Raw genomic sequence first — 54,165 nt, 5'->3', positions numbered from 1 at the left:
TGAGCCGGCAGCCCGCAGCGGCGGCCCTCCGCGCCGGAGCGGCGCCGGCGCCGCCCTCCGGGCATGAACCGGATCGGGCCGTCCGGACCGGGTCCACGTCCGGCGCCGCGGCCGCCTCCGGTTCCGCCTCGGCCGACCGGTCGGCCGCCCAGACGCCCACGGCCGGCGCCTTCGCCGCCCGGGCCGATGGGGCAGGGCGGGTGCCGGTGTCGGTTGCCGGGCCAGAGTCTTCTGTCCGGCTGCCTGGGGCTGCGCCCGACTCCGTAGACGCGGAGGGGCGGCCTTCCGGCCGTTGCGCGGGGCGCCGTCGGGTCGGTGTCCTCGTCGGCGTCGTCGTCGCCGTGGTGCTGGCCGCCGTCGGGTGTGGCGGCCGGGCCACCACGCACCACAAGCCGGGCACCGGTCACCAGGAGGCGACCGGCGGCAGCGGCACGCTGCTCGCGGCGAAGGACGAGCGCGGGCACCGGCTGAGGGAGGTGCCCGCCGCGGGCGCCCCCGCCGTCCGGATCGATCCGCGCCCCGACACCGAGGGCGGCTGGAACATCCACCTGGCCGTGGAGCGGTTCCGCTTCACCCCCGAGAGCGTCGGCGGCGCCGCGATCCCCGGCCGGGGATACGCCCGGCTGCTCGTCGACGGCAAGGAGGCCGGACGGGCCTACGGCCCCTGGCACCACATCCCGGCCGGTGCCCGCACCGTGACCGTCCGCCTCCACGCCGACGACCACACCGTCTGGGCCGTCGCCGGCAAGCCGGTCGAGGCCACCGTCCGCCTCGGCCCGACGAACGCCCCGGCCCCGACGCCCACGACCGCCCCCGGCCGGACCGTCGAGATCACCGTCACCGGCACCTCCGTCCAACCGCCTCCCTCCCGCGTCGAGTTTAAGAAGGGCGAGCGCCTCACCCTTCGTGTCACCAGCGACCGCGCCGACACCCTCCACGTCCACGGCTACGACCGTGAACTGCCCCTCGCCCCCGGCAAGCCCGCCTCCCTCACCCTGACCGCCGACCGCACGGGACTCTTCGAGGTCGAGACCCACGGGTCCGGACTCCTGCTCACCCAACTCGTCGTCCGATGACCGCTCCCGCGCACCTCCTCGCCCACGGCGTCGGCTCCCAGCACGACCTCCCCCTCTCGCCCTTCTACGCCTACGCCGGCGCGTTCGCCGCGCTCTTCGTCTCCTTCCTCGGCCTCGGCCTGCTCTGGTCCTCCTCCCGCTTCCGCGGCGACCGGGCAGGCCGCCCCCTGCCCGCCGCCCTCCAGCGCCTCGCCGACGCCCCGGCCACCCGCACCGCCCTCCGTCTCCTCGGCGTCGCCGCCGCTCTCACTGTCCTGCTCCAGCTCCTCCTCGGGCCCGACGACCCCGACCGCAACCCCGCCCCCGGCGCCGTCTACGTCCTGCTCTGGGTCGGCCTCGTCCCCGCCTCCCTCCTCCTCGGCCCCGTCTGGCGCCTCCTCAACCCCCTGCGCACCCTTCACGCCCTGCTCCCCACACCCCGTGACCCCCGCCCGATCCCCGCCGGCCTGGGCATCCGCCCCGCCGCCGCCGGACTCCTCCTCTTCGCCTGGCTCGAACTCGCCGCCCCCGACCCCGCGTCCACCACCACCCTCCTGACCTTCCTCGCCGTCCTCACGGCCACCGGCCTGCTCGGCGCCGCCCGCCACGGCCCCGACTGGTTCGCCCACGCCGACCCCTTCGAGGTCTACTCCTCCCTCCTCGCCCGGCTCTCCCCGCTCGGCCGCCGCGCCGACGGCCGGCTCGTCCTGCGCTCGCCCTTCGACGGCCTCGACTCCACCCCGCAGACCCCCGGACACGTCGCCACCGTCTGCGTCCTCCTCGGCTCCACCGCCTACGACGGCATCTCCGACAACCCCCGCTGGATCACCACCCTCCAGACCTCACCGCTCGGCCCGACCACCACCGCCACCCTCGGTCTTCTCGCCGCCGTCGCCCTCGTCGCCGCCCTCTACGCCCTGTGCGCCGGCACCCTGCGCCTGATGTCCCGGACACTCACCCACCCCCTCACGTCCTTCGCCCACTCCCTCCTGCCGATCGCCCTCGGCTATCTCGTCGCCCACTACTTCACACTCTTCGTCACCGAAGGACCACGTACCGTCATGATGGCAGCGGGCACTGACAACGCCCTGGCACCCGCCCCGCCCCTGACTCCCGGCGGCCTCGCCACCCTCCAGGTCGCCGCGATCGTCACCGGCCACGTCCTCGGCGTCGTCGCCGCCCACGACCGCTCCGTGCGCCTCTTCCCGCCCGCCCGCGCCGTGGCCGGCCAACTCCCGCTGTTCGCGCTGATGATCGCGTACACCCTGGGCGGAATCGGCCTGCTCATCGCCTGACCCGCTCGCGACCTGACCCGCTCGCGACCGAACCCGCTCACCGCCGGACGTGCCCACCGCCCGACCCGCACATCGCCCGACCCGATCAGGACCGGAGCGGCATCATGGACCCCGTGCCCCAGCCTCCCCAGCCTTCCCTCCGCCGCACGCCCGTCCAGCAGCGCAGCGCCGAGCGCCTCGCCCGGATCCTCGACGCCTGTGCCGAACTGCTCGACGAGACCGGCTACGAGCAGCTGAGCACCCGCGCCGTCGCCGTCCGCGCGGGCGTCCCCATCGGCTCCGTCTACCGCTTCTTCGGCAACAAGCGCGCCATGGCCGCCGCCCTCGCCCAGCGCAATCTCGACCGCTACGCCGAGCGGATCGACGCCCGGCTCGCCGCGGCCCGGCGCGTCGACGCGTACAGCGCGATCGACGGCGTCCTGGACGAGTACATCGCCATGAAGCGCACCGTCCCCGGCTTCGCGCTCGTCGACTTCGGCGTCCCGGCTCCCCCCGTCGACGAAGGATCCGGCGAGGACCCCAACCACCTCGTCGCCGACCGTCTCTGCGGGCTGCTCGCCACCCATCTCGGCCGCACCGCCGACGACGTCCTGCGGCGCAAGGTGCTTGTCGGCGTCGAGGCGGCCGACGCGCTGCTCCAACTCGCCTTCCGTACCGACCCGTCGGGGGATCCCGGGCTCGTCGCCGAGACCCGCGAGCTGCTCTACGCCTACCTGGCGCCCTCGCTGTCCTGACGCACGCCGTCCCGGCCCTCCCCACCGTGCGTACCGGTCGGTATGCTCTCTGGTGCCCGCGCGCCACCGCCGCCGCCCCAGGGAGCCCGTCATGCCCACCGCCCTGCGTATCTGCCCGCTCTGCGAAGCCACCTGCGGGCTGACCCTCACCCTCGACGGCACCCGTGTCACCGGCGCCCGCGGAGACCGCGACGACGTCTTCAGCCAGGGCTTCATCTGCCCCAAGGGCGCCTCCTTCGGCGAGGTCGACGCCGACCCGGACCGGCTCACGGGGCCCCTCGTCCGCAAGGACGGCACCCTCCAGGAGGCCACCTGGACCGAGGCGTTCGACACCATCGCCGCCCGGATCCGGCCCCTGGTCGAGGCGTACGGACCGAACGCGGTGGGCATCGCCCTCGGCAACCCGAACGTCCACACCATGGCCGGCGCCCTCTACCCGCCCCTGCTGATCGGCGCCCTGCGCACGCGGAACCTCTTCACCGCCTCCACGCTCGACCAGATGCCCAAGCACGTCTCCAGCGGACTGCTCTTCGGCGACCCCTTCGCCATCCCCGTGCCCGACCTGGACCGCACCGCCCATCTCCTGATGCTCGGCGCCAACCCCCTGGACTCCAACGGCAGTCTCTGCACCGCCCCCGACTTCCCCGGCAAGCTCAAGGCGCTGCGCAGGCGCGGCGGCACCCTCACCGTCGTCGACCCGCGCCGCACCCGCACGGCGCGACTCGCCGACCGCCATGTCGCCATCCGCCCCGGCGCCGACGCCCTCTTCCTCGCCGCGCTCGTCCACACCCTCTTCGCGGAGGGCCTCACCGACCTCGGCGCGCTCGCCGACCACGTCGAGGGAGTCGAGGAGGTACGGAAAGCGGTACGGGACTTCACGCCCGAGGTCGTCGCCGCCGCCTGCGACCTGGACGCCGCCACGATTCGCACCGTCGCCCGCGAACTGGCCGCCGCGCCCTCGGCCGCCGTCTACGGCCGCATGGGCAGCTCCACCGTCGCGTACGGCACCCTCGCCAACTGGCTCGTGGACGTCCTCAACGTCCTCACCGGCAACCTCGACCGCCCCGGCGGCGCGCTCTTCCCGCTCTCCGCCACCGCACCCGCGCCCCGTCCGGCCGGACCGGGCAAGGGCTTCGCGCTCGGCCGCTGGAGCAGCCGCGTCTCCGGCCACCCCGAGGCCAAGGGCGAGTTCCCGATGGTCGCCCTCGCCGAGGAGATCGAGACCGAGGGCGAGGGTCGCATCCGCGCCGTGATCACCGTCGCCGCCAACCCCGTCCTGTCCGCACCCGACGGGAGGCGCCTCGACGCCGCCCTCGGCGCCCTGGACTTCATGGTGGCCGTCGACCCGTACCTCAACGAGACCACCCGCCACGCCGATGTCGTGCTGCCCCCGCCGCCGCCGTCGCAGAGCGCCCACTTCGACTTCGCCTTCAACGGCTTCGCCGTCCGCAACCAGGCCCGGTTCACGCCGGCCGCCGTCCCTCTGGAAGAGGGACGCATGGACGAGTGCGAGATCCACGCCCGACTGATCCTCGCCGTGTCGGATTGGGGTCCCCCCTGCTCGAGCGAAGCCGAGAGCTTGGGGAAGCACGGCGCCACGCCCTCCGCCGTCGACGACCTCGCCATCGACACGACCCTCGCCAAGGCCGTCATCCAGGAGCACTCGCCCGTCCACGGCGCCGACCCCAAGGCCGTCGCGGCGCGGCTGAGCGGCGCCACCGGGCCCCTGCGGCGCCTCGACATGATGCTGCGCCTCGGCCCGTACGACCTCACCCTCGACGACCTGCTCCAGGCACCGCACGGCATCGATCTCGGGCCCCTGAAGCCCCGCATCCCCGCGCTGCTCAAGACCCGCAGCGGCCGCGTCGAGCTGCTGCCCGCGCCGATCGCCGCCGACCTGCCCCGGCTGCGCGCCGCCCTCGACGCCGGACCCGGCGGACTCGTACTCGTCGGCCGGCGGCACCTGCGGTCCAACAACAGCTGGCTGCACAACGCGCCGTCCCTCAACAGCGGCTCCAACCGGTGCACCCTCCAGATCCACCCGGACGACGCCGACCGCCTCGGCCTCGCCGACGGAAAGCCCGCCCGCATCACGTCCGAGGGCGGCGAGCTGGAGGTCGAGGTGGAGATCACCGACACCGTACGGAACGGGGTGGTGAGCCTGCCGCACGGCTGGGGCCACGACCGCGCGGGCACCCGCCTCGCGGTCGCCGCCGCCCGTCCCGGCGTCAACGTCAACCAGCTCCTCGACGGCACCCGGCTGGACCCGCTGTCCGGTACCGCCGTGCTCAACGGCTTCCCCGTGGAGCTGGCGCCCCTCCCGTGACCTGGGGTTTTGCTCGTATTGCTCACGCGTCAACATCTTGTTAACGGCTGAAGAGGGCACCTAACGTCATCCGAACCGCCGCACCGTGGGAGTCCTCCCGGTGGGAGTTCAAAGGTGAACGTGAGGTGTCCTCCATGCTGACCGTCCTCGGCTTCGCCATGATCGCGACCTTCCTGGTCCTGATCATGATGAAGAAGATGTCGCCGATCGCGGCACTCGTGCTGATCCCCGCGCTGTTCTGCGTCTTCGTCGGACAAGGAGCCCAGCTGGGCGACTACGTCCTCGAAGGCGTCGGCAAGCTGGCGCCCACCGCGGCGATGCTGATGTTCGCCATCGTCTACTTCGGCGTGATGATCGACGTCGGCCTCTTCGACCCGATCGTCCGGGCGATCCTGCGCTTCTGCAAGGCCGACCCGGTCCGTGTGGTGGTCGGTACGGCGGTGCTGGCCGCGATCGTCTCGCTCGACGGCGACGGCTCCACCACCTTCATGATCACGGTCTCGGCGATGTATCCGCTCTACAAGCGGCTCGGGATGAGCCTGGTCGTCATGACCGGTGTGGCCGCCACCGCCAACGGCGTCATGAACACCCTGCCCTGGGGCGGCCCCACCGCCCGCGCCGCGACCGCGCTCAAGGTGGACGCGGCCGACATCTTCGTCCCGATGATCCCGGCGCTCGGTGTGGGACTGCTCTTCGTCTTCGCCCTCGCGTACGTCCTCGGCCGCCGCGAGCGCAAGCGCATCGGCTACCTCACCCTGGACGAGGTTCTGGTCACGGAGACCGAGACGGTCCTGGTGAAGGCGGGCGGCGGTACCGACACGCCGAAGGCGTCCGGTGGCTCCGGTGGCTCCAGTGGCTCCGACGGACAGTCCGGTGGTGCCTCCGTGCCGCCCGAGGGTGCCGACGAGGGCTTCCAGGGTCTCGACCCGAACCGTCCGACGCTGCGGCCGAAGCTCTACTGGTTCAACGCCGGTCTCACCGTCGCGCTGCTCACCGCGATGATCCTCGAGCTGCTGCCGATCCCGGTGCTCTTCCTGCTGGGCGCCGCGCTCGCGCTCACCGTCAACTACCCGAACATGGCCGACCAGAAGGCCCGCATCGCGGCCCACGCCGACAACGTCCTCAACGTGGCCGGCATGGTCTTCGCTGCGGCCGTGTTCACCGGCGTTCTCACCGGTACGGGCATGGTCAAGCACATGGCCGACTGGGTCGTGGGTGCGATCCCCGACGGCATGGGCCCGCACATGGCCCTGGTCACCGGTGTGCTCAGCCTTCCGCTGACGTACTTCATGTCGAACGACGGCTTCTACTTCGGCGTCCTGCCGGTCCTCGCGGAGGCGGGCGCGGCCCATGGCGTGTCGCCGCTGGAGATCGCCCGCGCCTCGATCGCCGGCCAGGCCCTGCACATGTCGAGCCCGCTGGTGCCGGCCGTGTACGTCCTCGTCGGCATGGCGAAGGTGGAGTTCGGCGACCACACCCGGTTCACGGTGAAGTGGGCCGCGCTGACCTCGCTGGTCGTGCTGGCGGCGGGGATCCTCTTCGGCGTCATCTGACGCCCGGCCACAGGCCCCGGTCACCCCGCGGTGACCGGGGCCTTCGGCTGTCCGGGGGATTCGGGGACGAGCGCGGCGTTGCGCGCACCCTGAGTAGTGGTCATGTAACTGATAGTCAGATTATCGGTTGATCCGTCCGACGTCTTCATGACTGGAGGAACCCCCGCATGACCGCTCTTGCTGTCCGCCCCCTGCTCTCCGCCGCCGTTGCGACCCTCGCCCTCAGCGCTGTCGCGCTGGCCGGTGCGCCCGCCGCCTACGCGGCCCCCGGAGACGACGGCGATATCAAGGTCCACCGGGAGGGCACCGTCGAACCCGACCAGAGCAACCACCCCCAGGTCTGCAGGTTCCACTTCGCTGCCTTCAACTTCAACGACCTCACGGAGATCCACTGGGACATCTACAACCAGCCGCCGGGGACTCCTCCCGCCGTCCGGTCGGGCGACATCGCCCTCGACTCGTCATTCAACGGCTACTCCCCCGACATGTCGCTCCCCAACGGCATGTACAAGGTCGAGGTGACGTGGCCGGGCCAGTCGGGTGCCAAGAAGAGCAAGGTGTTCCGGGTCGACTGCAACGGCACGCCCACCAGCCCGCCCACCACCAGCGCCCCGCCCACCACCGCGCCGCCCACCACCAAGCCGCCCACCCACGCGCCGCCCACCCACGGCGGCAACGGCCACCACAAGCCGCCGCACGGCCCCGTCGGAGCGGGCGGCGGCGGATCCGCCGACACCATCGCCGCTGACGACAGCTCCGCCTTCGGTGTCGGGACCGCCGTCGCCGCAGGACTCGCCGGCACGGCCGGCCTGATCCTCATCCGTCGGTCGCGCCGCCGCACCGATGGCGCCGCGTAGGTCCCGCTACACGCGCAGGCAGCGCCGCCTCCTCCGGCTCACCCGGACGGTGGTGGTGACCCTGTCGCTGGTCGTCGGCGGCATCTGGTGGGCCCAGGACGAGGAACCGTCCGGCCCACCGATCGCCGCCGGCCCCGCCGCGCACGGGGCGGCGGCGGAGTCCGCCGCCGCCCCGGCCGTTCCGGGGCAGCACCCCGACCAGAAGCCCAAGGCGCAGCCCCGGCCCACGCCCCCGGCCAAATCCAAGCCCAAGCCCAAGCCGAAGGCTGCGCCCGAGCCCAAGCCGCCGCCCGCGCCCCTGGCTCGCTCGCGCGCCACCAAACTCGCCATCCCGGCGATCACCATCGAGGCCCCGGTCGTCGGCCTGGGACTCGACCGGTCCGGACAGCTCGGGACCCCGCCGGCCGACAACCCCCGGATCGTCGGCTGGTACGAGGACGGCCCCACCCCGGGCGAACGCGGCACGGCGATCGTCGTCGGCCACCGCGACACCCGCACGGGGCCCGCCGTCTTCATCAACCTCGACTCGCTCAGCCCGGGGAACACCGTCCGTGTCGCGCGTGCCGACGGCCGGGTCGCCGTCTTCACGGTCGACAAGGTCCGCACCTACACGAAGGAGCGGTTCCCCGACAAGGAGGTGTACGGCTCCACCGGGCGCCCCGAACTGAGGGTGCTCACCTGCGGCGGCTCCTTCGACCCCAAGACGGGGTACGAGTCGAACGTCGTCGTCTTCGCCCACCTCACCGATGTCGCCCGGGAGATCTGACCCGGGCGCCACCCGCCGTTCCACGGGCCCGCGCCACCCGACGCGCGCCCACGGATACGGCAGTTCCGCCGCCGCCGTGTCGACCCCCTCCGCCGCCTCCCGTACGCGGCCGAGGGCCGCCGGCGCGGCGGCGTGCGCGGTGTGCGCCTCCGTCTCCGCGAGCCGCTCCCCGGCCCGCCCCGCCGGCACGACCTCGGCGGCCGCCACCGCGGCCGCCTCCTAGGGCCTGTCCGGCGGATCATGGCCGGGGCCGCGACGCCTGGCACGGCACTCCCCCGTAGCCCTTCGGGCACGGGAGGTGCCCCCACGCCGCGTTGCCGAAACGACTGAATAGCTCCGCTATTAAGGCGCTCCGGCGCCTTGCGATGCGTCCCCTAGGCCCAGGGGCCTGGGGAGACCCCATGCACCAGACGCCGCGGCCTATCCGGCCCTGATCCGCCGGACAGGCCCTAGGCGCGCCCGCACGCCAGTTGGGCCCAGGCCGACAGATGCGCCGTCCCCCCTGCGCCGCGTGCGGGCACGGGAGAGGTCGGCCCGGCCGGGCGAGGACGACGAAAGAACGTGGCGTCCTCGGGCCGCGGCCGTCACGGGGAGCGCGGCCCAGGCGGTGGATCTGCGATGCATGGGGGTGGCTCCTCCATCGCTGGTACGGGGGAAGCCGGCGCCCCGCTCCCCTTTGATCTCGGGGGAACGTGCGTGGGGTGGCGGGGCGGGCTCTGCCGGGACGCTAGAACTGGTCCGTTACTGGGGAGTTACTGAGCCTCGGACATCCCGGGACCCGCCACCGGGCCCGGCCCCCGAACGAGAGGGACGTGCACATGCCCATCCGCCTGCCGGCCACCCGTACCCGTGTCGCCATCGCCACCGCTAGCCTCCTGCTCGCGGTCGGCGCCCCCGCCGCGTACGCCACCCTCGGCGAGGACACGAGCCCGCGGACCGCCCTCACGGCGCAGACGCGCGGCAAGGCCTACGTCGAGACCCGGCTGTTCTTCGGGACGGAGCGCCCCGACGGCGGCCCGGCCGTCACCGACGAGCAGTTCATGGCCTTCGTCGACACGGAGGTCACCCCCGGCTTTCCGGCCGGCCTGACTGTCCAGAACGGGCGTGGACAGTGGCGCGACCGCAACGGCACCATCGAGCGGGAGCGCTCGTACGAGTTGATCCTGCTGTACCCGGCGTCGGAGGCGCGGCTCCACGATCCGCGGATCGAGGACATCAGGGAGGCGTACCGGAAGGCCTTCGGGCAGGAGTCCGTGGCCCGGCTCGACGAGCCGACCCTGGCCGACTTCTGATCCCGGCGTCCGATGCGGAGAAAGGCGGCCCTGGCGCCAGAAAACTAACGGCGCTAGTTTGGGGGCGTCGAACCGGCCGGTGACGCAGACCGATGGATCGAAGGACGAAGGAGCAGCGGATGAAGAGCCACGACGCGATGTACATCGGCGGGGAGTGGCGTCCCGCCGCCTCCACGGACACGATCCCGGTCGTCAACCCGGCGGACGAGCAGGTCATCGCCCATGTCCCGGCAGGCACCGCGGAGGACGTCGACGCCGCGGTGCGCGCCGCGCGCGCCGCCTTCCCCGGCTGGGCCGCCACCCCGCCCGCCGAGCGCGCCAAGCTGATCGGCGCGCTCCGCGACGGCCTCGCGGCCCGCGCGGAGGAGATCGCCGCCACGGTCACCGCCGAGCTGGGCGCCCCGCCCCCGCTCGCCTCCGCCGTCCACACCGGACTGCCGATCGCGGTCGCCGGTTCCTACGCCGAGCTCGCCGCCACGCACTCCTTCGAGGAGAAGGTCGGCAACTCCACCGTCTACTCCGAGCCCGTCGGCGTCGTCGGCGCGATCACCCCGTGGAACTACCCGCTCCACCAGATCGTCAACAAGGTCGCCCCCGCGCTCGCCGCCGGCTGCACCGTCGTCCTCAAGCCCGCCGAGGACACCCCGCTGACCGCCCAGCTCTTCGCCGAGGTGGTCCACGCGGCGGGAATCCCGGCCGGCGTCTTCAACCTCGTCACCGGCCTCGGCCCGGTCGCCGGCCAGGCGCTCGCCGAGCACGAGGGCGTCGACCTCGTCTCCTTCACCGGCTCGACCGCCGTCGGCAAGCAGATCGGCGCCACCGCCGGCGGCGCCGTCAAGCGGGTCGCCCTGGAACTCGGCGGGAAGTCCGCCAACGTCATCCTGCCGAGCGCCGACCTCGGCAAGGCCGTCGCCGTCGGCATCGCCAACGTCATGGCCAACTCCGGCCAGACGTGCAGCGCGTGGACCCGGATGCTCGTCCCCGCCGACCGGTACGACGAGGCGGTGGCGCTGGCCGCCGAGGCCGTCGCGAAGTACGTCCCCGGCGAGCGCGTCGGCCCGCTCGTCAACGCCAAGCAGCAGCAGCGCGTGCGCGGCTACATCGAGCAGGGGGTGGCCGAGGGCGCCCGGATCGTCGCCGGCGGCCCCGAGGCCCCGCGGGAGACCGGCTACTACGTCTCCCCGACCGTCTTCGCCGACGTCACCCCGGACATGACCATCGCCCAGGAGGAGATCTTCGGCCCGGTCGTCTCGATCCTGCGGTACGAGGACGAGGAGGACGCCCTCGCCATCGCCAACGGGACCGTGTACGGGCTCGCCGGCGCCGTCTGGGGCGAGCCGGAGGCGGCCGTCGCCTTCGCCCGCCGGATGGAAACGGGCCAGGTCGACATCAACGGCGGCCGCTTCAACCTGCTCGCCCCGTTCGGCGGCTACAAGCAGTCGGGCGTGGGACGCGAGCTGGGCGCGCACGGCCTCGCCGAGTACCTCCAGACCAAGTCCCTCCAGTTCTGAACACCGATCCGAGCACCCGAGGAGCAAGTCGAGCCATGAGCGTGGTCCGCGCCGCCTTCCTGCCCGCCGTCGGTTCTCCGCTGGAGATCACCGGCATACGGCTGCCCGAGCCCGGCCCCGGCCAGGTCCGGGTCCGCCTCGCCGCCGCCGGGGTCTGCCACTCCGACCTCTCGCTGTCCAACGGGACCATGCGGGTACCCGTCCCCGCCGTCCTCGGACACGAGGGCGCCGGCACTGTCGTCTCCGTGGGGGAGGGCGTCACGCACGTCGCCCCCGGCGACGGAGTCGTCCTCAACTGGGCGCCGTCCTGCGGCGCCTGTCACCCCTGCTCGCTCGGCGAGGTCTGGCTCTGCGCCGACGCGCTGACCGGCGCCGCGAACGTGTACGCCGCCACCGAGGACGGGACGGAGCTCCACCCCGGCCTCAACGTGGCGGCTTTCGCGGAGGAGACGGTGGTCGCGGCGAACTGCGTCCTGCCCGTTCCGGACGGGGTCCCGCTCACCGACGCGGCCCTCCTCGGCTGCGCCGTCCTCACCGGCTGGGGCGCGATCCACCACTCGGCGCGGGTGCGGGAGGGCGAGTCCGTCGTCGTCTTCGGCGTCGGGGGCGTGGGCCTGGCCACCCTCCAGGCCGCCCGTATCGCGGGCGCGGCACCGATCATCGCGGTGGACGTGTCGCCGGAGAAGGAGGCCCTGGCCCGGGCCGCCGGTGCGACGGAGTACGTCGTCGCCTCCGAGACCACCGCGAAGGAGATCCGCAGGCTGACGGGGGGCCAGGGCGCCGACGTGGCCGTGGAGTGCGTGGGCCGCGCCACCACCATCCGCACCGCCTGGGACTCCACCCGGCGCGGCGGCCGCACCACCGTCGTCGGCATCGGCGGCAAGGACCAGCAGGTCACCTTCAACGCCCTGGAGCTCTTCCACTGGGGCCGGACCCTGTCGGGCTGCGTGTATGGGAACTCCGATCCGGCCCGGGACCTGCCCGTCCTCGCCGAGCACATCCGGGCCGGCCGCCTCGACCTGAGCGCGCTGGTCACCGAGCGGATCACCCTGGACGGCATCCCCGGCGCCTTCGACAACATGCTCGCCGGCAAGGGCGGCCGGTCGCTCGTCGTCTTCTAGACGGTCTCGGTGGTCTCGACGCTGTCGGCCGGAGCCTTCGCAGGGGGCTTCGGCCGGGAGCGGGACACCGCCACGCCCGCGAGGCACAGCGCGCCGCCCGCGAGCGTCAGCAGCCCCGGCAGCTCCCCGAGGAACACCCACGCCATGAGCACCACGAGGGCCGGTACGGCGTAGGTCGTCGCGCCCATCCGGCCGGCCGTCGTACGGGCCAGGGCGTAGGCCCAGGTCGTGAAGGCGAGGGCGGTCGGGAACACCCCGAGGTACACCATGTTCAGGGTCGCCGAGAGCGGCGCCCGGCTCGCCTCGTCGACCAGCTGCCCGGCGAACGGCAGACACGCCACCGCGCCCACCAGACATCCGAAGGTGGTGATCTGCAGGGCGCTGCCGTGCGCCAGGGCGGGCTTCTGCGCGACGACACCGCCCGCGTACGCGACGGCCGCGACCAGGCAGAGCACGACGCCGAGCACGGAGGCGTGCCCCTCGCCGGACATCGAGAACCCGACCGCGATCGCGCCGGCGAAGGACACCGCCATGCCCGCGATCAGCCGGGGCGGCAGCTTCTCGCCCAGGAACCGGGCGCCGAGCAGGGCGATCAGGATCGGCCCGATGTTCACGACCATCGCGGCCGTGCCCGCGTCGACCTCCTGCTCGCCCCAGTTGAGAGCCACCATGTACGCCCCGAACCACAGGAGCCCGGAGACGGCGATGCCCGGCCAGGCGGCTCGCGACGGCAACCCCTCCCGACGTATCAGCAGGACCGCGCCGAGGACGAGAGCCCCGGCGAGGAGCCGGCCGAGGGCGAGCGCACCGGGGGAGTAGGCGGCGCCGGCGCTGCGGATCGAGACGAATGCGGAGGCCCACAGGACGACGGTGACGGCGGCGGCGGCGAGCGCCAGGCGGGATGTGCCGGGGGAGTTGGTCATGGGGTGACCGTAGGCCCTGGACGCTTCGGCGCTCACCGCAATATCGCCGGGTCGATGCCCAGCGCCTCCTGGAGCGCGCGCTCCCCGTCGGACGTCACCTTCACGGCGCGCTCGGACCCGATCCGTACGCACCAGCCGCTGTCCAGCGCATGGGCGCAGAGCGCCGCGCCGGCGATCCCCGCGAGGTGCGGCTTGCGCTCGGTCCAGTCGAGGCAGCCGCGCGCGACGGGCCGCCGCCCCTTGGCCGTCAGCGGGATGCCGCTCTCCCCGAACCACTCCACGCCCCGGTCGGTGAGCGCGAACCCGGTGTCCTGGCGCAGCAGTCCGCGGACGGTCATCGCCTCGGTGATCGCGATCCCGAGCCGCCCGGCGAGATGGTCGTAGCAGGTACGGCCCCGCGCCATCGCCTGCCCGGCGCTCGCGGCCCGCAGCGTGCGCGGCATTTCCTTCCGGGCGGGCTCGGCGCGCGCGGCGAGGTCCTCCACGAGGTGCGCGATCCCGGGATCGGCGAGCCGCACGTAACGGTGCCTCCCCTGCCGCTCCTCGGCGAGCACCCCGCCCGCGACGAGCTTGCTGAGGTGCTCACTGGTGGTGGACGGCGCCACGCGCGCGTGCCGCGCCAGCTCCCCGGCGGTCCAGGCCCGCCCGTCGAGCAGCGCGAGCAGGAACGCGGCCCGGGTTTCGTCCGCGAAGAGCGCCGCGAGGGCGGCGAGGTCTCTGGGTGCCATGGGGACAGGATGCCGCGGACACCGTTCGGCGGCGGCCGAACCGTACTCATGCTTCCTGCGCCGAGCCCGGATCCGCGAAGGCCCGCGCCACCGCCGCTACGAGTCGCCCGTCGCGTCCTGCTTCGTCCACGTCGCCCGTACCCCCGCCTCGTACTGCATCGCCAGGCCGTCGAGCAGCGCACGAAGACCCGTCTCGAACGCGCCCTCGTCGACCTTCTGGCGGTGTTCCGCCAGGAGGTGCGCCTGGCCCAGGTGGGGGTAGTCCGCGGGGTCGTAGGCCGTCTCGTCGTCGACGAAGCCCCGGGCGAAGGAGCCCAGCGCGGAGCCGGTGACGAAGTAGCGCATCAGCGCGCCGATGTAGGTCGCCTGGGCGGGCGGCCAGCCCTCCCGGACCATGGCGCCGAAGACCGCGTCGGCGACCTTCAGGCCCGCCGGGCGGCGGCCGGGGCCCTGCGCCAGGACCGGGACGATGTGGGGGTGGTCGGTGAGGGCGGCGCGGTAGGAGGCGGCCCAGTCGTGCAGCGCGGTACGCCAGTCGCGGCCGTCGCCCTCCTCGAACATCGACAGATCGACCTTCGCGCTGACGGCGTCGGCGACGGCGTCGAGGATCTCGTCCTTGGTACGGAAGTGGTTGTAGAGCGAGGGCCCACTCACCCCCAGCTCGGCGGCGAGCCGCCGGGTGGAGAGGGCGGCGAGGCCCTCCGCGTCCACGAGCGCGCTCGCCGTCTTGATGATCCGGTCTCTGCTGAGGAGGGGCTTGCGCGGTCGGGCCATGGCGCACATAGTAGGCGTGCCCGCTGAAAACTAGCAGTGGTAATTAAACTCGAACGGAACCCGGGGTGCCGCCGTGAATCTGGAGCTGAGCGAGGAACAGGAAGCCGTACGGCGGCTCGCCGAGGACTTCGTCGCACGCGAGGTCGCCCCGCACGTCGTCGAGTGGGACCGCGCCGAGGACGTCGACCGGTCGATCGTGAAGAAGCTCGGCTCCGTCGGCTTCCTCGGCCTCACGATCCCGGAGGAGTACGGCGGTTCGGGCGGCGATCACCTCTCCTACTGCCTCGTCACCGAGGAGCTGGGGCGCGGCGACTCCTCCGTGCGCGGCATCGTCTCCGTCTCGCTCGGCCTCGTCGCCAAGACCATCGCCTCCTGGGGCAGCGAGGAGCAGAAGCGCGCCTGGCTGCCCCGGCTCTGCGCGGGCGAGGCCATCGGCTGCTTCGGGCTGACCGAGCCCGGCACCGGCTCGGACGCCGGGAACCTCGCCACCAAGGCCGTCCGTGACGGGGACGCGTACGTCGTCGACGGCTCGAAGATGTTCATCACCAACGGCACCTGGGCCGATGTCGTCCTGCTCTTCGCCCGCACCAACGACGCGCCCGGCCACAAGGGCGTCTCCGCCTTCCTCGTGCCCACGGACACCGCGGGCCTGACCCGCCGCACCATCCACGGCAAGCTCGGACTGCGCGGCCAGGCGACCGCCGAACTGGTCCTGGAGGACGTCCGTGTCCCCGCCTCCGCGATGCTGGGCCCCGAGGGCAAGGGCTTCTCCATCGCCATGTCCGCCCTGGCCAAGGGGCGGATGTCGGTCGCGGCCGGCTGCGTCGGCATCGCGCAGGCGGCGCTCGACGCGGCCGTGCGCTACGCGGGGGAGCGCGAGCAGTTCGGCAAGCCCATCGCCTCGTACCAGCTGGTGCAGGAGCTGATCAGCGACATCGCGGTCGATGTGGACGCGTCGCGCCTGCTGACCTGGCGCGTCGCCGATCTGATCGACCGGGGCCAGGAGTTCGCCACCGCCGCGTCGAAGGCCAAGCTGTACGCCTCCGAGGCCGCCGTCCGCGCGGCGAACAACGCCCTCCAGGTCTTCGGTGGCTACGGCTACATCGACGAGTACCCGGTCGGGAAGCTGCTGCGCGACGCCCGGGTCATGACGCTGTACGAGGGCACCAGCCAGATCCAGAAGCTGATCATCGGGCGGGCGCTGACGGGCGTGTCGGCCTTCTGAGTACATCGCGGTGCGCCGCTGAGTATCCGGGCGGATGTGGCGGGCGCCACATCCGCCCGATGCTTCCGACCATGAGCGACACACCGGTCAAGCAGCAGAACACGGCCGCCTACTACATGCAGGCCGTCATCTCCTTCGGACTCGCCCTCGCGGCCGTGGGCATCGGCATCTTCCAGCTGGAGGCCGATGCCTGGGTGCGGTCCTTCCTCGCCATCGCGGTCCTCTACCTCACGACCTCCGCCTTCACCCTCGCCAAGGTCGTCCGCGACCGCCAGGAGGCGGGCCAGATCGTCAGCCGGGTCGACCAGGCCCGCCTGGAGAAGCTCCTCGCCGAGCACGACCCCTTCCAGAAGCTCTAAGCGCTTGCTCAGCTTCGTTGTATGGTGTTCGTCCTGACAGCTGGAGTAAGGGACGAGCGATGAGCGCGGCGGACGCGGCGGAGGAGACGCCCGGCGGCGAGGAGATGCCGTGGGGCGAGGTCACGCCCGAGGCGGCCAGGCGGCTGCTCGTCGCGGCCGTGGAGGCGTTCGCCGAACGCGGGTACCACGCCACCACGACCCGGGACATCGCCGGCCGGGCCGGCATGAGCCCGGCCGCGCTCTACATCCACTACAAGACCAAGGAAGAGCTGCTCCACCGGATCAGCCGCATCGGCCACGACCGGGCCCTGGAGATCCTCCGGGCCGCCGCCGACGGCGAGGGCACGGCCGGCGAGCGGCTCGCCGACGCCGTGCGGTCCTTCGTGCGCTGGCACGCCGAGCGGCACACCACCGCGCGGGTCGTGCAGTACGAGCTCGACGCGCTCGGCCCCGAGCACCGCGCCGAGATCGTCGAGCTGCGCCGCGAGTCCGACGCAGCCGTGCGCCGGATCATCAACGAGGGCGTGGCGGCCGGGGAGTTCGACGTGCCGGACGTCTCCGGCACCACCGTCGCGGTGCTCTCGCTCTGCATCGACGTGTCGCGCTGGTTCAACGTGCGGGGCCGCCGGACGCCGGACGAGGTCGGCGCGCTCTACGCCGACCTCGTGCTGCGGATGGTCGGCGCTCAGAAGTAGTAGCGCGAGACCGACTCGGCGACGCAGACCGGCTTGTCGCCGCCCTCGCGCTCCACCGTCACGGTCGCGGTCACCTGCACACCGCCGCCCGCCTCCGTCACCTCGGTCAGCACCGCGCTCGCGCGCAGCCGTGAGCCGACAGGTACGGGGGAGGGGAAGCGGACCTTGTTGGTGCCGTAGTTGAGGCCCATCTTCATGCCCTCGACGCGCAGGATCTGCGGGACCAGGATCGGCAGCAGCGACAGCGTCAGATACCCGTGCGCGATCGTCTTCCCGAACGGCCCGGCGGCCGCCCGCTCCGGGTCCACATGGATCCACTGGTGATCACCGGTCGCGTCGGCGAACAGGTCGATCCGCTTCTGCTCGATCTCCAGCCAGTCGCTGTGGCCCAGCTGCTCGCCGACCCCGGCGCGCAGCTCCTCGGCGGATGTGAAGATCCTCGGCTCAGCCATGTCCCAGCTCCCTGCCTCTCACCCAGTCAACGCCTTCTAAGCGACTGCTTAGTCTGGCTGGGGGTGGGGGGCTCTGTCAACGGGTCTGCGGGTACGAGCCAGTAGGGTTCGAGGAGTGCCGCAGATTCCAGAGAAGATCCACGAACTCACCGTCGGCCAGCTGTCCGCGCGCAGCGGCGCCGCCGTGTCGGCCCTGCACTTCTACGAGTCCAAGGGCCTGATCAGCAGCCGCCGCACCAGCGGCAACCAGCGCCGCTACGGCCGCGACATCCTGCGCCGGGTCGCCTTCATCCGGGCCGCGCAGCGCGTCGGCATCCCGCTCGCGACCATTCGCGACGCGCTCGCCGAACTCCCCGAGGAGCGCACCCCCACCAACGAGGACTGGGCGCGGCTCTCGGCGGCCTGGCGCACGGAGCTGGACGAGCGGATCAAGCAGCTCGGCCGGCTGCGCGACCATCTGACCGACTGCATCGGATGCGGGTGTCTGTCGCTGCGGAACTGTGTGCTGTCCAACCCCGACGACGCGATCGGCGAGCGGATGACGGGCTCGCGGCTGCTGCCGGAACCCAAGGACGCATGACGGAAGAGGGGCCCGCCACCCCCGTGGACGGGCCCCTCGGTTCGGATCGGACGGATCACTCGTACTCGGTGCCGCCCTTACGGGTCAGATAGGCCGGGCTGACGGCCTTGGCTATGGCGCGGCCACCGACCACCGGGCTGTACCGCTCCGTCACCGGACGGATCACGACACCCTCCCGCAGATGCAGCTCCCGCCCGGACACGGTCTCCCGGCCGCTCGCCAGCTCCAGCACCCGCTCCAGCTCGTACGGCCCGGTGTACAGCCGCGGTACGAGCGGCAGCTCGCCGGCCGCCAGGACCTGGGCCGGGTCCAGCCACCGGACCTGGCCGTCGATCTCGGCCGACACGTCGAAGACCGCGTAACCGAGGTCCTCGCTGCGGGCGTTCGCGCCGTAGCCGAGGTCCTGCACCCCGGCCCCGTACACCTCACCGAACAGTCCGACCCGGCGTGCGCCGAGCCGCTCGGCGAGCCGTGCCGCGACCGCCGGCACACCATGGCCGTGGACGGCGCGCCAGTACAGATTGCGCGGGTCCTCCTGGAGTGCGAGCCCCTTCGAGCCGAACCCCTTCGAGGAGACCTGGACCCGGCCGTCCTCCGCGAAGTACGTGGTGAGGCAGGCCGAACCGTGCAGCTTCTCGGTCAGGACCACCGGCTCGCCGGGCTCGAACATCTCCGGATACCGCTGCAGGTTCTCGATGTCGACCCAGGGCAAGAGATCGGGCGCCGCCTCGACGTCGCCGCTCATCGTCGGCGGGATCGGCGGCACCCACTTCGTGATCCCGAGCAGCTCGGCGAAGTCGGTCCCCTCGGAGGCGGCCACCGCCAGGTCGACATCCGCGAGCGCCTTGGGCAGGCACACGATCCCCTGCGACAACTCGCCCCGCAGCCGCACCGCCTTGACCCGGTCCGACGCCCTCCCGGCGAGCCGCCCGGTCAGCCCCAGCTCGTCGACGAGCGCGGCGGGCAGTACGGCCTGCTCCGGAATGTAGACGGCGACATCACCCGTGCGGTACGCGCCCTTGGCGACGACGGCACGGTACAGGCCCACCTGGGCCAGCTCGAGCGCGTCGGCGTTGGGATGGGCGTGGACGGCCAGCGTTTCGGCGGTGACGCGCAGCGTCGACATGTCAGTTCTCCGGTGACTCGGGTGTCGTTCTCATCGCCGGACACTGTGCGGGAAGGGAATTCGGGTGGGCCACCGGATTTGCGCTCTGGTAGCGTCGCGCTCTTCGCGCTGCCGCCCGAGGAACGGTGGGTCGCCTACTCGGAGATGGTGGCCGAGAGCGCCGCGGAGACCAGCTGGGCGTTGGACTCCGCCCGGCTGCCGTCGGGGAGGAACAGGGTGTCCTCCAGGCCGATCCGGGTGGCCAGGCCCAGGCGGCGGGCCAGTCGCAGCACCGGCCAGGCGCCGCCGTCCTCGCCGTGGAGGAGGATCGGCAGGGTGGGGGCCGTGCTCAGGTCCGCGAGGAGCGCGCGGGCCGTGGACTCGGCGGTCGCGGTGTTCGGGTCGGTGACCTCGGCCAGGATGCGCAGCACCCGAGGCGCCAAGGGCGAGCGGAGAAAGCGCTCAGGACCCTCCGTACCCGACCACAGCCCCGCCTCCACGCCGACACCCCGCTCAAGGAGCGCGGCCGCCAGCTCCTCGGCGCCCGGCTCGTGCCAGTTCACCGAGGCGTGGTCGGGGAGGACCGTCCAGGCGCGGACGCGCTCCACCCTGCGGACCGGATCGGGCTCGGCCCAGGCACCCGTCGTCACGCCCACCGGGACGTCGGCCGCCTCCCGGATCGCCGCCAGCGTCACCGCCAGCACCCGGGGCGACAGCGTGTCGCCTCCGCACGGCGTCCTGGGGTGCACGTGCACGTCCGACGCGCCCGCCGCGACGGCCCGCGCCGCGGCATCCGCCATGGCGCCGGGCGACATCGGTACAGCCGCCGAATCGCCGGGCCCGCGGGTTCCGTTCAGACAGACCTGGATCAACGTGTTCCCCCGTTGTCCCCGTTGCCCCCGCTGCTCATGTTCGTACGCTTCTCACGCCACCGACGCCAGACGGGGCAGCGCGACTCCGCGCGCCCGCGCCAGCGCCCCGGCCGTCAACACCGCCCGCGGCACCACGACGCCGCAGTCCCCGCACACGGGGCCGAACCACGGCTCGTCGTCCAGATCGGGCCGCCACTCGATCCGCGGCCCCGCGCACACCGGGCAGTGCTCCCCGGGCCCCGACTCCAGGGCCTTGATGAGCCGCCGCAGCACCTCGGCCAGCGGCTCGGTCGGATGCACGGCCGGATCGTCGCACCGCGCCACCCCGTTGCCTCCCCAGGTCCGCCGGTGCCAGTCGTCCAGCGCGCCGGGCCGACGCAGCCCGCCGTGCTTCTCGCGCCGCCGCCGCGCCGCGAACTCCTCCTCGTACGCGAGCCACACCGCCCGCGCCTCCTCCAGCTCCTCCAGAGCGGCCACCAGCCGCCCAGGATCGAGCTCCCGGTCCTCGGGCCCGAACCTGTGCCTCCGGCACAGATGGTCCCAGGTCGCGCGGTGCCCGTACGGGGCGAACCGCTCCAGGCACTTGCGCAGCGAATACCTCCGCAGCGCCGTATCGCACCCGGGATCACGCACCTGTCTCGCAAGACTCCGGAAACCCGCCATCGCTCCGCACCTCCGTCGCTCGTACTTCGGCGTCAAGGACGTTATGGAATGGACGAACGACCGCCCCTTCGTGTTCCATCGAAAATTCGATGGGGCCCATCAGAGGCGCGCGGGGGAGAGCTGTTGCAGGACGTACTGCTGGGCCTCGCGGACAATCCGGCCCTGCCGGAGAAGCTGTTCGAACGGCCGGCGGAGACCGGCGACGAGGACGTCCGGCCCGAGGAGCGCCGGGCGAGCAGCCCGGGCAGCGCCCCGCGAGCAGCCCGCCGAACGCCCCCGCCCGCTGACCTACCGCCCCCCGATCCGTCCCGCCGACGCCACCACCCGCGCCAGCTCCGCGTGGCAGATGTCGCTGTGTTCTCCGACCACCTCCGCCGCGTCGACGCTCACGCAGCCCGTCGCCGGGATCCCGTCGTGGAGCGCCCTTGCCAGGGTCAGCACGGGTGTGCCCGGGACCGCCTGGACGCCGTCGTGGCCGATCGCCCACCAGCGCTTGTCGCTGCCGAGCAGTGAGTCGGCGTCGCGGGCCAGGCGGGAGGCCAGGGGGTAGATCACGCGCAGCGCGGTGTCGTGGCGCGAGTAGCAGGCCACCACGGGCCCGTCGACCCGCTGCTGCAGATCGCGCAGCGCGCCGCCCCTGCCCGGTTCGTGCGGCAGCCGGGCGGCGAACGCGTAGTGCGAGAAGGCCCCCTGGAGGAGCGTCACCGAGGCCACGTTCCGCGCCCCGGCGGGGAGCCCGCGCAGGGCGTACGAGACGAGTCGGGCGCCCATGCTGTGCCCCACGAGATGGATCCGCAGGCCGGGGGCGGAGCGGGCGAGTTCGCCGAGCAGCGGACCGAGGCCCCGCTCGCCGACCGTGCCGGAGCGCCGCTTCATCGTGAAGTACGTGGCCTGCCGCAGGGCCTCCCGCGCGCCCTTCCAGTACCGCGTCAGCCGGCGCCCGAACGCCTCGCGCGGCGTGGGCACGCCCGCCGGACCCGCCGCCTCCTCCATCGCGTCGGCGAACATCGCGCAGACGGCCACCGGGTCCGCGAGCAGGAAGTCCGGCACGGGCGGCACGTCCGGGTCGGCCTCCATGAAGCCGCGCGAGCCGTTCGTGTCCGTCAACTCCCGCAGCAGCTCGCCGAACTCCGTGAGAGCCTCCTCGTCGTCCGGCTGCTCCTTCAGCAGCGTGGCCAGCCGGCCCACCACCGCCTCCTTGCCCGGGTGCACGGCCGCCACGGACTCGAAGTCGGGGATCGGCTCGTCCGAGAACATCATCGACGGCCACACCACCCCCACGTACCCCACGCGCGCCCCCGGCCCGAGGATCTCCGGGAAGGGGGCGAAGAACGCCGAGTACAGCCGGGTGGCCACGGAGCGGGTGTTGTTCCACCCGTGGGCGAACATCACCACATCCGTGACCCCTTGGGCGGCCAGCGCCGCGAGCGCCGCGCCCTGCCCGGCCGCCCCGTCGCCGTCCTTGTCGAAGGTGATCTCCCGGTACGGCTCCACACTCATCCCGGCCATGGTCTGCCCGTCCCTCCGCGTCGAGGAAGCTGCTCAGGAATCTCTTCCCGCGACAGCATCCTGCGCGCACGGAGGGACGGCCAGGTTTTCAGCGCAGACGCGCCGCAGAGACCTCGGGGAAGTGGACGAGCAGGTCGTACGACGTGGCGAGCCGGACCGGCGTCTGGTTGCCCGCCCACGGGTACGCGGTACCGATCAGCCAGGCCGGGCGGTGCACGTTCAGCCAGCTCCGGGCGGCGGGCGTCGTGGTGCGCAGATCCAGGTAGAAGGGGCGCGGCGACACCCGGTCGAGCGTCTCGGCGCTGCTGTCCGCGGCCGGGTGGCCGACCGTGAACCTCCGGATCGGTTCGCCCGGCGCCTCGGTGTCGTGCGCGTTGAACGAGCCCCGCCCGAAGGAGGCGCCCATGCTCACGTAGTCCCGGCCGAGCGCGTCGCGCAGGAAGGCGCCCTGGAGGCGTGGGTACTGGTCCGGCTTCGTCGTCTCGTAGCCGACGTGGCCGTTGTGCGCGGACAGCACGATCCGGTCACCGGTCGCCCGCTGCCACCACACCGTGTTCTCGGCCATGATCCGGTCGCGGTAGAGCATCGCGTCCGCGAGCCCTCCGGCCGTCGTCACGTCGTGCGCCATCTCCGTGCCGACCTGGGCGATCGCCCGGGCGTGCTGGAGCATCCAGGTGTGCTCCTCGCGGTCCCGGCCGGGCTTCTGCCGCTCCAGGAGCGCGAGCGCGCGGTTCACGTCCGCCGACATCCGCCCGCGTTCCTCGGACGGCTTCGCCAGATACGCGTTCATCCAGGTGTCGACCTCACCGACCGGCCGCGAGGCCCGGTACAGCTCCTGGAAGCGCGGCAGCAGCCGCGGGTGGGTACGGGCCACGTAGCCCGTGACCGTGTCGAAGAGGTTCGGTCCCGCGTAGCCGAGGTCGTTGCCCATGAACCGCACCTGGTGGCCGGGGTGGCGCAGATTGTGCTGCCGCATCCAGGTGATGAGGTCGAGGTACTCCTCGGTGTTCCAGAAGCGGTAGGCGTGTCGGAACTCGTCGCGCAGGATCTGCCGCGGATCGCCCTTGCCGAACCGTACGTAGTCGTCGATCAGCAGCCCGGTCGACCAGTTGGCTTCCAGGGCGAAGGTGGTGAAGCCCTTCCTCTCCACCAGGTGCTCGAAGATCCGGTGCTTGGTCTCGAAGAACTCGGACGAGCTGTGCGTCGACTCCCCGATCCCGAGGACCTTGGCCGAGCCGATCATCCGGTCCAGCGGTCGCAGGTCGTCCAAGGGTCGGGCGCTGCGGGCGAGTTCACGGGCGGGGTCCGGGGCCGGCGGTGCCTCCGCCTGCGCGGAGGGGGCGAGGGCGGCGAGGCAGAGCGCCACGACCGCCCCCACCAGGGGTAAGCGATGTCGTATCGACGTGGTCATGGATCAAGCCTGCCGACCGCCGGCCCGCCGCTGCCAACCTGCCAACACCCCTCACCATGCGGGGGTTTGCCCCACCCGTGCCGCACCCGCACCCGCACCCGTGCCGCACCCGCACCCGTGCCCCACCCGTCAGCGGTAGAGCAGGTACTCCTTCCGTACGGCACGGAACGCGGCCAGGTCCGCACCCCACGCCCCCACCACCTCGTCCGTGTCCGCGCCCGCGTCGATCAGCGTCCGCACCCGCGTCGAGCCCGTCAGCTTGTCGATCCAGTTGTCCGATCGCCAGGCGAAGCCGCTCCACGAGCGCTTGGCGCTGATCAGCAGGCCGATCCCGGTGCGTACGGGGTCGAAGGCCGCCCGGTCGTGCACCTGCACCTGCACGCCGCCGACCGTCTTCCCCTGGAACTTGGAGAAGGTCGGGGCGAAGTACGCCTCGCGGAACCGCACCCCCGGCAGCTCCAGGGCGTTCGCCGCCTCCGCCCACCGCCGGTCGACCCCCTCCGCGCCGAGCAGCTCGAAGGGGCGGGTGGTGCCCCGCCCTTCGGAAAGGTTGGTGCCCTCGAAGAGACAGGTGCCGGAGTAGACGAGCGCGGTCTCGGGCGTGGGCATGTTGGGGCTCGGCGGCACCCACGGCAGCCCGGTGGCGTCGAAGAAGTCCCGCCGCTTCCAGCCCGACATCCGCACGGTCTCCAGCTCCACGGGCTTGGCCAGGAACTCGCCGTTGAACAGCAGGGCCAGCTCCGACACCGTCATCCCGTGCGCCTGCGCGATCGGCTCGCGGCCCACGAAGGTGGCGAAGGCGCGGTCGAGGACCGGTCCGAGCGCCGCCCGCCCGGTGACCGGGTTCGGCCGGTCCAGGACGACGAACCGTTTCCCCGCCAGCGCGGCCGCCACCATGCAGTCGTAGAGCGTCCAGATGTACGTGTAGAAGCGCGCGCCCACGTCCTGGATGTCGAAGACGACCGTGTCCACGCCCGAGGCGGTGAAGACGTCCGCGAGCGGCTGCCCGCTCTTCAGGTACGTGTCGTAGACGGGAAGCCCGGTCGCGGGGTCGTCGTAACGGCCCTCCGAGCCGCCCGCCTGCGCCGTGCCCCGGAAGCCGTGCTCGGGGCCGAAGACGGCCACCAGGTCGACCCGGTCGTCGGCGTGCATGACGTCGACGATGTGCCGTACGTCCGAGGTGATCCCGGTCGGGTTGGTGACGACACCGACCCGCTGCCCGGCGAGCGGGGCATAGCCGTCGGCGGCCAGCCGCTCGAAACCGGTGCGGACCCGGCCGCCGCCTTCGCCGTGCGCGACGGCCACGGGGACGGCAGCGGCCCCGAGCCCGACCGCGCCGCCGGCGGCGAGCAGGCCACGTCTCGACAGGCTCATCCGGAAACCTCCTTGATCGCCATCCCCGACATGGGCCCGCACGCTAGCGCTCCTGACGCCCCGTGGGAACGAGGCGTGCGCGAGAGGTCTTCCCCTGCTACATACCGACTGGTTAGTCTGCTCGCACTGTCACAACGGAGAGGCGGTTCTCGATGAGTACGGTGCAGGGCGCTGGAGTGGTCGTCACGGGCGCGGGCGGCGGGATCGGAGCCGCACTGGCCCGCCGGTTCGCCGCCGAGGGCGCCCGGGTCGTCGTCAACGACCTCGACCCCGGCCGCACCAAGGCGGTCGCCGAGGAGATCGGCGCCACCGCGGTCCCGGGTGACGCCTCGGAGATCGTCGAGGAGGCCCGCGAGGCGCTGGGCGGCGCCGTCGACGTCTGGTGCGCCAATGCCGGACTCGCCTCGCCCGGTGACGCCTTCGCCGACGAGGCCGTCTGGGCCGCCGCCTGGGACGTCAACGTGATGGCCCACGTCCGCGCCGCCCGCGCCCTGCTGCCCGACTGGCTGGAGCGCGGCACCGGCCGCTTCGTCTCCACGGTCTCCGCCGCCGGCCTGCTCACCATGGTCGGCGCCGCGCCCTACAGCGTCTCCAAGCACGGCGCGTACGCCTTCGCCGAATGGCTCTCCCTCACCTACCGCCACCGAGGGGTCAAGGTCCACGCGATCTGCCCGCAGGGCGTGCGTACGGACATGCTCACCGCCGCCGGATCGGCCGGCGAGCTCGTCCTCGCCCCCACCGCCATCGAGCCCGAGGACGTCGCCGACTCCCTCTTCGACGCCATCGAGGCCGACCGCTTCCTCGTCCTCCCGCACCCCGAGGTCGCCGAGTTCTACCGGGCGCGGGCGACCGACCCCGAGCGATGGCTCGGCAACATGAACCACATCCAGCGGAAGTGGGAAGGGGCCGGCGCATGACCTCGACCGAGTCGGTCTACGCGGCCAAGCCGTGGCTCGCCCAGCTCACCGAGACCCAGCGCGGGCCCATAGACCCGCCGCCCACCGTGCTCCACGCCTTCCGGGCCGCCGCCGCCCGCGCCCCGGAGCGCCCGGCCCTCGCCTACTTCGACGGCCGCCTGACCTACCGCGAGACCGACGCCCTCTCCGACTCGGTCGCCGGACACCTCGCCGCGCACGGCCTGGAGCGCGGCGACCGGGTCGCGATCATGCTCCAGAACAGCCCGCACTTCGTCCTCGCCCTGCTCGGCGCCTGGAAGGCGGGCGCGACGGTCGTCCCGCTCAACCCGATGTACAAGTCGGCCGAGGTCGGGCACGCCCTGCGGGACTCCGGCGCCACCGCCCTGATCTGTTCCGACCGCGCCTGGGAGACGTATCTGCGGAACACCGCCGCCGACTCTCCCGTACGCATCGCGCTCACCGCCTGCGAACGCGACCTCCAGACCCGCGACGACCCCCGCGTCCTCGCCTTCGAGCGTGTGCCCACCGACGTCGACGACCTGCTGACCGTCGCCCGCGCCGGACACCCGGCCCCCACCGGCCGCGAGCTCGCCGCCGACGACGTGGCCCTGATCAGCTACACCTCCGGCACCAGCGGCACCCCCAAGGGCGCCCTCAACCTCCACCGGGGCATCGCCTACAACGCCGAGCGCCAGCGCACCGGACACCCCGTCCCCGAGGGCGCCGGCTACTTCGCGCTCGCCCCGCTCTTCCACATCACGGGCCTGGTCTGCGAGCTCGCCGCCTGCTTCGGCAACGCGGGCACCCTCGTCCTCGCCTACCGCTTCGACACCGGCGTCGTCCTCGACGCCTTCCTGGAGCACCGCCCCGCGTACACGGTCGGCCCCTCCACCGCCTTCATGGCGCTCGGCGCCCACCCGGGGGCGACCCGCGACCACTTCTCCTCGTTCCTGGTCATCTCCTCGGGCGGCGCCCCGGTCCCGCCCGCCCTGGTGGAGAAGTTCCGCGCCGGCTTCGGCCCGTACATCCGCAACGGCTACGGCCTCACCGAGTGCACCGCCCCCTGCGCCGCGGTACCGCCCGAGAAGGAGGCCCCGGTGGACCCCGCCTCCGGCACCCTCTCGGTCGGCGTCCCCGGACCGGACACGGTCGTCCGCATCCTCGACGAGACCGGCGCCGAGGTGCCGTTCGGCGAGCCGGGCGAGATCGCGGTGCGCGGCCCGCAGGTCGTACCCGGCTACTGGCGGCTGCCGGAGGCCACCGAGCAGACCTTCCCCGACGGGGAGCTGCGCACCGGCGACATCGGCTTCATGGACGCGGACGGCTGGCTCTACGTCGTCGACCGCAAGAAGGACATGATCAACGCCTCCGGCTTCAAGGTCTGGCCGCGTGAGGTCGAGGACGTCCTCTACACCCACCCGGCGGTCCGCGAGGCCGCCGTCGTCGGCGTCCCTGACGCCTACCGGGGTGAGACGGTCAAGGCGTACGTGAGCCTGCGTCCGGGCGCCGCCGTCGAGCCCGCCGAGCTGTCCGCGTACTGCGAGCAGCGGCTCGCCGCGTACAAGTACCCGCGCGAGGTCGAGATCCTGGCGGAGCTGCCCAAGACGACAAGTGGGAAGATCCTGAGGCGGGAACTCCGTTCCCCCAGGTAACGACGATCAAGCACGACGATCACTGACGATCATGAGGGAAGGCGGCGGCGCATGGCCAGGACGACGGACGGGAGCGGTACCCCCGTCCCCCAGAGGCTGCTGGCCGCCGCCACCCGGCTCTTCGCGGAGCGTGGCTACGACCGCACCTCCGTCCAGGAGATCGTGGAGGCGGCGGGCGTCACCAAGGGCGCGCTCTACCACTACTTCGGCTCCAAGGAGGACCTCCTCCAGGAGGTCTACTCCCGGGTGCTGCGGCTCCAGCAGGAGCGGCTCGACGCCTTCGCGGACGCCGACGCCCCGGTCGAGCAGCGGCTGCGCGACGCGGCGGCCGACGTCGTGGTCACCACGATCGAGAACCTCGACGACGCCTCGATCTTCTTCCGCTCGATGCACCACCTCAGCCCGGAGAAGAACAAGCAGGTGCGCGCCGAGCGGCGGCGCTACCACGAGCGGTTCCGGGCGCTGATCGAGGAGGGCCAGCAGGCCGGGGTGTTCTCCGCGGCGACCCCCGCCGATCTGGTCGTCGACTACCACTTCGGCTCGGTCCACCATCTGTCCACGTGGTACCGGCCGGACGGCCCGCTCACCCCTCAGCAGGTCGCCGACCAGCTCGCGGACCTGCTGCTGCGGGCCCTGAGGCCGTAGCGCGCGGCCGTCCCGCCAGGCCGCCGCGGCGGCACGAGGGCCCGGGGCGAGTCCGCCGCGGGCCCTTCCCCCTCGTCAGAGGTACTTCTTCAGCTCCCGCCGGGCCAGCGACCGCTGGTGCACCTCGTCCGGGCCGTCCGCCAGCTTCAGCGTCCGCGCCCCGGCCCAGAGTTCGGCCAGCGGGAAGTCCTGCGACACCCCGCCCGCGCCGTGCACCTGTACGGCCTTGTCGATGATGTCGACGACCGCCCGCGGGGTCGCGATCTTGATGGCCTGGATCTCCGTGTGCGCGCCCCGGTTGCCCACGGTGTCCATCAGCCAGGCGGTCTTGAGGACGAGCAGGCGCAGCTGCTCGACCGTCACCCGGGCGTCGGCGATCCAGTTCTGCACGACCCCCTGCTGGGCGATCGCCTTGCCGAAGGCGGTACGGGACACGGCACGGCGGCACATCAGCTCGATCGCCCGCTCGGCCATGCCGATCAGCCGCATGCAGTGGTGGATCCGGCCGGGTCCGAGCCGGGCCTGGGCGATGGCGAAGCCCCCGCCCTCCTCGCCGATCAGGTTCGAGACCGGGACGCGGGCGTCGTGGAACAGCACCTCGGCATGGCCGCCGTGGGAGTGGTCCTCGTAGCCGTACACCTGCATCGCCCGCCGCACCTCGACACCGGGGGTGTCGCGCGGGACGAGGATCATCGACTGCTGGCGGCGCACGTCGGCGCCCTCCGGGTCGGTCTTGCCCATCACGATGAAGATCTTGCAGTCGGGGTTCATCGCCCCGGAGATGTACCACTTGCGGCCGTTGAGGACGTACTCGTCGCCGTCCCGCGTGATCCGGGTCTCGATGTTCGTCGCGTCGGAGGAGGCGACCTCGGGCTCCGTCATCGCGAAAGCCGAGCGGATCTCCCCGGCGAGCAGCGGCTCCAGCCACTGCTTCTTCTGAGCCTCGTCGCCGAACTGGGCGAGCACCTCCATGTTCCCGGTGTCGGGGGCCGCGCAGTTGAGGGCCGTGGGGGCCAGCTGGGGGCTGCGGCCGGTGATCTCGGCCAGCGGCGCGTACTGGAGGTTGGTCAGTCCCGCGCCGTGCTCGGCGTCCGGCAGGAAGAGGTTCCACAGGCCCTGGCGTCGGGCCTCGGCCTTCAGGTCCTCGACGATCTGCGGGGTGTCCCACGGCGAGGCGAGCAGCGCCCGCTGCTCGTGGGCGGTCTGCTCGGCCGGGTACACGTGCTCGTCCATGAAGGCGAGCAGCTTCTCCCGCAGCTCCTCGGTGCGCGCGTCGTATGCGAAGTCCATGGCGGATCAGCCTTCCTGGAGGGTGGTGAGGCCGTGCTCGATGAAGACGGGGACGAGTTCGCCGATGCGGTCGAAGCCGGCGCCGACGGTCTGGCCGAGGGTGTAGCGGTAGTGGATGCCCTCCAGGATCACGGCGAGCTTGAACCAGGCGAAGGCCGTGTACCAGGAGATGGCGGAGGTGTCGCGGCCCGAGCGGGCGGCGTAGCGCGCGATCAGCTCGGCGGGCGTGGGGTGCCCGGCGGCCGTGGCGGTCGTGCTGACCGGGGAGTGCGGGACGTCGAGCGGCGCGCTGTACATCGCTAGCAGACCGAGGTCGGTCAGCGGGTCGCCGAGGGTGGACATCTCCCAGTCGAGGACCGCCTTGATCCGGTCGTCCTCGCCGATCAGGACGTTGTCCAGGCGGTAGTCGCCGTGCACGACGGTCGGGGCGGGGGACGCCGGCAGCGCGCGGCCGAGCGCGGCGTGCAGCTCGTCGATGCCCGCCAGGTCGCGGTTGCGTGACGCGTCGAGCTGCTTGCCCCAGCGGCGCAGCTGCCGGTCGAGGAAGCCCTCGGGCCGGCCGAAGTCGCCGAGGCCCACCTCCGCCGGGTCCACGGCGTGCAGGTCGACGAGCGTGTCGACCAGTCCGAGGACGGCTTCGCGGGTGCGCTCGGGGCCGAGCGGGGCGAGCTGCTCAGCCGAACGGTACGGGGTGCCGGCGACGAACTCCATGACGTAGAACGGCGCTCCGAGCACGGTGTCGTCCTCGCAGAGCAGCAGGGGCTCGGGGACGGGCACGGCCGTGCCGTGCAGGGCGCTGATCACGCGGTGCTCGCGCTTCATGTCGTGCGCGGTGGCCAGGACGTGACCGAGCGGCGGCCTGCGGACCACCCACTGCCCCGTGCCGTCGGTGACGACGTACGTGAGGTTCGACCGGCCGCCCTCGATCAGCCGGGCGTCGAGCGGGCCGCGCACGAGACCCGGCCGTTCGCGGTCGAGGAATCCGCGCAACTGCTCGGGGTCGAGACCTGGCGGCGGGGCTGAACTCATCGGGCGTACCTCCAGAGGTGGCTGGTCGGCGTTCATGATGACCGACCAGTCGGTATGTCGTCCAGGGTTCGGGGCGGAAAGCGGTGTCGCCGGTCTGGCCGTGGATCCCCTGCGTGAATATGGTTCACATATGAATTCAGGGCATGTGAATCCAGAGCTGTTCGTCGAGGAAGTCCGGCTGACCCCGATCCTGATCTCCGACCCTCCGCTGCTCAATACCCAGGGCGTCCATCAGCCCTACACGCCCCGGCTCGTGGTCGAAGTGGTCACGCGAGGAGGCGTCACCGGCCTCGGGGAGACCTACGGCGATACGAAGTACCTGGAGCTCGCGCGACCGCTGGCCGGCGCGCTGCCCGGCCGATCGGTCACGGACGTGAACGGCCTGTTCTCGCTCGCCGCTCAGGTGTGCGGCGACTCACGGGCTGTCGACGAGCGGGTCGACGCGGGCGGGCTGCGCGGGGTCCAGACCGCGGACAAGCACCGCCTCTCCGTCGTGTCGGCCTTCGAGGTCGCCTGCCTGGACGCCCTCGGCAAGACCCTCGGCCTGCCCGTCCATGCCCTGCTCGGCGGCAAGGTCCGCGACTCCGTCGAGTACAGCGCGTACCTCTTCTACAAGTTCGACGGCACGGACGACTGGGGGGCGGCCCTCGACCCGGCGGGGATCGTCGAGCAGGCCCGCCGCTTCGACCGGCTGTACGGCTTCCGCTCCTTCAAGCTCAAGGGAGGCGTCTTCCCGCCCGAGGAGGAGATCGCCGCGATCCGCGCCCTGGCCGAGGCGTTCCCCGGCCGGCCGCTCCGCCTCGACCCCAACGGCGCCTGGTCCGTGGAGACCTCGCTGATGGTGGCGCGGGAGCTGAAGGACGTCCTGGAGTACCTGGAGGACCCGGCGAACGGCACGGACGCCATGGCCGCGGTCGCCGCCCGTACGGACGTGCCGCTCGCGACGAACATGTGCGTCACCACCTTCGAGGAGGTGCCGGAGGCCTTCGCCCGGGACGCGGTACGGATCGTGCTCTGCGACCACCACTACTGGGGCGGCCTGCACCGCACCCGCGAACTCGCCGCGCTCTGCCGCACGTACGGCGTCGGGCTCTCCATGCACTCCAACACCCACCTCGGCATCAGCCTCGCCGCCATGACGCAGGTCGCCGCGACCCTGCCCCAGCTCGACCACGCCTGCGACACCCACTACCCCTGGCAGACCGAGGACGTCGTCACCACCCGCCCCGCCTTCCGCGACGGCCACCTCGCGGTCTCCGACGCCCCGGGCCTCGGCGTCGAGCTGGATCGCGACAGCCTCGCGGCCCTCCACCGCCGCTGGCTGGACGACGACGGCACCCACCGCGAGCGCGATGACGCGGCGGCGATGCGAAGGCTGCGCCCCTAGGGCCTGTCCGGCGGGTCTGGGGGCGATGACTCAGGGCAGGGTGAGCGGCTGGGTCTTGTCCCCGGGCGCGGGCGCGGGCCTGTCCGGGTGGACCGCGACCAGCCGGGCGTTGCCCTGCGCGTAGGTGCTCTCCCGGCCGAAGAACTGGTAGCCGGACTCGATGAGCTGGAGGATCTCGTGCCCCAGCATCGCCTGGGGGCCGCCCTCGTCGGCCGATTTGCCGCTGTCCCAGAGCGCGCCGTCGCCCAGGTTCTCGATCTCCTGCCAGAAGTTGCCCGGGTTCAGCTGCCCGCCGATCAGCATGCCTTCGATCTGCGGACCGAGGCTGGTGACGATCTTGAACACGGCGCGCTCCTCGATGCCGCCGTCCATGAAGGCGTAATTGACGGGCACGGACCACTTTCCGGTGTTCAGCCGCCGGCCCATCCGCGCGTCGACGGGCAGCCGGTCCCCGACCTGCGGCTTGCCCTGCTGGTACGTGGCCCACGGGCCGGTGTCACCCGTGCGGCCGAGGACGAGCTTGCGCTTCGCGTTGAGCGCTGTCGTCCGGGAGTCCGCCATCGTCTGCGACGACGTGGTGGTCACGTCGGCGCGGATGGCCGTCTCCAGGTCCGTCTCCAAAGTCGCCTTGTCACGCCCCTGGGGTGCGCCTACCAGGTTGTCGAGGTGCGCGATGTTGTCGTTGCGCTCGCTGTACGTCGCGATCCATTTGTAGCCCTGCGGATCATTCTGCTTCTCCTCCCACGTGTCGTAGTGGGTGAGGTATTCGTCGATGAGGGCGCTCGCCTGGGTGACCAGCCTTCCCACCTCGTCGTCGATCTTGGCCGGGTGGTGCATGCGCTGGACGTCGCCGGTCCCGCCGGAGGTCGGCGCGGCCTGCGCGGGCGCCTCCCCGGCGGCGGAGGCGGTCGCCGGGCGGCTCATCACCCGGTGGGCGTTGGCCTCCGCCTCGCGCTCGAACCGGTCCGAGGGATCGCTGACGCGCAGCCCGTCGCCCCGGTCGGTCCCGGCCACCGGCCCCGAGCGTTGCTGGAGGACATGGGTCAGTTCATGGGCGAGGGTGTGCCGGTCGATGCCGGAGGGCCCGGCGACGATGTGGCTGCCGGAGGTGTAGGCCGCGGCGCCGAGTTCGGCGGCGGAGGCCCGGGCGGCGGCGTCGGTGTGGATGCGCACATCGGAGAAGTCGGCCCCGAAGCGCGCCTCCATGTCGGCGCGGCTCCCCTCGTCGAGCGGCCGGCCGCCGCTGCGCAGGACGTCGTGCACGGTGGAGCGCTGCACCGCGGGTTGCTGCACCGTGGGCTGCGACTCCTCCCCGTGACCGCAGTCGGGGCCGTGCCGGTGCTCGTCCTGGGCGGCACCGGCACGGCGCAGCATCTGGACCACGGCGGCGTTCCCGGCCGAGCGCTGGAGGGCGAGCAGGGCCTCGGCGGGCGCCACCGCCCGGGCCGGGGAGGGACGGTCCGCCGAGGCGTCCCGCCGCTTCTGTGCTCGGCTGCTCGCTCGGTCGTACATGGGATTCCTTCCGGCGCCGGTCGTCTGCCCTCCCGGTATACCCGGGAGGGGTGACGCCCCGCCAGGTACGGCGGGGCAGAGTACCCGGCCCCTGGGGACGGGCACGTCGGCCCGAAAGTCCCCCTCGCGTCACCCGCCCGGGACCCCGCGCCCCAGGGGCGGGCTACGCGTGACAGGCCACCATCACGCCGCCGTTCATCGTCGCCATGTCCCCGAAGACCGTCGCCGCGTCCAGCGGCGAGCCCTCCGGAAGTCCGTCCAACTCCGCGTACGCCCGGTGCAGGTTCGCCACCAGGCGCTCGCTCTCCCGCCACGCCCCGAACTCCCCGAGGTCCGCCCGACGCGCCGTCTCCAGCGGCGTCGCGCCCTTCGTGTGGCCCTCGCGCGCCAGTTCGGCGACCCAGCGCAGATAGCGCTCCGTCGCGTCGTACGCCGACGGGTCGGTGACCGGGCCGTGCCCGGGCACCACTGTCGGCGCGTCCAGCCCGCGCAGCACGTCCAGCGCCCGCAGCGAACCCGCCAACGAGCCCATCGGCAGGAACGGCGTCCCGCCGTGGAAGACCAGGTCCCCGGTGAAGACGACACCCTGCTCCGGGAGATGGACGATCGAGTCGCCGGTCGTGTGCGCGGGCCCCGGGTGCACCACACGCACCTCCAGCTCACCCACGTACAGCGTCAGCCGCTCGCTGTACGTGAGCGAGGGCGGCGTCACCTCGATCTCGCCGAAGTCGGTCTGCGGCCACAGCAGATGGAGCTGGCGCCCGGCCGCGAGCTGCTCGGCCCGGCAGTGGTCGTGCCCGACGATCCGCGCTCCCGGCAGGAACACCCCGTTGCCGTACGTGTGGTCGCCGTGGTGGTGCGTCGAGACGATCGTGCGGGGGAGCGGCAGCCCCTCCGCGAGGACCGCCTCGCGCAGCAGCCGCGTCCGCCGCTCGGTCGCGGCCGTGTCCACGAGCAGCGTCTCGCGCGCGTCGCCCACGAACCCCGCGTTGTTCAGACACCAGCCGCCGTCGGGCTGGACGAAGGCGTGCACGTGCGGTGCGAGCGTGACGACGTACGGATCGGTGACGGACAAGGGATTCCCCCCGGACGAGAACGACGGGAACGACGAGAACGACGAGAACGTCGAGAGCCCAACTAGCAGGTGGCAGCCTGCCAGTTGGGCTCGCCCCGCGGAAAGCTCGGCGATCGTCGGATCAGTGTTCGTCCCAGTGGTTGCCGTGCGCCGCGTGCCGGTGCCCCTCGTGCACGTAGTCGAGGTGGTCGCCGTGCTCGACGGCCGTGTGCCCGCAGTCCGGCCCGTGCGTGTGGTCGGGGTGGGTGTGCTGGACGTGGGATGTGGGCTCGCACTCGTCCCAGTGCCCGGCGTGTTCACGGTGCAGGTGCCCATTGTGGGCGTAGTCGACATGGTCCCGGTGTGTCACGGCGGTGTGCCCGCACGACGGCCCGTGGGTGTGCGCGTGGGTGGCGTGCTCTTGGTGGAGAACGGTCATGACATCGCCTCTGTGAGGGTGTGTGGTGACCGTCCCAGGCTAGCCCTGAATGCCCGACTCGTCCTGATTCCACCCCTGTGCGTCGGCGAACGCGTCGCCGTACTCCGCCGACCACCGTCCGAGCGCCTCGATCGGCCCGAGGAGCGTGCGGCCGAGGGCGGTCAACGCGTACTCCACGCGCGGCGGCGACTCGGCGTAGGCGCGCCGCTCGACCAGGGCGTACCCCTCGAGCCGGCGCAGCGTCTCGGTGAGCACCTTCGCGCTGATCCCGCCGATCCCGGCACGCAGCTCACGCGGGCGGCGCGGCCCCTCGGCGAGCGCGTACAGCACCACCGCGTTCCAGGTGTTCGCCAGCAGGTCGAAGCCCAGCCGCGCCCGGCAGTCGGCGAGCAGACGGTCCGTCATCGAAGGTCACGCACCATTCGGTAACCGAGGTCCTCTCTAGCGTCGTCGGTATCGCTCCAGACGACCACAGGAGGCGCACATGCGCATCGGAATTCTCGGCACCGGAGACATGGCCGCGGCGCTCGGCGGCCAGTGGGCCCGGGCCGGCCACGAGCTCCTCGTCGGCGGCCGGACCCCCGCGAGGGCCGAGGCGCTCGCCGAGCGGATCGGCGCCCGCGCGGGCACCCTCCACGAGGCGGCCCGCTTCGGCGACGCGGCCCTGCTCGCCCTCCCGTACGACGCCGTGTCCGACGTACTCGCCGGAGCCGGGGAGCTGCGCGGCCGGGTCCTGATCGACTGCACCAACCCCATCGGCGCCGGACTCGTCCTCACCACGGGCGAAGGCCCCGGCGCGGCCCGCCGCATCGCCGCGGCCACCGGCGCCCGGGTGGTGAAGGCGTTCAACCACGTCACGCCCGCCGTGTGGAGCCGTACGCCGCCCGTCTTCGCGGACGGCCCGCTCACCGTCCCGCTCTGCGGCGACGACGAGGAGGCCCTGGCCCTCGTCGCCGCGTTGGCGAAGGACATGGGCTGCGCCCCGCTGGTCACCGGCCCGCTCGGCCGCGCCGACCTGCTGGAGGCCGCCACCGCCTTCCTCATCGGCCTCTGGCACGCCGGCCAGGACCCGCGCACGATGCTGCCCCCGCCGGCGGCGCTGGGCGGCTGACCCGGGCCCGACCCGCCCCCGATGGGGGAATCCGGCTTGCGGGGCCCGGAGCCCGACGTGATCGTTCGCGGTATGAAGGCGATCAGCTACAGCCGGTACGGCGGACCCGAGGAGCTCGAGTACGGCGAGCGGCCCGACCCGAAGGTCGGCCCCGACGACGTCCTCGTCAAGGTGCGGGCGGCCGCCGTCAACCCGGTCGACCGGAAGGCCCAGGCCGGCTACCTCGACGGGATGATGGACGCCGTCTTCCCGGTCATCCCCGGCTGGGACGTCTCCGGGGTCGTCGTCCAGCCCGGCGTCTCCGTCACCGAGTTCACCGTCGGCGACGAGGTCATGGGGTACGTCCGCGAGGACTTCCTCTCCCGCGGCACCTTCGCGGAGTATGTCGCCGCCCCGGTCCGCACCCTCGCCCGCAAGCCGCGCACCATGGGCTTCGAGGAGTCCGCGGCGCTCCCGCTGGCCGGACTGACCGCGTACCAGGTGCTCCACCAGGCCCTGGCCGTCCGCTCCGGCGAGACCGTCCTGGTGCACGCGGCGGCGGGTGGAGTCGGCTCCATGGCCGTCCAGATCGCCCGTCACCTCGGCTGCCGGGTGATCGGCGCGGCCCGCGAGGCGGGCCAGGACCGGATCAAGGAACTGGGCGCCGAGCCGGTCCGGTACGACGAGCACACCTTCGCCGCGCAGATCCGCGAGCTGGCGCCGGACGGCGTGGACGCGGCCTTCGACACCATCGGCGGCCCGTTCCTCAAGATCACCCCGGATGTGCTGGCACCCGAGGGCCGCCTCGCGTCGATCGCCGACGGCGAGGTCATCGGCCTCGGCGGCCGCTACTTCTGGGTCCGCCCCGACCCCCAGGACCTCGCCGCGCTCGCCGGCCTCGCCGAGGAGGGCGTGCTGTCCGTACGGGTCGCGCGGACCTTCCCGCTGGAACAGGCGGCCGACGCCCAGCGCGCGAACGCCGAGGGCGGGCTGAACGGCAAGGTCGTGGTCACAGTGGACTGGCCCGACTAGCCGACCGCCGCCGACGACGACCGACCGAACGACCCCGACCTGCAGAACAGGGTCCACCCACAACACGACCGCCGACCTACAGCACGACCCCGACCGCAAACGCCGCCAGCGCGACCGTGCACGCCGTCGCGAGCAGCGCGCCCCGGCGCGAGAACGGCCCCGGCCGTGCCGCGTCCAGGGCGTGGATCCGGCGGTGGGCGACGGCCAGGAACCCCACCCACACCAGTGCCGTCAGCGCGGCGCCCGCGACCCCCGCCGCCGTGATCTCGTCACGGATCGCCGACTTCGCGGCGAGCACGGCCACGACCGTGCACGCCAGCGTCGTACGCCGCCACGCGAGCCGCGTCCGCTCCGGCTGCAGCCCGGGATCCCGGGCCGGCGTCACGCCCTGCTTCACCGCCCGGCCCAGCCGAAGACGATGACCACCACCATCGCCAGCGCCACCACGGCCACCGCCAGACTCAGCACCGTCGGGAACCGCGAGACCGGCAGGTCCTCACCGCGCCGCATCGCCCGCTCGCACCGCACCCAGTGGTTCACCGCCCGCAGCGCGCACAGCACGCCCGCGCCGAGCAGCGCAAGCGCGAGCCCGACCCGTACCCCCCAGCGCAGATCCGGCAGGAACTGGTCGACGGCGAAACCGCCGCCGATGAGCGCCAGTGCGGTCCGGATCCAGGCGAGGAAGGTGCGCTCGTTGGCGAGCGAGAACCGGTAGTCCGGAGTCTCGCCCTCGTCCCGGATCCGCTGCGGCGCGAACCACAGCCGCAGACTCTGCACGAAGTCACTCACCCGGGCACCTTAACCGCGGTGCGCGCGCAGTCGTTCGTAGGCGTCCCGCCCGTCCGGGACCCACTCCCACTCCCCGAGCCGCGAGACCAGTTCCTCCTCGGACAGGAAGGCGTGCCAGGCGACCTCCTCCACCTGTGGGTGCACCGGCAGTTCGCAGCGCACCTGGTAGACCGCCGACCACCACTTGCCGGCGACGCCCCCGGAGTCGTAGAGGAAGCGGAACAGCGGCTCGGGGCGCGGCAGACCGGAGACCCCCAGTTCCTCCTCGGCCTCCCGCAGCGCCGCGTCGTCGTACGACTCGCCCGCGCCGACGACCCCGCCCACGAACATGTCGTACAGCGACGGGTAGACCAGCTTCACGGGCGTGCGCCGGTGCACGAAGATCCGGCCCTCGGCGTCCCGTACCTGGATGAACGTGCAGCGATGGATCAGGCCCCGCGCGTACACCTCGGCGCGCGGGGCCTGTCCGATCACCTCGTCGTGCTCGTCGACGACGTCCAGGATCTCTTCGGCGGGGTTCGTCATCCCGCCATGAAATCACCGGCCCGTGACGTGCACCGTCACTGACCCATGACGTACTTCACCGTCGGACCGGTCGTCCAGCCGCCGTCCACGGCCAGCTCCGCGCCCGTCACGTACGAGGCCGCGTCCGAGAGCAGGAAGACGACGGCGCCCGCGATCTCGGGCGCCTCGCCGACCCGTCCCATCGGGGTGTTCGGGTACTTGCCCGCGCCGCGCTCGATGCCGACCGCGGCCGTCATCGGGGTGTACGTCATGCCGGGGTGGACCGAGTTGACGCGGATCCCCGCCGTGCCGAGCTCCACCGCGCCGATCTTCGTCAGCCCGCGCACGCCCCACTTGGAGGCGCCGTAGCCCGCGGTCAGCGCGAGGCCCATCAGTCCGGCCGCCGAGGAGATGTTGACGATCGAGCCGCCGCCGGCCTCCTTCATCGCCGGGATCGCGGCCTTCATGCCGATGAAGACACCGGTCAGGTTGATGTCGAGCACCCTGCGGAAGTTCTCGACGGACTCGGTCTCCAGGAAGGCGCCGGTGGCTATCCCGGCGTTGTTCACGAGACCGTGCAGACCGCCGAACTCGGCGACCGTGTACGCGACGGCCGCGGCCCACTCCTCCTCGGACGTGACGTCGTGGTGGAGGAAGCGAGCCCGCTCGCCCAGCTCGGCCGCCGTCGCCTTGCCCTCGTCGTCCAGTACGTCGGTGATCACGACGTTCGCCCCGGCGGCGACGGCCTGCCGTGCCGCCTCGGCGCCCAGGCCGCGGGCGCCTCCGGTGATGAGGACGGTCTTGCCGGTCAGGTCGTGGAGGCGAGTGGGCTCGTTCATGAAAGGTCCTTTCGGATCGTGGGCGCCGGGGCTTGCAGCAGGGCGGTGGTGGTCTCGACGAGATCGGCGAGGAAGAGCGCCTCGCTCGTGAGCGGTTCGGAGCCGTCGAGGTACTGCCTGGCCCGGTCGGCCAGAGCCGCGCCGACCACGGTGAGCGCCAGATCGAGGCGCTCCAGGAGCAGCGGCTCGGGCAAGGGGTCGGGCAGCGCGGTCAGACAGGCCTCGACCCGCTCGATCAGCCGCCAGTACACGGTGCCGTCGAGCGTGGGATGGGGGGTGCGGGTGCGGACGCCGCTCTCATGGCTGAGCTGGGCGGAGATCCGTAGACAGCGCAGGCCGCGCTCGGTGCGCAGCTCGCTCGCCTCGGCGGTGACCAGGGCGCGGATCAGCGCGCGCGGCTCGTCGGGGGCCGCGGCGAGGAGCGGGTCGAGGACCTTCTCCGTACGGCGCTGGCGGCCGGCCATCACCGCGTCGAGGAGGCCGCCGCGCGAGCCGAAGTGGTACTGCACGGCCGAGGGGTTGCTCTGTCCGGCCAGGGCGACGATGTCGCGGAGCTGGGCGCCGTCGACGCCCTGGGCGGCGAAGACCTCCTCCGCCGCGCGGATCAGCTTGTCCCGGGTCTCGGGCCCCGATGTCCTCGCCATGGATCCACATTAATGCTCGACATTAGAAAACGGGAGGGGTGCGCACGGTCCGAACTGTTGACTCGATACATCGGTGTATCCAAGATTCGGTCCATGTCGTACGACGCTGATGTGATCGTGATCGGAGCCGGCCTCGCCGGGCTCGTCGCCACCGCCGAACTCGTGGACGCGGGCCGGAGCGTGATCCTGCTCGACCAGGAGCCGGAGCAGTCCCTCGGCGGCCAGGCCCACTGGTCCTTCGGCGGCCTCTTCCTGGTGGACTCGCCCGAGCAGCGGCGGATGCGGATCAAGGACAGTCACGAGCTCGCCCTCCAGGACTGGCTCGGCACCGCCGGATTCGACCGCAAGGAGGACCACTGGCCGCGGCGCTGGGCCGAGGCGTACGTCGACTTCGCTGCGGGCGAGAAGCGCAGCTGGCTGCACGCCCGCGGTGTGCGCTTCTTCCCGGTCGTCGGCTGGGCAGAGCGCGGCGGCTACGACGCCAACGGACACGGCAACTCGGTGCCCCGGTTCCACATCACCTGGGGCACGGGACCGGGCATCGTCGCCCCCTTCGAGCAGCGGGTCCGCGAAGGCGTCGCCCGCGGCCTGGTCACGTTCCGCTTCCGCCACCGGGTCACCGGCCTGGGCCGCACGGCGGGCGCCGTGGACACCGTCAGCGGCGAGATCCTCGAGCCCTCCACCGCCGAGCGGGGCACCGCCAGCAGCCGGGAGGCCATCGGCACCTTCGAACTACGGGCCCAGGCCGTGATCGTCACCTCGGGCGGCATCGGGGGCAACCACGACCTCGTCCGCGCGCAGTGGCCGGACCGGCTCGGCACCCCGCCCGCGAAGCTGCTCTCCGGCGTCCCCGCCCACGTCGACGGACTGATGCTCGGCATCACCGAGGCCGCCGGCGCCCACCACATCAACCGCGACCGGATGTGGCATTACACCGAGGGCATCGAGAACTGGAACCCGATCTGGGCCAAGCACGGCATCCGCATCCTGCCCGGCCCGTCCTCGCTCTGGCTGGACGCCCGCGGCCGTCGGCTGCCGGTCCCGCTCTTCCCCGGCTTCGACACCCTCGGCACGCTCGAACACATCATGCGGACCGGGTACGACCACACCTGGTTCGTGCTCGACCAGCGCATCATCGGCAAGGAGTTCGCCCTCTCGGGCTCGGAGCAGAACCCCGACCTCACCGGCAAGTCGATCCGTGACGTCATCGGCCGGGCCCGCGCGGACGTGCCGGGCCCGGTGAAGGCGTTCATGGACCACGGCGTCGACTTCGTCGTGGAGAAGGACCTCTCCGCGCTGGTCCGGGGCATGAACGCGCTGACCGACGAGCCGCTGATCGACGAGGCGGAGCTGCGGCGCGAGATCACCGCCCGGGACCGGGAGATCGCCAACCCCTTCACCAAGGACCTCCAGGTCACGGCGATCCGGGGCGCCCGCAAGTACCTGGGCGACAAGCTGATCCGTACGGCGTCCCCGCACCGCATCCTGGACCCCAAGGCCGGCCCGCTGATCGCCGTACGCCTGAACATCCTCACCCGGAAGTCGCTCGGCGGCCTGGAGACGGATCTCTCCTCGCGGGTGCTCACGGAGGGCGGCGAGGTACTGGAAGGGGTGTACGCGGCGGGCGAGGCGGCCGGCTTCGGCGGCGGAGGCGTCCACGGCTACCGCTCCCTGGAAGGCACCTTCCTGGGCGGCTGCATCTTCTCGGGCCGCGCGGCGGGCCGGGCGGCCGCGCAGGCGGTGAGCTAGGGCCTGTCCGGCGGATCATGGCCGGGGCCGCGGGAGACGGATCCACGCCCCGAAGTGTGGCGCGGCTCACGCGGCAGGCCCTTCGTGGCGCCGAGGGTGTCCAACTCACCATGAGGGGATGGACATCGGCATCGCACTGCCCCAGTACGGAACCCACGCCCGCCCCGAAACGATCGCCGGCTTCGCCCGGGACGCGGAGGAGGCCGGCTTCGACTCCTTCTGGGTGGGCGACCGTTCGCTCACCCCGGTCGCGCCCAGCGACCTGTATCCGGGCCACACACCCGAGAACCCGTACCCCCACCAGTACAAGACGTTCCTCGACCCGCTCACGGTGCTGACCGTCGCCGCCACCGCCACCCACCGGGCCCGGCTCGGCATGTCCACCCTCAACGCCCCCTGGTATCCGCCCCTGTTGCTCGCCCGCAGTCTCACCTCCCTGGACCGGCTGAGCGGCGGTCGGCTCGACGTCGGCTTCGGGATCGGCTGGCTCCGGGACGAGTACACGGCGGTCAACGCGGACTTCGGGCGGCGCGGCGCGCACCTGGACGAGATCCTCGACATCCTCGGCGGCATCTGGACCGAGGAGGAGTTCGGGCACAAGGGCCCGCAGTGGACGATCCCGCGCGCGTACGTCGGACTCCGCCCCTCCCAGCCGGCCGGGCCTCCGGTGTACCTGGGCGGCTTCGGCCCCGCCGCGCTGCGCCGGGTCGGTCGGCGCGCCGCCGGCTGGGTCGGCGCCGTCCTGCCGCCGGAGGCCGCCGCGGGCCTCTGGGCGATCGCCCGCCGCGCCGCAGAGGAGGCCGGGCGGGACCCCGACGCGCTGCGCCGCCGCATCCGGTACAACGCCACCCCCGGCGCCTCGGCCGAGGACATCGCCGCCGTCCTCGCGGGCGTGCGGGACACCGGAGCCGACGCCTGCTTCGTCGACTTCCAGCAGGCGACCCGCGAACCGGAAGAGGCGCTGGAACTGGGCCACCACGTACTGGACCGGGTCCGGAACGCCTGAGCGGCGCCCGGACCCGGTCCCGTACGAGAGGCGAAGCGGTCGCTACAACACCAGCGACAGCAGCAGGACGAACACGATGCCGACGACCGAGATGATCGTCTCCATCACCGACCAGGTCTTGATCGTCTGGCCGACGTTCATCCCGAAGTACTCCTTCACCAGCCAGAAACCGGCGTCGTTGACGTGGCTGAAGAAGAGCGAACCGGCACCGATCGCCAGGACCAGGAGGGCGGTCTCGCTCGTGCCCATGCCCTCCGCGAGCGGGGCCACCAGGCCGGCCGCCGAGATCGTCGCGACGGTCGCCGAGCCGGTCGCGAGCCGGATCGCCACCGCGATCAGCCAGGCGAGCAGCAGGGCCGGTATCGACCAGCTCTTGGAGAAGTCCAGGATCATCTGGCCGACACCCACGTCGATCAGGGTCTGCTTGAAGCCACCGCCCGCGCCGACGATCAGCAGCACGCCCGCGATCGGGGCGAGGGACTTCTCGACGGTCGAGGAGAGCCGCTGCTTGGTGAAGCCGGCCGCGCGGCCCAGGGTGAACATGCCGACGAGCACGGCCGCGAGCAGCGCGATCAGCGGCGAGCCGATGACGTCGGTGACCTTCTGCAGCCCGTTGTCGGGGTTGTCCACGACGATGTCGACCAGCGCCTTGACCAGCATCAGGACGACGGGCAGCAGGACGGTCGCGACGGTGGCGCCGAAGCCGGGGCGCTTCTCCAGGTCCTCCGACGGACGTGCGGGGATCATGTTCTCGGGGACCGGGATGTCCACCCAGCGGGCGGCGTACCGGGAGAACAGCGGACCGGCGATGATCACGGTCGGTATGGCGACCAGGACACCCAGGGCGAGCGTGACGCCGAGGTTGGCGCCCAGCGCGTCGATGGCGACCAGCGGGCCGGGGTGCGGCGGGATCAGTCCGTGCATGACCGACAGACCGGCCAGGGCCGGGACGCCGATCCGCATCAGCGAGTAGTTGCCGCGCTTGGCGACGAGCAGGACCACCGGGATCAGCAGCACGATGCCGACCTCGAAGAAGAGCGGCAGACCGATCACGGAGGCGATCAGGACCATCGCCCAGGGCATCGACCGGCCGCTCGCCTTGGCGAGGATCGTGTCGACGATCTGGTCCGCGCCGCCGGAGTCGGCGAGCAGCTTGCCGAGGATGGCGCCGAGCGCGATCAGCACGCCCACGCCGGCGACGGTCTTGCCGAGGCCGGCGGTGAAGGAGTCGATGGTCGCCGCGAGCGGGGCCCCGGCGAACGCGCCCAGGGCCAGCGACCCGATGGTCAGCGCCAGGAAGGCGTGCAGCTTGAACTTGGTGATGAGCAGGACGATGACGGCGATGCCAGCGAGCACGGCGATGCCGAGCTGGGCGTTGCCGGCCGAGGTGATCGGCTCGACGGCGTCCGCTGCCAGCATCTCGACGCTGAGACTGGTCACGGTGATTCCTTAGGGGACGGGTGGGGGCAGAAGGGGGGAGCGTGCGGTACGGGGATCAGTGGGCGGTCTCGGCGAGCCCGCGCAGCGCGGCGACGGCCCGCGCGGCGATCTCCTCGGGGGAGCCGGAGACGTCGACGGCCACGCCCGCCTCGTCGTCCTGCAGCGGCTGCAGGGTGGCGAACTGCGAATCGAGCAGCGCGGTCGGCATGAAGTGCCCCTTGCGCTCGGTCATCCGCCGCTCGATGAGCGCGCGGTCGCCGGTCAGATGGAGGAAGACGACGCCCGGGGCGGCCGCCCGCAGCCGGTCCCGGTAGATCCGCTTCAGCGCGGAGCTGCTCACCACCCCGCCCCGCCCTTCCCGGCCGTGCGCCCACTGCCCGATCGCGTCGAGCCAGGGACCACGGTCCGAGTCGTCCAGCGGTATGCCGGCCGACATCTTGGCGACGTTCGCCGCCGGGTGGAAGTCGTCGCCCTCGGCGTAGGGGACGCCGAGCGCGTCCGCGACGAGCGGACCGATGGTCGTCTTGCCGGTGCCGGCGACGCCCATCACGACGACGACCCGGGGGATCGTCGGGGAGGTGGTGCTCATGGGTGGTGCCTCGCTGTCTTCTTCGACATCGATTTCGCGATTCCGTCGCGCTCATGAAACCCATTGGGTACGACGTATTCAAGGGGCTGTGACATTAAAGTCATACTTTTTGTTCCCGATCTTGATCGCCCCGTAGGCTGACCCCCATGACGACACCGGGCCAGGGGCTCCATCCACACGTCCTCGCCACCCTGGGTCTCGCGATCACCGCGGGGGAGTACCCGCCCGGCAGCGTGCTGCGCACCGACGAGTTGGCCCAGCGCTTCGACGTCTCCCGCACCGTGGTCCGCGAGGTCGTCCGCGTCCTGGAGTCCATGCACCTGGTCGAATCCCGGCGGCGCGTCGGCGTGATCGTCCTGCCGACGGCGCAGTGGAACGTGTACGACCCCCAGGTCATCCGCTGGCGCCTGGCCGGCGCCGACCGCCCCCGGCAGCTGCGCTCGCTCACCGTGCTGCGCTCCGCGGTCGAGCCGGTCTCGGCCGGACTCGCCGCCGTCCACGCCACGCCCGAGCAGTGCCGGGAGCTGACCGAGCAGGCGCTCGGCATGGTCGCCACCTCGCGCGGCCGGCAGCTGGAGGCGTACCTCGTCCACGACATCGCCTTCCACCGGGTCGTCCTCAACGCCTCCGGCAACGAGATGTTCGCCCGGCTCGGCGACGTGGTCGCCGAGGTGCTCACGGGCCGTACGCACCACCAGGTGATGTTCGAGGACCCCGACCCGGCCGCCGTCACCCTCCACGTCCAGGTCGCCGAGGCCGTACGGGAGCGGGACGCGGCCCGCGCCGAGGAGCTCACCCGCCAGATCGCGGTCGGCGCGCTCAAGGAACTGGACGTTCTCGCGCCGTAAATCCTTCGGATCCCAGGCATTCACCGTAGGGGAACCTCAGAAGTAGCTCAAATATGGGCGAGCAGTGACATTGGCCACTGCTGAATTCCCGTCTTGCCGTGACGATGTGCGCTGGCCGTGAGAGCCGTGGACGACCTCCACGCGCGCGGCCGGGTACCGCACAGACCCTCCCCCTCACGAAGGCGAACAACTCCATGAGTGACCGCACCCTCCCTGCGGCCGACACGCTGTCCGCCACGCCACCGGCGACGGCAACCGGAGCGTCCCCCCACGTCGACGCCGGTGACGCCGGGTACCGCAAGGACCTCAAGTCCCGGCACATCAACATGATCGCCATCGGCGGCGCGATCGGCACCGGCCTCTTCCTCGGCGCCGGTGGCCGCATGGCCAACGCCGGACCGTCCCTCTTCATCGCGTACGCGGTCTGCGGCGTCTTCGCCTTCTTCGTGGTGCGGGCCCTCGGCGAGCTGGTCCTCTACCGCCCCTCCTCCGGCGCCTTCGTCTCCTACGCCCGTGAGTTCATGGGCGAGAAGGGCGCCTACACGGCCGGCTGGCTGTACTTCCTCAACTGGTCGACCACCGCCATCGCCGACATCACCGCGGCCGCGACCTACGCCCACTTCTGGGCCATGTTCAGCGACGTCCCACAGTGGATCCTCGCCCTGATCGCCCTCGCGGTCGTCCTGGCCGCCAACCTCATCTCCGTGAAGTACTTCGGCGAGATGGAGTTCTGGTTCGCGATCATCAAGGTCGGCGCCCTCGTCGCCTTCATGCTGATCGGCATCTTCCTGGTGGTGACCTCGCACGAGGTCGGCGGCCACACGCCGGGCCTGTCCACGATCACGGACAACGGCGGCATCTTCCCCAGCGGTGTCATGCCGATGCTGCTGCTGATCCAGGGTGTCGTCTTCGCGTACGCCTCCGTCGAGCTGTGCGGCGTCGCCGCCGGCGAGACCGAGAACCCCGAGAAGATCATGCCGCGGGCGATCAACTCGATCATGTGGCGCGTGGGCCTCTTCTACGTGGGCTCCGTCGTCCTCCTCGCGCTGCTCCTGCCGTACACCGCGTACTCCGGCGACCAGAGCCCCTTCGTCACCGTCTTCGACAAGCTGGGCATCCCCGGCGCCGCCGGCGTGATGAACCTGGTCGTCCTCACCGCCGCGCTCTCCAGCCTGAACTCGGGTCTCTACTCGACCGGCCGGATCCTGCGCTCCATGTCGCTGTCGGGCTCCGCGCCCAAGTTCACCGGCGTCATGAACAAGGGCGGCGTGCCCTACGGCGGCATCCTGCTGACCGCCGCCTTCGGTGTCCTCGGCGTCGGCCTGAACTACCTCATGCCCGGGGAGGCCTTCGAGCTCGTCCTGAACTTCGCCTCCATCGGCATCATCGGCACCTGGGCCATGATCATGGTCTGCTCGCTGCTGTTCGTGAACCGCTCCAAGGACGGCCGGGTCACCCGCCCCGGCTACCAGCTGCCCTGGGCCCCGTACACCCAGATCGTCACGCTGGTCTTCCTCGGCTCGGTCCTGGTCCTGATGTGGATGGACGGCGGCATCAGCCGCACCACCGTGAACTGCCTCCCGCTGATCGCGCTCGCGCTCGTCGGCGGCTGGTTCCTGGTCCGCAAGCGGGTCCGCGCGACCGCCGCCACGTACAAGGACTGACGTCCGGTCGTACCCCCCACGGGAAGAGACCCCCGCAGGTGCCACCTGCGGGGGTCTCGCCGTTTGTCAGGAGATAGTGGTACCCAAGAGCCTTACAGAGGAAGGGAAGTGCCCGATGGCGCAGCAAGTCCAGGGGGTCATCGCCCCCGGCAGGAACGAGCCCGTACGGGTCGAGACGATCGTCGTCCCCGACCCGGGCCCGGGCGAGGCGGTGGTGAAGATCCAGGCGTGCGGGGTCTGCCACACCGACCTGCACTACAAGCAGGGCGGCATCAACGACGACTTCCCCTTCCTCCTCGGCCACGAGGCGGCGGGCGTCGTCGAGTCGGTCGGCGCGGGCGTCACCGACGTGGCCCCCGGCGACTTCGTCATCCTCAACTGGCGCGCCGTGTGCGGGGCCTGCCGCGCCTGCCTGCGCGGCCGCCCCCAGTACTGCTTCGACACGCACAACGCGAAGCAGAAGATGACGCTGCTCGACGGCAGGGAGCTCTCCCCGGCACTCGGGATCGGCGCCTTCGCCGAGAAGACCCTCGTCGCCGCGGGCCAGTGCACCAAGGTCGACCCGTCCGTCGCCCCCGAGGTCGCCGGGCTCCTCGGCTGCGGAGTGATGGCCGGCATCGGCGCCGCGATCAACACCGGCAACGTCGGCCGGGGGGACACCGTCGCCGTCATCGGCTGCGGCGGCGTCGGCGACGCGGCCGTCGTCGGATCCCGCCTCGCCGGCGCGGCGAAGATCATCGCCGTCGACATCGACGACCGCAAGCTGGAGACCGCGCGGGCGATGGGCGCCACCCACACCGTCAACTCCCGCACCACCGACCCCGTCGAGGCGATCCGCGAGCTCACCGGAGGCTTCGGCGCCGACGTCGTCATCGAGGCCGTCGGCCGCCCGGAGACGTACAAGCAGGCGTTCTACGCCCGCGACCTCGCCGGCACCGTCGTCCTCGTCGGCGTCCCCACCCCCGAGATGAGGCTCGAACTCCCGCTCCTGGACGTCTTCGGCCGCGGCGGCGCGCTCAAGTCCTCCTGGTACGGCGACTGCCTTCCCTCCCGCGACTTCCCCATGCTCATCGACCTGCACCAGCAGGGCCGCATCGACCTCGCCGCCTTCGTCACCGAGACCATCGGCCTCGGCGACATCGAGAAGGCCTTCGCCCGGATGCACGAGGGCGACGTCCTGCGCTCGGTGGTGGTCCTCTGATGACGACCCGTATCGACCACCTGGTCACCTCCGGCACCTTCAGCCTCGACGGCGGCACCTGGGACGTCGACAACAACGTCTGGATCGTGGGTGACGACTCGGAGGCGATCGTCATCGACGCCGCCCACGACGCCCCCGCCATCCTCGCCGCGCTCGACGGCCGCACGCTGCGGGCGATCGTCTGCACCCACGCCCACAACGACCACATCGACGCGGCCCCGGCCCTCGCCGCCGCCACCGGCGCCCGGATCCTGCTCCACCCCGCCGACCAGCCCCTGTGGAAGCAGACCCACCCGGACCACACCCCCGACGGCGAACTCGCCGACGGCCAGACCCTGACCATCGCGGGCACGGACCTCAAGGTCCTGCACACCCCCGGTCACGCCCCCGGAGCCGTCTGCCTCTACGCCCCGGACCTCGGCACGGTCTTCACCGGCGACACCCTCTTCCAGGGCGGCCCCGGCGCGACGGGCCGGTCCTTCTCCGACTTCCCCACGATCGTCGGCTCGATCCGCGACCGGCTGCTGACCCTCCCGCCGGACACGGTCGTCCGCACGGGCCACGGCGACACCACCACCATCGGCGCCGAGGCCCCGCACCTCCAGGAGTGGATCAACCGAGGCCACTGAGCCGCAGCCGGCTCTCGAACCTCCTCGGCGCACCCGAGACCGGGTCGGTGAACTCCAGCGTCCGCGCGAGCAGTTGCAGCGGTCGCGAGAAGTCCTCCGGCCCGTCCTCGCACACCACGGGATAGACCGGATCGTGCAGGATCGGCAGCCCCAGGGCGTTCATGTGCACCCGCAGCTGATGGGTGCGCCCGGTCGCCGGCAGCAGCCGGTACCGCCCGAGCCCGCCCCTGCGCTCCACCAGCTCGATCCGGCTCTCGCTGTTCGGCTCGCCCGGCTCCTCCCGGGCGGCCATCACCCCGCGCTCCTTCACGATCCGGCTCCGCACGGTCACCGGCAGCGTGACCCCGGGGTCGTACGCCGCGACCGCCTCGTACTCCTTGCCGACCAGCCGATCCCGGAACAGCGTCTGGTACGCCCCCCGGTCCTCCGGCCGTACGACGAAGAGCACGAGTCCCGCCGTCAGCCGGTCCAGCCGGTGCGCCGGCTGCAGTCGCTCGACCCCCAGCTCCCGCCGCAGCCGCGCGAGCGCCGTCTCGGTGACGTGCCGCCCACGGGGCATCGTCGCCAGGAAGTGCGGCTTGTCGACGACCACGATCCGCTCGTCCCGGTACACGACCCCGATCTCGAACGGCACCCGCTCCTCCGCGGGAAAGTCCCGGTGAAACCACAGATGCACCCCGGCGACGTACGTCTCCCGTCCGGTGAACGCCCCGTCCACCCCCACGAACCGCCCGCCCGCGAGCATCTCCTCGACCCGCCCGACCCCGATGGCCCCACCGAACCGCGCCACGAGATGCTCCCGCACCGTCGCCCACGCGCCGCCGGGATCCTCCGGCAGCCGTACGCGTACGGGATCGATACCGTCGCGCTGGGGGAGCGGGGCCGCCGGAGCCTTCGTTCTGCGTCTCACCGCACCACGGTAACCACACCCTCTCCGCGTCCCCTACGCCTGCTGCCGAGCACCGCCTTCGCACGAAGTACGGAGAGCGAGCCTCTTTCACGCCACGTAGCGACCCCGGGGCGCGGGAAAGAGCACCTCGGGCCGTGACCGAGCGGGAACTGAGGGAGTACGCCGGAAACGGCGAAGTGCCCGTCGAGTTGAACTCGACGGGCACTTCGTGTGGTGTCCGAGGGGGGACTTGAACCCCCACGCCCGATAAAGGGCACTAGCACCTCAAGCTAGCGCGTCTGCCATTCCGCCACCCGGACAAGGTGTCTATCTTTCCGGCCGCTCGGCCGTTCCGACGTGGAAAACCATAGCAAACATTCGGAGTGGCCGATCACCACCCCCCTTCCGGCCGGAAGCGGGTGACAGTCACATGTCGGCCGGTGGCCGCCCTTGGGTCCGGGGCCTTCGGCGCGGGAGGATGGGGGCGACCACCAGCAAGCACGTGGGGCACGTAGTGGGAGGAAGCAGCGTGAGCGAGTCGAACACGGCCCGGAGCGTCACCGGCGAGGACGAGGTCGTCGACCTCTGTCGCGACCTCATCCGCATCGACACCAGCAACTACGGCGACCACTCCGGCCCCGGCGAGCGGGCGGCGGCGGAGTACGTCGCCGAGAAGCTCGCGGAGGTCGGACTCGAGCCGAAGATCATCGAGTCGCACAAGGGGCGGGCCTCCACCGTCGCCCGTATCGAGGGGGAGGACCCCTCCCGGCCGGCCCTGCTCATCCACGGCCACACCGACGTCGTGCCGGCCAACGCCGAGGACTGGACCCACCACCCGTTCTCCGGCGAGGTCGCCGACGGCTGTGTCTGGGGCCGGGGCGCGGTCGACATGAAGGACATGGACGCCATGACCCTCGCGGTCGTACGGGACCGGATGCGCAGTGGCCGCAAGCCCCCGCGCGACATCGTGCTGGCCTTCCTCGCCGACGAGGAGGCGGGCGGCACCTACGGCGCCCGGCACCTGGTCGACCACCACCGGGACCTCTTCGACGGGGTGACGGAGGCGATCGGCGAGGTCGGCGGCTTCTCCTTCACCGTCAACGAGAACCTGCGGCTCTACCTGGTCGAGACGGCCCAGAAGGGCATGCACTGGATGCGGCTGACCGTCGAGGGCACGGCCGGCCACGGGTCGATGACCAACAACGACAACGCGATCACCGAGCTCTGCGAGGCCGTCGGCCGCCTCGGGCGCCACACGTGGCCGGTCCGGGTCACCAAGACCGTACGGTCCTTCCTGGACGAGCTCTCGGACGCCCTCGGCACCCCGCTCGACCCGGAGGACATGGAGGCCACGCTCGCCAAGCTCGGCGGCATCGCCAAGATGGTCGGCGCCACGCTGCGCAACTCCGCCGCCCCGACGATGCTCGGCGCCGGGTACAAGGTCAACGTCATCCCGGGCCAGGCCACGGCGCACGTCGACGGACGGTTCCTGCCCGGTTACGAGGAGGAGTTCCTGGCCGACCTCGACCGGATCCTCGGGCCGCGGGTCAAGCGCGAGGACGTGCACGGGGACAAGGCCCTGGAGACCAGCTTCGACGGCGACCTCGTCGACGCGATGCAGCTGGCCCTCAAGGCGGAGGACCCGATTGCCCGGGCCGTGCCGTACATGCTCTCCGGCGGCACCGACGCCAAGTCCTTCGACGACCTCGGCATCCGCTGCTTCGGTTTCGCCCCGCTCCAGCTGCCGCCGGAGCTGGACTTCGCCGGGATGTTCCACGGCGTGGACGAGCGGGTGCCGGTGGACGGACTGAAGTTCGGCGTCCGCGTCCTCGACCGGTTCATCGACGCCTCCTGAGCGCCTTGCCCGTGTCACAGCCTTTCCGGAATTCGTCCGCGCGTACGTATGTGACCGGAAAGAGTGAATGCGCTCATAGGCTCGTAGCCCCATAACTTCCCCCTCGTTACAGGTGATGCGGTCCGCGGCTGGGACCGCATTTGCCAACAAGGAGGAATAATGATCAAGAAGGTCGTCGCTGCTGCGGCTGCCACCGGCGGTCTCGTTCTCGCGGGTGCGGGCATGGCCGTTGCCGACTCGGGTGCCCAGGGTGCCGCCATCGGCTCCCCCGGCGTGCTCTCGGGCAATGTCGTCCAGGTGCCGGTTCACGTCCCCGTGAACGTGTGCGGCAACACGATCTCCGTGATCGGGCTGCTGAACCCCGCCTTCGGCAACACCTGCGTCAACGCCTGACGTTGTGCCTCGACCCGTGAGGGTCTGAGCCAGGCCGGCCCCGGAGTGCGTGCCATGCACTCCGGGGCCGGTGGGCATTTCGGCCCCGGGCGTGGTGCCCGGTGGCCCTCTTCTGAAGCCAGAAGGCAGAAGCCGAGAAGGCAGGGAACAAGCTATGCGACAGGTCACGCGCAAGGGCCTGATCACCGTTGCGGCCGCGGGCGGCGTACTCGCCCTCGGTGGTGGTTATGCGAACGCCGATTCGGGTGCGAACGGCACGGCCTCGAATTCCCCGGGCGTCGCGTCCGGGAATTCCGTCCAGGTTCCGGTGCACGCGCCGGTCAACGTCTGCGGAAACACCGTCAACGTCATCGGGTTGCTCAACCCGGCGTTCGGTAACAAGTGTGCGAACGTCTCCAAGCCGGGCGGCAGCGGCTCCTCGGCCGGAGGCGGCACCAGCAACTCCCCGGGCGTCGGCTCCGGCAACAACGTCCAGGTGCCCGTCGACGTCCCCGTGAACGCCTGCGGGAACAGCGTCTCGGTCATCGGCGCCATCAACCCGGCGTTCGGCAACGACTGCGCCAACGGCGTCGAGCCGACCCACCCGGGCAACCCCGGCGAGCCGGGGAACCCCGGAAACCCGGGCAATCCCGGTAATCCTGGCAACCCCGGGAACCCCGGCAACCCGGGCACGCCCGGCAACCCCGGGACTCCTGGCAACCCTGGGACTCCCGGCAACCCCGGTGACTCGGGCGAGCCCGGCACGCCGACCGGGCCGAACACGCCTGGTACGCACATGATCACGCAGCCCAAGGGGGCCGAGGAGCTCGCTGAGACCGGCTCCGGTCCGCTCGGGGTGATCGTCCCCGCGGGTGCGGGCCTGCTGCTCGCCGGCTCGGTCCTGTACCGCCGCGCCCGCCGCTCCGCCTAGGACGGCTGCGCAACGCACAGGGGCCCCGCACGGCGGGGCCCCTTCTCATGTCACCAGGTGGCGCGGACCTGACGGATGATGCGCCGGCGCAGCCGCACCCTGCGGCTGCCGTCCCGGTGCAGGCTCAGTCGGTCCAACTCCCAGTGCCCGTACTCGGCATGGTCGGTCAGGAGCCGCGTCGCCTCCTTGCGGGAGACGCCGCGCGGCACGTACACGTCGACAAATTCGTATTCCGGCATCGCATCTATTGTGCGGGCACGGGCCCGGTACGGATAGCGTGCGTCCCATGTCTGATGCTGCGCAGCCCACCGCTGCCGAGGTACGTGCCGCCGCCGAGGCGGTCAAAGCCGCACTGGACCGTCACCTCGAGGCGGTCGAGCGCCGCTCGGGGGACGACGACCCGGCCGTCTACGAAGCCTTCAACGCCCTCGCCGCGGCGGCCGAGGCCTACGACGAGCGGCTCTACGACCGGTACGACGAGGTCACCCCCTTCGAGATCCCCGGCGCCGACGACTCGCTGCCGCCGTACGCCGGTCCCGAGGAGCCGCACGCCCTCAGCGTGCTGATCCGTCGCGACTACGCGGTGGTGGAGCCGAAGCGGCTGCTCGCCCAGGCGCAGCGCATCGCCGATCTGGAGAGCGACGAGGAGGGCGCGGACGCGGCTCCCGTCGTGGGGGCCAGCACGCACGCGGCGCTCGGGGTGCTCTTCGGCGAGTACGAACCGGACGAAATCGCCTCGCGTCACAAGGAGTTCGGACTGGAGGAGGGTGACTCCACCCTCTGGGTCTCGGCCGCGGAGGAACTGCCGGATCCGGGGGAGTGGCTGAACGCCCCCTTCGAGCAGGCCGATCCCGAGCGGATCGTCTGTCGTTTCGACGTCAGCGCGGTCTTCGACGACGAACTGGACGACGGCCTGGAGCAGCAGGACGCCTGAGCAGGACGCCTGAGGAGTACGACGGAGGGCGGGACACCGTGTGGGTGTCCCGCTG

General features: G+C 72.1%; 57 protein-coding genes and 1 tRNA gene (2 of these 58 cut by a window edge). 32 read left to right on the top strand and 26 right to left on the bottom strand.

The window, feature by feature from the left end:
* Positions 1-3: the final stretch of a right-handed parallel beta-helix repeat-containing protein gene (locus ACFV9D_RS29135; protein ID WP_385152528.1), read on the top strand. The gene continues 2,103 nt to the left of window position 1, outside the view; 3 of the gene's 2,106 nt are visible here — the last part of the coding sequence; its start codon lies beyond the left edge, outside the window; it ends in the stop codon at positions 1-3.
* Positions 1-1,076: the 3' portion of a hypothetical protein gene (locus ACFV9D_RS29130; protein ID WP_385152525.1), read on the top strand. 1 nt of this gene lie to the left of the window's left edge; the window shows 1,076 of its 1,077 coding nt (coding positions 2-1,077); its start codon straddles the left edge of the window (only 2 of its three bases are visible, at positions 1-2); its stop codon occupies positions 1,074-1,076. The genes ACFV9D_RS29135 and ACFV9D_RS29130 overlap by 4 nt, the downstream gene beginning before the upstream one ends.
* Complete coding sequence (locus ACFV9D_RS29125) at positions 1,073-2,350, top strand: hypothetical protein (protein ID WP_385152522.1); 1,278 nt, start codon at positions 1,073-1,075, stop codon at positions 2,348-2,350. Before ACFV9D_RS29130 ends, ACFV9D_RS29125 begins: the two co-directional genes overlap by 4 nt.
* Before the next feature lie 104 nt (positions 2,351-2,454).
* A complete protein-coding gene (locus ACFV9D_RS29120) occupies positions 2,455-3,084 on the top strand; it encodes a TetR family transcriptional regulator (RefSeq protein ID WP_385152519.1) in 630 nt (209 codons plus the stop codon).
* A gap of 91 nt (positions 3,085-3,175) precedes the next feature.
* Entirely contained in the window at positions 3,176-5,410 is a 2,235-nt protein-coding gene (locus tag ACFV9D_RS29115) for a molybdopterin-dependent oxidoreductase (RefSeq protein WP_385152516.1), read from the top strand.
* A 134-nt stretch (positions 5,411-5,544) separates the two neighbouring features.
* Complete coding sequence (locus ACFV9D_RS29110) at positions 5,545-6,963, top strand: CitMHS family transporter (RefSeq protein ID WP_385152665.1); 1,419 nt, start codon at positions 5,545-5,547, stop codon at positions 6,961-6,963.
* A 167-nt stretch (positions 6,964-7,130) separates the two neighbouring features.
* Entirely contained in the window at positions 7,131-7,820 is a 690-nt protein-coding gene (locus ACFV9D_RS29105) for a hypothetical protein (protein ID WP_385152513.1), read from the top strand.
* Entirely contained in the window at positions 7,807-8,586 is a 780-nt protein-coding gene (locus tag ACFV9D_RS29100) for a class F sortase (RefSeq protein WP_385152510.1), read from the top strand. The genes ACFV9D_RS29105 and ACFV9D_RS29100 overlap by 14 nt, the downstream gene beginning before the upstream one ends.
* A gap of 76 nt (positions 8,587-8,662) precedes the next feature.
* Positions 8,663-8,809, top strand: coding sequence for a hypothetical protein (locus ACFV9D_RS29095; RefSeq protein WP_385152507.1), 147 nt, complete (start codon positions 8,663-8,665; stop codon positions 8,807-8,809).
* Positions 8,810-9,404: 595 nt separating this feature from the next.
* Complete coding sequence (locus ACFV9D_RS29090) at positions 9,405-9,878, top strand: DUF3574 domain-containing protein (RefSeq protein WP_385152504.1); 474 nt, start codon at positions 9,405-9,407, stop codon at positions 9,876-9,878.
* Positions 9,879-9,997: 119 nt separating this feature from the next.
* Complete coding sequence (locus ACFV9D_RS29085; RefSeq protein WP_385152501.1) at positions 9,998-11,389, top strand: aldehyde dehydrogenase family protein; 1,392 nt, start codon at positions 9,998-10,000, stop codon at positions 11,387-11,389.
* A 41-nt stretch (positions 11,390-11,430) separates the two neighbouring features.
* Entirely contained in the window at positions 11,431-12,510 is a 1,080-nt protein-coding gene (locus ACFV9D_RS29080; RefSeq protein WP_385152662.1) for a Zn-dependent alcohol dehydrogenase, read from the top strand.
* On the opposite strand, the gene ACFV9D_RS29075 is transcribed toward ACFV9D_RS29080, so the two are convergent.
* From ACFV9D_RS29075 to ACFV9D_RS29065, 3 genes are all read right to left on the bottom strand, one after another.
* Positions 12,507-13,433: a DMT family transporter gene (locus tag ACFV9D_RS29075; protein ID WP_385152499.1), complete on the bottom strand. Its 927-nt coding sequence runs from the start codon at positions 13,431-13,433 to the stop codon at positions 12,507-12,509. The genes ACFV9D_RS29080 and ACFV9D_RS29075 overlap by 4 nt on opposite strands.
* A 32-nt stretch (positions 13,434-13,465) precedes the next feature.
* Complete coding sequence (locus ACFV9D_RS29070; RefSeq protein ID WP_385152496.1) at positions 13,466-14,161, bottom strand: ArsR/SmtB family transcription factor; 696 nt, start codon at positions 14,159-14,161, stop codon at positions 13,466-13,468.
* Between the two features lie 96 nt (positions 14,162-14,257).
* Positions 14,258-14,935 (bottom strand): TetR/AcrR family transcriptional regulator, encoded by a 678-nt coding sequence (locus tag ACFV9D_RS29065; protein WP_385152493.1) that lies wholly within the window; start codon positions 14,933-14,935, stop codon positions 14,258-14,260.
* A gap of 73 nt (positions 14,936-15,008) precedes the next feature.
* On the opposite strand from ACFV9D_RS29065, the gene ACFV9D_RS29060 reads away from it, so the two are divergent.
* The 3 genes from ACFV9D_RS29060 to ACFV9D_RS29050 all read left to right on the top strand — a co-directional run bounded on the left by ACFV9D_RS29060 (position 15,009) and on the right by ACFV9D_RS29050 (position 17,214).
* Entirely contained in the window at positions 15,009-16,160 is a 1,152-nt protein-coding gene (locus ACFV9D_RS29060; protein ID WP_385152490.1) for an acyl-CoA dehydrogenase family protein, read from the top strand.
* A gap of 71 nt (positions 16,161-16,231) precedes the next feature.
* Positions 16,232-16,519 (top strand): YiaA/YiaB family inner membrane protein, encoded by a 288-nt coding sequence (locus ACFV9D_RS29055; protein WP_385152487.1) that lies wholly within the window; start codon positions 16,232-16,234, stop codon positions 16,517-16,519.
* A 59-nt stretch (positions 16,520-16,578) separates the two neighbouring features.
* A complete protein-coding gene (locus ACFV9D_RS29050) occupies positions 16,579-17,214 on the top strand; it encodes a TetR/AcrR family transcriptional regulator (protein WP_385152484.1) in 636 nt (211 codons plus the stop codon).
* On the opposite strand, the gene ACFV9D_RS29045 is transcribed toward ACFV9D_RS29050, so the two are convergent.
* A complete protein-coding gene (locus ACFV9D_RS29045; protein ID WP_385152481.1) occupies positions 17,205-17,666 on the bottom strand; it encodes a MaoC family dehydratase in 462 nt (153 codons plus the stop codon). The two genes, ACFV9D_RS29050 and ACFV9D_RS29045, sit on opposite strands and share 10 nt — an antisense overlap.
* A 115-nt stretch (positions 17,667-17,781) precedes the next feature.
* On the opposite strand from ACFV9D_RS29045, the gene soxR reads away from it, so the two are divergent.
* Positions 17,782-18,246: a redox-sensitive transcriptional activator SoxR gene (gene soxR, locus ACFV9D_RS29040; protein ID WP_385152479.1), complete on the top strand. Its 465-nt coding sequence runs from the start codon at positions 17,782-17,784 to the stop codon at positions 18,244-18,246.
* 55 nt (positions 18,247-18,301) lie between these two features.
* Here soxR and ACFV9D_RS29035 read toward each other — a convergent pair whose 3' ends face one another.
* From ACFV9D_RS29035 to ACFV9D_RS29010, 6 genes are all read right to left on the bottom strand, one after another.
* Positions 18,302-19,372 carry an RNA ligase (ATP) gene (locus ACFV9D_RS29035; RefSeq protein ID WP_385152476.1) on the bottom strand — a complete coding sequence of 357 codons (1,071 nt, stop codon included), beginning with the start codon at positions 19,370-19,372 and terminating at the stop codon, positions 18,302-18,304.
* Positions 19,373-19,506: 134 nt separating this feature from the next.
* A complete protein-coding gene (locus ACFV9D_RS29030) occupies positions 19,507-20,223 on the bottom strand; it encodes a 3-keto-5-aminohexanoate cleavage protein (protein ID WP_385152473.1) in 717 nt (238 codons plus the stop codon).
* 51 nt (positions 20,224-20,274) lie between these two features.
* Complete coding sequence (locus ACFV9D_RS29025) at positions 20,275-20,886, bottom strand: hypothetical protein (RefSeq protein WP_385152470.1); 612 nt, start codon at positions 20,884-20,886, stop codon at positions 20,275-20,277.
* 288 nt (positions 20,887-21,174) lie between these two features.
* Positions 21,175-22,395: a serine-threonine protein kinase gene (locus ACFV9D_RS29020; protein WP_385152467.1), complete on the bottom strand. Its 1,221-nt coding sequence runs from the start codon at positions 22,393-22,395 to the stop codon at positions 21,175-21,177.
* Positions 22,396-22,483: 88 nt separating this feature from the next.
* Complete coding sequence (locus tag ACFV9D_RS29015; RefSeq protein WP_385152464.1) at positions 22,484-23,806, bottom strand: erythromycin esterase family protein; 1,323 nt, start codon at positions 23,804-23,806, stop codon at positions 22,484-22,486.
* Between the two features lie 129 nt (positions 23,807-23,935).
* Positions 23,936-25,180 (bottom strand): exo-beta-N-acetylmuramidase NamZ domain-containing protein, encoded by a 1,245-nt coding sequence (locus ACFV9D_RS29010; RefSeq protein WP_385152461.1) that lies wholly within the window; start codon positions 25,178-25,180, stop codon positions 23,936-23,938.
* A 152-nt stretch (positions 25,181-25,332) separates the two neighbouring features.
* Here ACFV9D_RS29010 and ACFV9D_RS29005 point away from each other — a divergent pair, with 152 nt between their 5' ends.
* The 3 genes from ACFV9D_RS29005 to ACFV9D_RS28995 are packed head-to-tail and all read left to right on the top strand — an operon-like array spanning position 25,333 to position 28,394.
* Positions 25,333-26,097: an SDR family oxidoreductase gene (locus ACFV9D_RS29005; protein WP_385152458.1), complete on the top strand. Its 765-nt coding sequence runs from the start codon at positions 25,333-25,335 to the stop codon at positions 26,095-26,097.
* The gene (locus ACFV9D_RS29000; protein WP_385152455.1) at positions 26,094-27,749 is read left to right on the top strand and encodes an AMP-binding protein; all 1,656 of its coding nucleotides are present in this window, start codon (positions 26,094-26,096) and stop codon (positions 27,747-27,749) included. Before ACFV9D_RS29005 ends, ACFV9D_RS29000 begins: the two co-directional genes overlap by 4 nt.
* A 51-nt stretch (positions 27,750-27,800) precedes the next feature.
* A complete protein-coding gene (locus ACFV9D_RS28995; RefSeq protein WP_362361354.1) occupies positions 27,801-28,394 on the top strand; it encodes a TetR/AcrR family transcriptional regulator in 594 nt (197 codons plus the stop codon).
* 75 nt (positions 28,395-28,469) lie between these two features.
* Here ACFV9D_RS28995 and ACFV9D_RS28990 read toward each other — a convergent pair whose 3' ends face one another.
* Entirely contained in the window at positions 28,470-29,684 is a 1,215-nt protein-coding gene (locus ACFV9D_RS28990; protein ID WP_385152452.1) for an acyl-CoA dehydrogenase family protein, read from the bottom strand.
* A gap of 6 nt (positions 29,685-29,690) precedes the next feature.
* The gene (locus ACFV9D_RS28985; RefSeq protein ID WP_385152449.1) at positions 29,691-30,713 is read right to left on the bottom strand and encodes a phosphotransferase family protein; all 1,023 of its coding nucleotides are present in this window, start codon (positions 30,711-30,713) and stop codon (positions 29,691-29,693) included.
* A gap of 130 nt (positions 30,714-30,843) precedes the next feature.
* Here ACFV9D_RS28985 and ACFV9D_RS28980 point away from each other — a divergent pair, with 130 nt between their 5' ends.
* Positions 30,844-32,100, top strand: coding sequence for a glucarate dehydratase family protein (locus ACFV9D_RS28980; RefSeq protein ID WP_385152446.1), 1,257 nt, complete (start codon positions 30,844-30,846; stop codon positions 32,098-32,100).
* A gap of 30 nt (positions 32,101-32,130) precedes the next feature.
* On the opposite strand, the gene ACFV9D_RS28975 is transcribed toward ACFV9D_RS28980, so the two are convergent.
* The 4 genes from ACFV9D_RS28975 to ACFV9D_RS28960 form a co-directional block, all read right to left on the bottom strand.
* Positions 32,131-33,612: a DUF4157 domain-containing protein gene (locus ACFV9D_RS28975; RefSeq protein ID WP_385152443.1), complete on the bottom strand. Its 1,482-nt coding sequence runs from the start codon at positions 33,610-33,612 to the stop codon at positions 32,131-32,133.
* Positions 33,613-33,775: 163 nt separating this feature from the next.
* Positions 33,776-34,687, bottom strand: coding sequence for an MBL fold metallo-hydrolase (locus tag ACFV9D_RS28970; protein ID WP_385152440.1), 912 nt, complete (start codon positions 34,685-34,687; stop codon positions 33,776-33,778).
* Positions 34,688-34,808: 121 nt separating this feature from the next.
* Positions 34,809-35,105 (bottom strand): hypothetical protein, encoded by a 297-nt coding sequence (locus ACFV9D_RS28965; protein WP_385152437.1) that lies wholly within the window; start codon positions 35,103-35,105, stop codon positions 34,809-34,811.
* Between the two features lie 39 nt (positions 35,106-35,144).
* Positions 35,145-35,510 (bottom strand): winged helix-turn-helix transcriptional regulator, encoded by a 366-nt coding sequence (locus ACFV9D_RS28960; protein ID WP_385152434.1) that lies wholly within the window; start codon positions 35,508-35,510, stop codon positions 35,145-35,147.
* A gap of 79 nt (positions 35,511-35,589) precedes the next feature.
* On the opposite strand from ACFV9D_RS28960, the gene ACFV9D_RS28955 reads away from it, so the two are divergent.
* Both ACFV9D_RS28955 and ACFV9D_RS28950 read left to right on the top strand, forming a co-directional pair.
* Positions 35,590-36,216 carry an NADPH-dependent F420 reductase gene (locus ACFV9D_RS28955; RefSeq protein ID WP_385152431.1) on the top strand — a complete coding sequence of 209 codons (627 nt, stop codon included), beginning with the start codon at positions 35,590-35,592 and terminating at the stop codon, positions 36,214-36,216.
* Positions 36,217-36,288: 72 nt separating this feature from the next.
* Positions 36,289-37,227: an NADP-dependent oxidoreductase gene (locus ACFV9D_RS28950; RefSeq protein ID WP_385152428.1), complete on the top strand. Its 939-nt coding sequence runs from the start codon at positions 36,289-36,291 to the stop codon at positions 37,225-37,227.
* 76 nt (positions 37,228-37,303) lie between these two features.
* Here ACFV9D_RS28950 and ACFV9D_RS28945 read toward each other — a convergent pair whose 3' ends face one another.
* From ACFV9D_RS28945 to ACFV9D_RS28925, 5 genes are read right to left on the bottom strand one after another with little or no spacing between them, the layout of a single operon-like run.
* Entirely contained in the window at positions 37,304-37,612 is a 309-nt protein-coding gene (locus ACFV9D_RS28945; protein ID WP_385152426.1) for a DUF202 domain-containing protein, read from the bottom strand.
* Positions 37,613-37,620: 8 nt separating this feature from the next.
* A complete protein-coding gene (locus ACFV9D_RS28940; RefSeq protein ID WP_385152423.1) occupies positions 37,621-38,016 on the bottom strand; it encodes a YidH family protein in 396 nt (131 codons plus the stop codon).
* Positions 38,017-38,025: 9 nt separating this feature from the next.
* Positions 38,026-38,541: an NUDIX hydrolase gene (locus ACFV9D_RS28935; RefSeq protein ID WP_385152421.1), complete on the bottom strand. Its 516-nt coding sequence runs from the start codon at positions 38,539-38,541 to the stop codon at positions 38,026-38,028.
* A 35-nt stretch (positions 38,542-38,576) separates the two neighbouring features.
* Positions 38,577-39,359 (bottom strand): glucose 1-dehydrogenase, encoded by a 783-nt coding sequence (locus ACFV9D_RS28930; protein ID WP_385152418.1) that lies wholly within the window; start codon positions 39,357-39,359, stop codon positions 38,577-38,579.
* Positions 39,356-40,003 carry a TetR/AcrR family transcriptional regulator gene (locus ACFV9D_RS28925; protein WP_385152415.1) on the bottom strand — a complete coding sequence of 216 codons (648 nt, stop codon included), beginning with the start codon at positions 40,001-40,003 and terminating at the stop codon, positions 39,356-39,358. The genes ACFV9D_RS28930 and ACFV9D_RS28925 overlap by 4 nt, the downstream gene beginning before the upstream one ends.
* Positions 40,004-40,096: 93 nt before the next feature.
* On the opposite strand from ACFV9D_RS28925, the gene ACFV9D_RS28920 reads away from it, so the two are divergent.
* Entirely contained in the window at positions 40,097-41,752 is a 1,656-nt protein-coding gene (locus ACFV9D_RS28920; protein ID WP_385152412.1) for an FAD-binding dehydrogenase, read from the top strand.
* A gap of 118 nt (positions 41,753-41,870) precedes the next feature.
* Positions 41,871-42,758 carry a TIGR03619 family F420-dependent LLM class oxidoreductase gene (locus ACFV9D_RS28915; protein ID WP_385152409.1) on the top strand — a complete coding sequence of 296 codons (888 nt, stop codon included), beginning with the start codon at positions 41,871-41,873 and terminating at the stop codon, positions 42,756-42,758.
* Between the two features lie 42 nt (positions 42,759-42,800).
* Here ACFV9D_RS28915 and ACFV9D_RS28910 read toward each other — a convergent pair whose 3' ends face one another.
* Positions 42,801-44,198: a GntP family permease gene (locus tag ACFV9D_RS28910; protein ID WP_385152406.1), complete on the bottom strand. Its 1,398-nt coding sequence runs from the start codon at positions 44,196-44,198 to the stop codon at positions 42,801-42,803.
* A gap of 55 nt (positions 44,199-44,253) precedes the next feature.
* Positions 44,254-44,787 (bottom strand): gluconokinase, encoded by a 534-nt coding sequence (locus tag ACFV9D_RS28905; protein WP_385152404.1) that lies wholly within the window; start codon positions 44,785-44,787, stop codon positions 44,254-44,256.
* Between the two features lie 146 nt (positions 44,788-44,933).
* Here ACFV9D_RS28905 and ACFV9D_RS28900 point away from each other — a divergent pair, with 146 nt between their 5' ends.
* The 4 genes from ACFV9D_RS28900 (at position 44,934) to ACFV9D_RS28885 (ending at position 49,129) form a co-directional block, all read left to right on the top strand.
* Positions 44,934-45,635, top strand: a complete 702-nt coding sequence (locus ACFV9D_RS28900; RefSeq protein WP_385152401.1) for a FadR/GntR family transcriptional regulator — start codon at positions 44,934-44,936, stop codon at positions 45,633-45,635.
* Positions 45,636-45,829: 194 nt separating this feature from the next.
* Positions 45,830-47,299 (top strand): amino acid permease, encoded by a 1,470-nt coding sequence (locus ACFV9D_RS28895; RefSeq protein WP_385152398.1) that lies wholly within the window; start codon positions 45,830-45,832, stop codon positions 47,297-47,299.
* A gap of 115 nt (positions 47,300-47,414) precedes the next feature.
* Complete coding sequence (locus tag ACFV9D_RS28890) at positions 47,415-48,500, top strand: S-(hydroxymethyl)mycothiol dehydrogenase (RefSeq protein ID WP_385152395.1); 1,086 nt, start codon at positions 47,415-47,417, stop codon at positions 48,498-48,500.
* Complete coding sequence (locus tag ACFV9D_RS28885) at positions 48,500-49,129, top strand: MBL fold metallo-hydrolase (RefSeq protein ID WP_385152392.1); 630 nt, start codon at positions 48,500-48,502, stop codon at positions 49,127-49,129. The genes ACFV9D_RS28890 and ACFV9D_RS28885 overlap by 1 nt, the downstream gene beginning before the upstream one ends.
* On the opposite strand, the gene ACFV9D_RS28880 is transcribed toward ACFV9D_RS28885, so the two are convergent.
* Together ACFV9D_RS28880 and ACFV9D_RS28875 are read right to left on the bottom strand one after the other, a co-directional pair.
* Entirely contained in the window at positions 49,113-50,039 is a 927-nt protein-coding gene (locus ACFV9D_RS28880) for an RluA family pseudouridine synthase (protein ID WP_385152389.1), read from the bottom strand. The two genes, ACFV9D_RS28885 and ACFV9D_RS28880, sit on opposite strands and share 17 nt — an antisense overlap.
* A 211-nt stretch (positions 50,040-50,250) precedes the next feature.
* Positions 50,251-50,338, bottom strand: a tRNA-Leu gene (locus ACFV9D_RS28875).
* A gap of 209 nt (positions 50,339-50,547) precedes the next feature.
* Between ACFV9D_RS28875 and ACFV9D_RS28870 the strand changes: the two genes are divergently transcribed.
* From ACFV9D_RS28870 to ACFV9D_RS28860, 3 genes are all read left to right on the top strand, one after another.
* Entirely contained in the window at positions 50,548-51,873 is a 1,326-nt protein-coding gene (locus ACFV9D_RS28870; RefSeq protein WP_385152386.1) for a M20/M25/M40 family metallo-hydrolase, read from the top strand.
* Between the two features lie 159 nt (positions 51,874-52,032).
* Complete coding sequence (gene chpH / locus ACFV9D_RS28865; protein ID WP_385152383.1) at positions 52,033-52,266, top strand: chaplin ChpH; 234 nt, start codon at positions 52,033-52,035, stop codon at positions 52,264-52,266.
* A 154-nt stretch (positions 52,267-52,420) separates the two neighbouring features.
* Positions 52,421-53,176 (top strand): chaplin, encoded by a 756-nt coding sequence (locus ACFV9D_RS28860; RefSeq protein WP_385152380.1) that lies wholly within the window; start codon positions 52,421-52,423, stop codon positions 53,174-53,176.
* A 50-nt stretch (positions 53,177-53,226) separates the two neighbouring features.
* On the opposite strand, the gene ACFV9D_RS28855 is transcribed toward ACFV9D_RS28860, so the two are convergent.
* Complete coding sequence (locus ACFV9D_RS28855; protein WP_005319466.1) at positions 53,227-53,415, bottom strand: DUF5703 family protein; 189 nt, start codon at positions 53,413-53,415, stop codon at positions 53,227-53,229.
* A 47-nt stretch (positions 53,416-53,462) separates the two neighbouring features.
* On the opposite strand from ACFV9D_RS28855, the gene ACFV9D_RS28850 reads away from it, so the two are divergent.
* Positions 53,463-54,110, top strand: coding sequence for a hypothetical protein (locus tag ACFV9D_RS28850; RefSeq protein WP_385152377.1), 648 nt, complete (start codon positions 53,463-53,465; stop codon positions 54,108-54,110).
* Positions 54,111-54,165: the final 55 nt, after the last annotated feature.

Origin of the sequence: Streptomyces sp. NPDC059875 (assembly GCF_042731085.1) — a bacterium.
Lineage (GTDB): Bacteria > Actinomycetota > Actinomycetes > Streptomycetales > Streptomycetaceae > Streptomyces.
The sequence above is the reverse complement of the archived record's forward strand: the minus strand, read 5'-3'. Positions and strand labels throughout refer to the sequence as shown.

What these genes read in the sequence shown, in the direction of transcription:
- ACFV9D_RS29125 (WP_385152522.1), top strand. Translation starts at nt 1,073, where the DNA reads ATGACCGCTCCCGCGCACCTCCTCGCCCACGGCGTCGGCTCCCAGCAC.
- ACFV9D_RS29120 (WP_385152519.1), top strand. Translation starts at nt 2,455, where the DNA reads ATGGACCCCGTGCCCCAGCCTCCCCAGCCTTCCCTCCGCCGCACGCCC.
- ACFV9D_RS29115 (WP_385152516.1), top strand. Translation starts at nt 3,176, where the DNA reads ATGCCCACCGCCCTGCGTATCTGCCCGCTCTGCGAAGCCACCTGCGGG.
- ACFV9D_RS29110 (WP_385152665.1), top strand. Translation starts at nt 5,545, where the DNA reads ATGCTGACCGTCCTCGGCTTCGCCATGATCGCGACCTTCCTGGTCCTG.
- ACFV9D_RS29105 (WP_385152513.1), top strand. Translation starts at nt 7,131, where the DNA reads ATGACCGCTCTTGCTGTCCGCCCCCTGCTCTCCGCCGCCGTTGCGACC.
- ACFV9D_RS29100 (WP_385152510.1), top strand. Translation starts at nt 7,807, where the DNA reads ATGGCGCCGCGTAGGTCCCGCTACACGCGCAGGCAGCGCCGCCTCCTC.
- ACFV9D_RS29090 (WP_385152504.1), top strand. Translation starts at nt 9,405, where the DNA reads ATGCCCATCCGCCTGCCGGCCACCCGTACCCGTGTCGCCATCGCCACC.
- ACFV9D_RS29085 (WP_385152501.1), top strand. Translation starts at nt 9,998, where the DNA reads ATGAAGAGCCACGACGCGATGTACATCGGCGGGGAGTGGCGTCCCGCC.
- ACFV9D_RS29075 (WP_385152499.1), bottom strand. Translation starts at nt 13,433, where the DNA reads ATGACCAACTCCCCCGGCACATCCCGCCTGGCGCTCGCCGCCGCCGCC.
- ACFV9D_RS29070 (WP_385152496.1), bottom strand. Translation starts at nt 14,161, where the DNA reads ATGGCACCCAGAGACCTCGCCGCCCTCGCGGCGCTCTTCGCGGACGAA.
- ACFV9D_RS29065 (WP_385152493.1), bottom strand. Translation starts at nt 14,935, where the DNA reads ATGGCCCGACCGCGCAAGCCCCTCCTCAGCAGAGACCGGATCATCAAG.
- ACFV9D_RS29055 (WP_385152487.1), top strand. Translation starts at nt 16,232, where the DNA reads ATGAGCGACACACCGGTCAAGCAGCAGAACACGGCCGCCTACTACATG.
- ACFV9D_RS29050 (WP_385152484.1), top strand. Translation starts at nt 16,579, where the DNA reads ATGAGCGCGGCGGACGCGGCGGAGGAGACGCCCGGCGGCGAGGAGATG.
- ACFV9D_RS29045 (WP_385152481.1), bottom strand. Translation starts at nt 17,666, where the DNA reads ATGGCTGAGCCGAGGATCTTCACATCCGCCGAGGAGCTGCGCGCCGGG.
- ACFV9D_RS29035 (WP_385152476.1), bottom strand. Translation starts at nt 19,372, where the DNA reads ATGTCGACGCTGCGCGTCACCGCCGAAACGCTGGCCGTCCACGCCCAT.
- ACFV9D_RS29025 (WP_385152470.1), bottom strand. Translation starts at nt 20,886, where the DNA reads ATGGCGGGTTTCCGGAGTCTTGCGAGACAGGTGCGTGATCCCGGGTGC.
- ACFV9D_RS29020 (WP_385152467.1), bottom strand. Translation starts at nt 22,395, where the DNA reads ATGGCCGGGATGAGTGTGGAGCCGTACCGGGAGATCACCTTCGACAAG.
- ACFV9D_RS29015 (WP_385152464.1), bottom strand. Translation starts at nt 23,806, where the DNA reads ATGACCACGTCGATACGACATCGCTTACCCCTGGTGGGGGCGGTCGTG.
- ACFV9D_RS29010 (WP_385152461.1), bottom strand. Translation starts at nt 25,180, where the DNA reads ATGAGCCTGTCGAGACGTGGCCTGCTCGCCGCCGGCGGCGCGGTCGGG.
- ACFV9D_RS29005 (WP_385152458.1), top strand. Translation starts at nt 25,333, where the DNA reads ATGAGTACGGTGCAGGGCGCTGGAGTGGTCGTCACGGGCGCGGGCGGC.
- ACFV9D_RS29000 (WP_385152455.1), top strand. Translation starts at nt 26,094, where the DNA reads ATGACCTCGACCGAGTCGGTCTACGCGGCCAAGCCGTGGCTCGCCCAG.
- ACFV9D_RS28995 (WP_362361354.1), top strand. Translation starts at nt 27,801, where the DNA reads ATGGCCAGGACGACGGACGGGAGCGGTACCCCCGTCCCCCAGAGGCTG.
- ACFV9D_RS28990 (WP_385152452.1), bottom strand. Translation starts at nt 29,684, where the DNA reads ATGGACTTCGCATACGACGCGCGCACCGAGGAGCTGCGGGAGAAGCTG.
- ACFV9D_RS28985 (WP_385152449.1), bottom strand. Translation starts at nt 30,713, where the DNA reads ATGAGTTCAGCCCCGCCGCCAGGTCTCGACCCCGAGCAGTTGCGCGGA.
- ACFV9D_RS28980 (WP_385152446.1), top strand. Translation starts at nt 30,844, where the DNA reads ATGAATTCAGGGCATGTGAATCCAGAGCTGTTCGTCGAGGAAGTCCGG.
- ACFV9D_RS28975 (WP_385152443.1), bottom strand. Translation starts at nt 33,612, where the DNA reads ATGTACGACCGAGCGAGCAGCCGAGCACAGAAGCGGCGGGACGCCTCG.
- ACFV9D_RS28965 (WP_385152437.1), bottom strand. Translation starts at nt 35,105, where the DNA reads ATGACCGTTCTCCACCAAGAGCACGCCACCCACGCGCACACCCACGGG.
- ACFV9D_RS28960 (WP_385152434.1), bottom strand. Translation starts at nt 35,510, where the DNA reads ATGACGGACCGTCTGCTCGCCGACTGCCGGGCGCGGCTGGGCTTCGAC.
- ACFV9D_RS28955 (WP_385152431.1), top strand. Translation starts at nt 35,590, where the DNA reads ATGCGCATCGGAATTCTCGGCACCGGAGACATGGCCGCGGCGCTCGGC.
- ACFV9D_RS28950 (WP_385152428.1), top strand. Translation starts at nt 36,289, where the DNA reads ATGAAGGCGATCAGCTACAGCCGGTACGGCGGACCCGAGGAGCTCGAG.
- ACFV9D_RS28935 (WP_385152421.1), bottom strand. Translation starts at nt 38,541, where the DNA reads ATGACGAACCCCGCCGAAGAGATCCTGGACGTCGTCGACGAGCACGAC.
- ACFV9D_RS28930 (WP_385152418.1), bottom strand. Translation starts at nt 39,359, where the DNA reads ATGAACGAGCCCACTCGCCTCCACGACCTGACCGGCAAGACCGTCCTC.
- ACFV9D_RS28925 (WP_385152415.1), bottom strand. Translation starts at nt 40,003, where the DNA reads ATGGCGAGGACATCGGGGCCCGAGACCCGGGACAAGCTGATCCGCGCG.
- ACFV9D_RS28920 (WP_385152412.1), top strand. Translation starts at nt 40,097, where the DNA reads ATGTCGTACGACGCTGATGTGATCGTGATCGGAGCCGGCCTCGCCGGG.
- ACFV9D_RS28915 (WP_385152409.1), top strand. Translation starts at nt 41,871, where the DNA reads ATGGACATCGGCATCGCACTGCCCCAGTACGGAACCCACGCCCGCCCC.
- ACFV9D_RS28905 (WP_385152404.1), bottom strand. Translation starts at nt 44,787, where the DNA reads ATGAGCACCACCTCCCCGACGATCCCCCGGGTCGTCGTCGTGATGGGC.
- ACFV9D_RS28900 (WP_385152401.1), top strand. Translation starts at nt 44,934, where the DNA reads ATGACGACACCGGGCCAGGGGCTCCATCCACACGTCCTCGCCACCCTG.
- ACFV9D_RS28895 (WP_385152398.1), top strand. Translation starts at nt 45,830, where the DNA reads ATGAGTGACCGCACCCTCCCTGCGGCCGACACGCTGTCCGCCACGCCA.
- ACFV9D_RS28890 (WP_385152395.1), top strand. Translation starts at nt 47,415, where the DNA reads ATGGCGCAGCAAGTCCAGGGGGTCATCGCCCCCGGCAGGAACGAGCCC.
- ACFV9D_RS28885 (WP_385152392.1), top strand. Translation starts at nt 48,500, where the DNA reads ATGACGACCCGTATCGACCACCTGGTCACCTCCGGCACCTTCAGCCTC.
- chpH (WP_385152383.1), top strand. Translation starts at nt 52,033, where the DNA reads ATGATCAAGAAGGTCGTCGCTGCTGCGGCTGCCACCGGCGGTCTCGTT.
- ACFV9D_RS28860 (WP_385152380.1), top strand. Translation starts at nt 52,421, where the DNA reads ATGCGACAGGTCACGCGCAAGGGCCTGATCACCGTTGCGGCCGCGGGC.
- ACFV9D_RS28855 (WP_005319466.1), bottom strand. Translation starts at nt 53,415, where the DNA reads ATGCCGGAATACGAATTTGTCGACGTGTACGTGCCGCGCGGCGTCTCC.
- ACFV9D_RS28850 (WP_385152377.1), top strand. Translation starts at nt 53,463, where the DNA reads ATGTCTGATGCTGCGCAGCCCACCGCTGCCGAGGTACGTGCCGCCGCC.